39 protein-coding genes (1 of these 39 only partly in view) are annotated in these 57,671 nt (G+C 64.5%); 20 read left to right on the forward strand and 19 right to left on the reverse strand.

Going from position 1 to position 57,671, the window contains the following annotated elements; translation table 11 throughout:
• A protein-coding gene (locus OW493_RS14055) for an alkaline phosphatase family protein (protein WP_240499655.1) crosses the window boundary here: on the reverse strand, window positions 1–1,930 show its 5' portion. The gene continues 98 nt to the left of window position 1, outside the view; 1,930 of the gene's 2,028 nt are visible here — the first part of the coding sequence; its start codon is at window positions 1,928–1,930; its stop codon lies beyond the left edge, outside the window.
• Window positions 1,931–2,251: 321 nt separating this feature from the next.
• Between OW493_RS14055 and OW493_RS14060 the strand changes: the two genes are divergently transcribed.
• Together OW493_RS14060 and OW493_RS14065 are read left to right on the forward strand one after the other, a co-directional pair.
• Window positions 2,252–2,923, forward strand: coding sequence for a molybdopterin-dependent oxidoreductase (locus tag OW493_RS14060; RefSeq protein ID WP_289864536.1), 672 nt, complete (start codon window positions 2,252–2,254; stop codon window positions 2,921–2,923).
• A 103-nt stretch (window positions 2,924–3,026) separates the two neighbouring features.
• Window positions 3,027–5,540, forward strand: a complete 2,514-nt coding sequence (locus tag OW493_RS14065) for an ATP-binding protein (protein ID WP_289864538.1) — start codon at window positions 3,027–3,029, stop codon at window positions 5,538–5,540.
• A 38-nt stretch (window positions 5,541–5,578) separates the two neighbouring features.
• Here OW493_RS14065 and cra read toward each other — a convergent pair whose 3' ends face one another.
• Window positions 5,579–6,571: a catabolite repressor/activator gene (cra, locus tag OW493_RS14070; RefSeq protein ID WP_077378370.1), complete on the reverse strand. Its 993-nt coding sequence runs from the start codon at window positions 6,569–6,571 to the stop codon at window positions 5,579–5,581.
• Between the two features lie 387 nt (window positions 6,572–6,958).
• Here cra and ptsP point away from each other — a divergent pair, with 387 nt between their 5' ends.
• From ptsP to OW493_RS14085, 3 genes are read left to right on the forward strand one after another with little or no spacing between them, the layout of a single operon-like run.
• Complete coding sequence (gene ptsP / locus OW493_RS14075; RefSeq protein WP_289864543.1) at window positions 6,959–9,928, forward strand: phosphoenolpyruvate--protein phosphotransferase; 2,970 nt, start codon at window positions 6,959–6,961, stop codon at window positions 9,926–9,928.
• Entirely contained in the window at window positions 9,928–10,980 is a 1,053-nt protein-coding gene (locus OW493_RS14080) for a 1-phosphofructokinase family hexose kinase (RefSeq protein ID WP_077378377.1), read from the forward strand. Before ptsP ends, OW493_RS14080 begins: the two co-directional genes overlap by 1 nt.
• Window positions 10,977–12,758, forward strand: a complete 1,782-nt coding sequence (locus OW493_RS14085; RefSeq protein WP_084207929.1) for a PTS fructose-like transporter subunit IIB — start codon at window positions 10,977–10,979, stop codon at window positions 12,756–12,758. Before OW493_RS14080 ends, OW493_RS14085 begins: the two co-directional genes overlap by 4 nt.
• A gap of 120 nt (window positions 12,759–12,878) precedes the next feature.
• Here the strand turns inward: OW493_RS14085 and betT are convergent, their stop codons facing one another.
• The 8 genes from betT to OW493_RS14125 form a co-directional block, all read right to left on the reverse strand.
• Complete coding sequence (betT, locus tag OW493_RS14090) at window positions 12,879–14,921, reverse strand: choline BCCT transporter BetT (protein WP_077378383.1); 2,043 nt, start codon at window positions 14,919–14,921, stop codon at window positions 12,879–12,881.
• A gap of 871 nt (window positions 14,922–15,792) precedes the next feature.
• Window positions 15,793–16,923 (reverse strand): hypothetical protein, encoded by a 1,131-nt coding sequence (locus OW493_RS14095; protein WP_289864549.1) that lies wholly within the window; start codon window positions 16,921–16,923, stop codon window positions 15,793–15,795.
• A 155-nt stretch (window positions 16,924–17,078) separates the two neighbouring features.
• Window positions 17,079–17,456 carry a hypothetical protein gene (locus tag OW493_RS14100; protein WP_077378389.1) on the reverse strand — a complete coding sequence of 126 codons (378 nt, stop codon included), beginning with the start codon at window positions 17,454–17,456 and terminating at the stop codon, window positions 17,079–17,081.
• 201 nt (window positions 17,457–17,657) lie between these two features.
• Complete coding sequence (locus OW493_RS14105) at window positions 17,658–18,401, reverse strand: response regulator (protein WP_084207931.1); 744 nt, start codon at window positions 18,399–18,401, stop codon at window positions 17,658–17,660.
• A gap of 35 nt (window positions 18,402–18,436) precedes the next feature.
• On the reverse strand, window positions 18,437–19,951 hold the full coding sequence (locus OW493_RS14110) for an ATP-binding protein (RefSeq protein ID WP_289864554.1): 1,515 nt from the start codon (window positions 19,949–19,951) through the stop codon (window positions 18,437–18,439).
• Window positions 19,948–23,073 carry an efflux RND transporter permease subunit gene (locus OW493_RS14115; RefSeq protein WP_254696556.1) on the reverse strand — a complete coding sequence of 1,042 codons (3,126 nt, stop codon included), beginning with the start codon at window positions 23,071–23,073 and terminating at the stop codon, window positions 19,948–19,950. The genes OW493_RS14110 and OW493_RS14115 overlap by 4 nt, the downstream gene beginning before the upstream one ends.
• Window positions 23,070–24,470 carry an efflux RND transporter periplasmic adaptor subunit gene (locus OW493_RS14120; protein ID WP_289864556.1) on the reverse strand — a complete coding sequence of 467 codons (1,401 nt, stop codon included), beginning with the start codon at window positions 24,468–24,470 and terminating at the stop codon, window positions 23,070–23,072. The genes OW493_RS14115 and OW493_RS14120 overlap by 4 nt, the downstream gene beginning before the upstream one ends.
• 260 nt (window positions 24,471–24,730) lie before the next feature.
• Window positions 24,731–26,089 (reverse strand): gluconate:H+ symporter, encoded by a 1,359-nt coding sequence (locus OW493_RS14125; protein WP_077378405.1) that lies wholly within the window; start codon window positions 26,087–26,089, stop codon window positions 24,731–24,733.
• Window positions 26,090–26,435: 346 nt separating this feature from the next.
• Here OW493_RS14125 and OW493_RS14130 point away from each other — a divergent pair, with 346 nt between their 5' ends.
• Window positions 26,436–27,086 carry a gluconokinase gene (locus tag OW493_RS14130; RefSeq protein ID WP_308478147.1) on the forward strand — a complete coding sequence of 217 codons (651 nt, stop codon included), beginning with the start codon at window positions 26,436–26,438 and terminating at the stop codon, window positions 27,084–27,086.
• On the opposite strand, the gene OW493_RS14135 is transcribed toward OW493_RS14130, so the two are convergent.
• The 3 genes from OW493_RS14135 to OW493_RS14145 all read right to left on the reverse strand — a co-directional run bounded on the left by OW493_RS14135 (window position 27,049) and on the right by OW493_RS14145 (window position 30,154).
• Complete coding sequence (locus OW493_RS14135; protein WP_176493545.1) at window positions 27,049–28,089, reverse strand: LacI family DNA-binding transcriptional regulator; 1,041 nt, start codon at window positions 28,087–28,089, stop codon at window positions 27,049–27,051. The two genes, OW493_RS14130 and OW493_RS14135, sit on opposite strands and share 38 nt — an antisense overlap.
• A 73-nt stretch (window positions 28,090–28,162) precedes the next feature.
• Window positions 28,163–29,089, reverse strand: coding sequence for a lysine exporter LysO family protein (locus OW493_RS14140; protein ID WP_077378410.1), 927 nt, complete (start codon window positions 29,087–29,089; stop codon window positions 28,163–28,165).
• Window positions 29,090–29,356: 267 nt separating this feature from the next.
• Window positions 29,357–30,154 (reverse strand): hypothetical protein, encoded by a 798-nt coding sequence (locus tag OW493_RS14145; RefSeq protein ID WP_289864562.1) that lies wholly within the window; start codon window positions 30,152–30,154, stop codon window positions 29,357–29,359.
• Window positions 30,155–30,505: 351 nt separating this feature from the next.
• Between OW493_RS14145 and OW493_RS14150 the strand changes: the two genes are divergently transcribed.
• A complete protein-coding gene (locus tag OW493_RS14150; protein WP_077378415.1) occupies window positions 30,506–31,066 on the forward strand; it encodes a DJ-1/PfpI family protein in 561 nt (186 codons plus the stop codon).
• Between the two features lie 121 nt (window positions 31,067–31,187).
• On the opposite strand, the gene OW493_RS14155 is transcribed toward OW493_RS14150, so the two are convergent.
• Window positions 31,188–32,417 carry a pyridoxal-phosphate dependent enzyme gene (locus tag OW493_RS14155; protein ID WP_289864567.1) on the reverse strand — a complete coding sequence of 410 codons (1,230 nt, stop codon included), beginning with the start codon at window positions 32,415–32,417 and terminating at the stop codon, window positions 31,188–31,190.
• 119 nt (window positions 32,418–32,536) lie between these two features.
• Here OW493_RS14155 and OW493_RS14160 point away from each other — a divergent pair, with 119 nt between their 5' ends.
• Complete coding sequence (locus OW493_RS14160) at window positions 32,537–33,004, forward strand: Lrp/AsnC family transcriptional regulator (protein WP_077378421.1); 468 nt, start codon at window positions 32,537–32,539, stop codon at window positions 33,002–33,004.
• 10 nt (window positions 33,005–33,014) lie between these two features.
• On the opposite strand, the gene OW493_RS14165 is transcribed toward OW493_RS14160, so the two are convergent.
• A complete protein-coding gene (locus OW493_RS14165) occupies window positions 33,015–33,971 on the reverse strand; it encodes a glyoxylate/hydroxypyruvate reductase A (protein ID WP_308478142.1) in 957 nt (318 codons plus the stop codon).
• Between the two features lie 341 nt (window positions 33,972–34,312).
• Here OW493_RS14165 and doeA point away from each other — a divergent pair, with 341 nt between their 5' ends.
• The 8 genes from doeA to OW493_RS14205 all read left to right on the forward strand — a co-directional run bounded on the left by doeA (window position 34,313) and on the right by OW493_RS14205 (window position 47,416).
• Window positions 34,313–35,539, forward strand: coding sequence for an ectoine hydrolase DoeA (gene doeA, locus OW493_RS14170; protein WP_077378504.1), 1,227 nt, complete (start codon window positions 34,313–34,315; stop codon window positions 35,537–35,539).
• 76 nt (window positions 35,540–35,615) lie between these two features.
• Window positions 35,616–36,701 (forward strand): N(2)-acetyl-L-2,4-diaminobutanoate deacetylase DoeB, encoded by a 1,086-nt coding sequence (gene doeB, locus OW493_RS14175; protein ID WP_289864570.1) that lies wholly within the window; start codon window positions 35,616–35,618, stop codon window positions 36,699–36,701.
• The gene (locus tag OW493_RS14180) at window positions 36,698–37,198 is read left to right on the forward strand and encodes an Lrp/AsnC family transcriptional regulator (protein WP_240499656.1); all 501 of its coding nucleotides are present in this window, start codon (window positions 36,698–36,700) and stop codon (window positions 37,196–37,198) included. The genes doeB and OW493_RS14180 overlap by 4 nt, the downstream gene beginning before the upstream one ends.
• Before the next feature lie 50 nt (window positions 37,199–37,248).
• Window positions 37,249–38,178, forward strand: a complete 930-nt coding sequence (gene murI / locus OW493_RS14185; protein WP_084207939.1) for a glutamate racemase — start codon at window positions 37,249–37,251, stop codon at window positions 38,176–38,178.
• 173 nt (window positions 38,179–38,351) lie between these two features.
• Window positions 38,352–39,482, forward strand: coding sequence for a tRNA (uridine(54)-C5)-methyltransferase TrmA (gene trmA, locus OW493_RS14190; RefSeq protein WP_289864575.1), 1,131 nt, complete (start codon window positions 38,352–38,354; stop codon window positions 39,480–39,482).
• Window positions 39,483–39,867: 385 nt separating this feature from the next.
• The gene (locus OW493_RS14195) at window positions 39,868–44,706 is read left to right on the forward strand and encodes an NAD-glutamate dehydrogenase (protein ID WP_289864577.1); all 4,839 of its coding nucleotides are present in this window, start codon (window positions 39,868–39,870) and stop codon (window positions 44,704–44,706) included.
• A 260-nt stretch (window positions 44,707–44,966) separates the two neighbouring features.
• Window positions 44,967–46,130: a hypothetical protein gene (locus tag OW493_RS14200; RefSeq protein WP_289864580.1), complete on the forward strand. Its 1,164-nt coding sequence runs from the start codon at window positions 44,967–44,969 to the stop codon at window positions 46,128–46,130.
• 242 nt (window positions 46,131–46,372) lie between these two features.
• Window positions 46,373–47,416, forward strand: coding sequence for a quinone-dependent dihydroorotate dehydrogenase (locus OW493_RS14205; RefSeq protein WP_289864582.1), 1,044 nt, complete (start codon window positions 46,373–46,375; stop codon window positions 47,414–47,416).
• Window positions 47,417–48,217: 801 nt separating this feature from the next.
• Here the strand turns inward: OW493_RS14205 and rmf are convergent.
• Window positions 48,218–48,427, reverse strand: coding sequence for a ribosome modulation factor (gene rmf, locus OW493_RS14210; protein WP_043334308.1), 210 nt, complete (start codon window positions 48,425–48,427; stop codon window positions 48,218–48,220).
• Window positions 48,428–48,956: 529 nt separating this feature from the next.
• Here rmf and rlmKL point away from each other — a divergent pair.
• Window positions 48,957–51,173 carry a bifunctional 23S rRNA (guanine(2069)-N(7))-methyltransferase RlmK/23S rRNA (guanine(2445)-N(2))-methyltransferase RlmL gene (gene rlmKL / locus OW493_RS14215; protein WP_141392553.1) on the forward strand — a complete coding sequence of 739 codons (2,217 nt, stop codon included), beginning with the start codon at window positions 48,957–48,959 and terminating at the stop codon, window positions 51,171–51,173.
• Between the two features lie 3 nt (window positions 51,174–51,176).
• Entirely contained in the window at window positions 51,177–51,515 is a 339-nt protein-coding gene (locus OW493_RS14220) for a glutaredoxin family protein (protein WP_289864584.1), read from the forward strand.
• 85 nt (window positions 51,516–51,600) lie between these two features.
• Here OW493_RS14220 and OW493_RS14225 read toward each other — a convergent pair whose 3' ends face one another.
• On the reverse strand, window positions 51,601–51,879 hold the full coding sequence (locus OW493_RS14225) for a WGR domain-containing protein (protein WP_077378449.1): 279 nt from the start codon (window positions 51,877–51,879) through the stop codon (window positions 51,601–51,603).
• Window positions 51,880–52,104: 225 nt separating this feature from the next.
• Between OW493_RS14225 and pdxB the strand changes: the two genes are divergently transcribed.
• Entirely contained in the window at window positions 52,105–53,283 is a 1,179-nt protein-coding gene (gene pdxB, locus OW493_RS14230; protein ID WP_176503210.1) for a 4-phosphoerythronate dehydrogenase PdxB, read from the forward strand.
• Window positions 53,284–53,655: 372 nt separating this feature from the next.
• Complete coding sequence (gene nhaC, locus OW493_RS14235; RefSeq protein ID WP_077378455.1) at window positions 53,656–55,212, forward strand: Na+/H+ antiporter NhaC; 1,557 nt, start codon at window positions 53,656–53,658, stop codon at window positions 55,210–55,212.
• Between the two features lie 91 nt (window positions 55,213–55,303).
• On the opposite strand, the gene argE is transcribed toward nhaC, so the two are convergent.
• On the reverse strand, window positions 55,304–56,458 hold the full coding sequence (gene argE, locus OW493_RS14240) for an acetylornithine deacetylase (RefSeq protein WP_218015060.1): 1,155 nt from the start codon (window positions 56,456–56,458) through the stop codon (window positions 55,304–55,306).
• Between the two features lie 279 nt (window positions 56,459–56,737).
• A complete protein-coding gene (htpX, locus tag OW493_RS14245; protein ID WP_077378460.1) occupies window positions 56,738–57,637 on the reverse strand; it encodes a protease HtpX in 900 nt (299 codons plus the stop codon).
• Window positions 57,638–57,671: the final 34 nt, after the last annotated feature.

A 57,671-nucleotide genomic window follows, 5' to 3' on the forward strand; every position in this document is an offset into this window, starting at 1 on the left:
CGCAGGCATTCAGCAGGCGTTCGCCGTGACTTGCGGCATCGTGACGACGTGGCGTGATGCGCATGTTGCGACGCCGTGTCAGCAGGTTGAGCGGTGAGCGTGGGGCGTACAGCCAGCGATTGAGGCGATCCAGCACGTCAAGCAATCCCACCGGGAAGCGGTTGCGGATGCCGCTGCTGGTGATCTGCCAGATGTGCGGGCTGGAGCGGCGGTGCCTGAGGCGCACATCGTAGGCGAAGGAGTAGTGCACATCGCCGGACAGAATCACGAAATGCTGCGGCGTGCGCGAATGGCGGAAGATGTTGAGCATCACGCTGGCGGCGCCCTGGTGGGCCATCCAGTTCTCGGCGTCCACCATCAGCGGCTTGCCGGCGAAGGTGAAGAGCTTCTGGATCGTCTCGATCAGCTTGACCCCGAACACGGGAGCCGGAGACACCAGTACCACCGCGCGCTGCTCCACCAGACGTTGCTGGAGTTCACACAGCGCCTCCCAGTCCATCAGACCCGAAGGGTGCGACAGCTTGCGCTCACTGCGCCAGCGGCGAGTGCGGGTGTCCGCCACGATCAGGGCCGGCGTGGTCTCGAGCTGATAGTCCCAGCGCTCGCAGCGCTCGAGCCGGGCGATCAACGCCTCCTGACGCTCGACGTCGAAATGGCCCTCCGGCGCGGTCTCGGTGTCGGCATGCGCATCGGTGAACAGCTCGCTGGCCTGCTCCAGCAGCTCACCGAGCGCCCGAGGTGCGTTGCCCGCGCCCTGACACAGCAGGTAGCCGGTCAGCGCATTGCCGATGATGCGCCGCGAGAAGGGATTGCCGTAGGCGGCTTTTTCCCAGGCGGCACTCAGATTCCAGTCATCGGTGACGTCGTGGTCATCGAAGATCATCAGGCTGGAGACGTTGGCCAGCAGGCGGCGCACCTGACCGAGCCCAGCGCGGAAACGTGCCAGATGGCGTGCCTCGCGGGCATGGCGCTCGCGGGTGGCCTCGTCGTGGCCTTCGAGCGCTGACGGGTCTTCCAGTTCGACCCCGAGGGCCGCCCACGGCACGTCGGACCACACCAGCAGGTACATCGCGACGACTTCCGACAGGCCGATCAGGTGATTGTCAGCCCCGGTGGAGGTGAAGATGGGCTTGCGCTTGGCGCCGAAGAAACTGGCGGCCAGTCCCTCGTTGGCTGGCATGTCCGGCAGCAGCTGCGGGCGATGATAGAGGTGCGACGGGTGCTGGCGCAGTTCGCGGCTGTCGGAGACCTCGGCGCCCAGCAAGGTCTCTTCCGGCAGTCCCAGGCGCTCGATCACCTGATCGATGGCCCCCAGCATGGGGCCGGCGACGTCATCGGCGTAGATCTGATCGCCCGTGAACAGCATCACTTCCGGCCATTCCAGCGGTGTGGTGCGCCGCTCACTCAGCCAGTGATCCAGTGCGACCAGACCGTCGCCGGCCGGGCCTTCAGGAGCGCTGTCACTGGCGTTGGCACAGACGCGTTCGGCCTCCTTGTCACTCAGGCCGTGATGCGGCTTGCGGCAGCTGCCATGCGCGATGCGGGTCAGCTTCGCCGGCAGACGGAAACGTGGCAGAGGCTCGCCGGGGTAGCAGATCTCTGGGCCCCACTCGGCGATGCCATGCCAGTCGCCGTCCTGCGGCGCGGCGCTACTGTCAGCGGTGTCCTCGCGCTCGCTCAGTGCCAGCTCGTAGGCGATGGCGCAATCGGCGGGCAGGGGAGACTCGGCATGGGCCTCCAGCAGCATCAGCCAGGCATGGGTGCCCAGAGGGATGGCCAGATGCTCCGTCAGTCGGGCAGGTGGCGTATCTGGGAGCCCCGCGAGCGGTGGGCGGCTCTCGTCTTCCGGCAGTAGCCACACGCGGGCCTGTTGAGGGCGCGAGGTCACCAGCCACAGTACGATGCTGTCTGGCGTGACGCGCCTGAGCATCGGACCCGCGAGAACGCGTGGCAGGAGAAGGGAAGGCTCGGGGGACGCTGGGCAATCAGTCATGAACGAAACGGACTCGACGGGTGAAAATGGGCAGCGCTGCAGATCGCGGCCGGCAGCATGGTGTGGGGCCCCGGTCAGGCGACACGACGCGACGCCGAGCGTTCAGAGCGGGGCCGGATGCAGGCCTTCAAAGGCAGCCGAGTCGTCAGGCACGCCTTGTCGCAGGCTCGCAAAGCACAGGGTGGCTGACGTAGAGTTGTGGCTCTCTGCGGACGTGGCGTTGGCAGGATAGCATGGGACAGCAGGATGAAAGAGTGCATGGCAGGCCGCTTCAAGGCCATCTGGACAGAGGCAGAAAGCACTCTGGTGGCGCCTGACAAGACCGGGAAGACAGCCGTGGCGATTCGCGCATGGCGTGGGGCGCGGCGGGTCTCCTCGCTGTGCCTCGCTCTGTTGGCGGCAGGCATTGCCCCGTCGGCCTTGGCGGCGCACGCGTCAGTGCCCCCTGCAAGGGAGTCGCACCCGCTCAAGGCCAACGAATGCCTGCCGTCGCCCAAGGGCAAGGTCGTGCTGACCATCAGCGGCGTGGTGACGTGTGGCAATGCCGGCAGTGAGACGTCGCCATTGGCTCGCTTTGACATGCCGATGTTGGAGGCGCTGCCCTCGCGCGTGAATGCCACCCACACGCCATGGACCCAGGGAGTCGTCCGCTTCAGCGGGCCCTTGCTGCGCGAGCTGATCCAGCGGGTGGGGCAGGATGTCTCGACGGTGAGCGTGAAGGCCATCAATGACTTTTCCGCCGATATCCCGATGTCGGATATCACGCGATACGAGGTGTTGCTGGCGACGCGCCGCGATGGCGAGCCGATGCCGGTACGGGATTTCGGTCCCTTGTTCATCCTCTATCCCTTCGATGCCCATCCGGAACTGATGACGGAAGAGATTCGCTTCCGTAGCGTCTGGCAGGTCAACGGACTGGTGCTGCGATGACCAAGGCTGCGATGACCAAGGCTGCGATGACGGATGTCGTCAAGTCGCCTCCGGGCGCCGTCGTCCTGGGCACCCCCTTCCTCAGGTACCCTCTGGCTCGCGCTTGAATCGGATCTTCTCGTCTCCCTCGTCCACGCCCGGCAACCCACATGATGGTGAGCCGTCTTCCCCCTCGTCGGTGGCGGGCTCCCCTGCATCACGGGATGAGGTGCCGGGCGGCGAGGCCGACTCGCACGCCATGCATGCTCTGGCCCAGGCGCCACGGACACGCTGGCCGCTGTGGGTCGGCATGGCCATCATCATCGCCTTGCTGCTGGCGGCCGTGGGAGTGGGCGGTGTCATCCTCCACAACCAGGTAAAGCTCGAGAACCGCACTCGCGATGATGCCGTCTGGACGGTCTATCAGCTGGACCGCGAGGCCATCACCCTCACCAATTCCCTCGCGCGCTATGCCCAGGCGCAGGGCGTGAAGCGTGGTGCGGCCTGGCAGGAGGTGCTGGAGGATTTCGAGCTGCTCTACAGCCGGACCTTCATCTTCCGGCGCGGCGACTTCCGTCATCATCTGATGAGCCTGGCCTCGGTGCCCATGCTGGCCGATGAGGTGATGAGCCAGATCGACTACCTCGACATCCGATTGGGCGTATGGCGGGAAGAGGGGGAGTGGCGGAAGGAGGCAAAGTGGCGTGAGGGCAGAGAGTTGCCGGACGCCGCCTCTGTCGCGAGGCTGCAGACGCTGAGCGACGAGATCAGTGATGTCACCCAGACGCTACTGCTGCGGGTGAGAGCCCAGCTTGCCGAGGAGTCCACCCAGGAACGCCAGCAGCGCGATCGACTCGTGCATTGGATGCTGTTGCTGCTCGGGCTGATGGTACTGACGACCCTGCTGGTCAGTCGCCAGGTCTGGCTGCAGGCCCGTGCGCGGGAGCAGGCCCGCCAGCAGCTGCTGAGCCTGTCCACGGCCCTCAAGCATGAAGCCGAACGCGCCGAGCAGGCCAGCCGTGCCAAGTCCGAATTCCTCGCCACCATGAGTCATGAGATTCGCACGCCGCTCAACGGTGTCATCGGCATGAGCGAGCTGCTGCTGGCCGAGCCGCTGGACAACAGCGCACACCGGTATGCCACCAGCCTGCGTGACAGCGGGGAGGTGTTGATGGGGCTGGTGGATGACGTGCTGGACTTCTCGAAGATCGAGGCCGGCAAGTTGACCGTCGAGCGGCGACCCTTTGATCTCCAGCAGGCCGTCGATGGCGTCATCGATCTGTTGCTGCCGCAACTGGACAGTACCCGTGTGGCCTTCGTCGATCATCGCTCGGCCCAGCTGCCACGCTGGGTCATGGGAGACTCCGTTCGCCTGCGTCAGGTGCTGCTCAACCTGTTGTCGAACGCCTTCAAGTTCACCCGGCACGGCAGGATCACCCTGATGGTGCATCCGCTGCCGGCGGGGCGAGTCCGTTTCGAGGTCAATGACACCGGTATCGGCATCAGCGAGATGCAGGCCAAGCGTCTGTTCGAGCCCTTCACCCAGGGGGATGCCTCGATCGCGCGGCGCTTCGGCGGCACCGGACTGGGACTGGCCATCGCGCGCCGCCTGGTGGAGCTGATGGGGGGGCGTCTGGGCATGAACTCCCGCGAGGGTGAAGGCGCCTGTTTCTGGTGCGAGTTGCCGCTGCCGCTTGCCCCCATGAGCCAGCCGCAGACCGACTCCCACGCGCCTCTGCCGCTCAGCCGTGGAGAGAAGGTGCTGGTGGTGGATGACAACCACATTAATCGTGAAGTGGCGCGCGCCATGCTCTGCAGTCTCGGCTATGCGGTGACGGTGGTCGAGAGCGGTCAGGCGGCGCTGGACTGGTGTACGGAAAACGACGATATCGTGCTGGTGTTGCTGGATCTGCGCATGCCGCGGATGGATGGCTTCGCCGTGGCGCGAGGCTTGAGGGCTCTGGAGCGGCGCGACGGACGCACCGCCAGCTTGATCGTGGCGATGACCGCCAATGTGGAGGCCGGTGAACGGGCGCGCTGTCTCGCGGCCGGCATGAATGACTTCCTCTCCAAGCCGATGCGCCGTCACCAGGTCGCCACCATGCTGGCGCGCTGGCAGCTGCGGGACGGAGGCCTGGCTGGCTGGCATCAGAGTGAGGCGGAACCGGACTGGGGGGGCGAGCCGGGGCTCCGCCTTCGCGGCGACGCCGGGGGTGAGGCTCAGCGTGATGCTCAAGGGAGAGTATCGCCGGGAGCATGCGCCGAGACGCCAGGCCGCCCAGGGCCGGCGCCGCAAGCCCGTCATCTGGCGAGCCCATCCCCCTCCAGCTTGCGCGATGAGCTGGACACCGCCAGCATCGCCGAGCTCGAGAAGGCCTTCGATGCTCAGCTGACGGAGCAGCATCAACGTCTGACGCGTGCGCTGGCGCAAGGGGATCTGGCGCAGCTCACCCATGAGGCGCATCTGCTCAAGGGCAGTGCCGCAGCGCTGGAGCATGACCTGCTGAGCGATGCCGCTGAGCTGCTTGAACAGCACCTCGCCCGGCAGGCACCCCAGGGACGTATCGAGGCCGCCGTGGATGCGCTGCTGGCGGAAATACGTGAGCATCGTGCCACGGTGGGCGGGCAGGATAGCTGAGCTGGTCGCGGGGCCGGGCCCGACGGCGCGTGAGGCGTCTAGCGGCGACGCAACTCGCGTTCCACCAGGGTCAGGCCCGGAGTGATATCGCTCTGGATGGCGGCGAGCGCCAGGGTGAGGGTGGTATCCGCGATGCGCTGGTGGCACTGGGGCAGCGAATGGATCGGCAGCGGCAGGAAGTCGAGCAGGCGATCATCGCCGAAGCTGGCCATCGCCCTGGGGGCGTTGACAGGCGGGCCCTTCGAGAACAGCACGTCCAGCACGCCATCCATCAAGGTGTAGGAGGCGGTCACGATCGCCTCCGGCATGGGCGAGTGCGCGAGGTATCCGCGCAGTGCCTCGGCACCGGCGGCGCGCTCATAGCGGGCGGCGTGCAGTGTCGTCGCCTCAAGCGGCGTCTGGCTCTGATGGGTCTCGAGCGCCGAGCGCATGCCCTGGGCACGTTCCCGCGATATCTCGAGTTCCGGCAGGGCATCCAGCCACAGCAGGTCTCGTGGTGAATGCTCAAGCACCGCACGGGTCAGCTGGCTGGCGGCATCGGCATTGTTGCTGACCACGCTGGCGAAGTGGCGCGTGTCCAGTGCGCGGTCCACCCCGATCACCGGGAAGCCATCCAGCGTCAGTTCGCGGTAGAAGGGATCATCCGGTGCCAGACAGCTGGCGGTGATCAAGGCATCGACCCTGCGAGCCTTGAGCATGCGGGCCAGTTCGCGCTCCGTGTCGGGGATGTCGTCGGAGCAGACGATGAACAGCTGATAGTCGCGCTCGCGGGCACCGCGTTCCAGCAGCTTGGCGAGGCGTGCGTAACTGGCGTTCTCCAGATCGGGCAGCATGAACCCCAGTGTCCGGCTTTCCCCACGGCGCAGGGCGGCTGCCTGGGCATCGATCCGGTAGTGATGGCGTTGCACCACCGCCATCACGCGCTCGACCGTCTGTGGGCTGATACGTCGTGCCTGTGCCTGCCCATTGACCACATAACTGGCGGTGGTACGTGAAACGCCTGCAAGACGCGCGATTTCTGCCAGGGTCATGCCACTGTCCTTGCTGGAAGAGGGAGAACGGGACCTGCGAGCTCCATGTGCGAGGAATGATGCTCACTTGTGGCCTGAGGTGCAAATCCTCACTGATGACGGTATCCCTCGACCGACCCCTCGCAACCCCGCACCACAGGCGGCTCTACGCCCAATGTCTAGTCACGAAAACCGCTCATCTGCATGGCATTCACTTGATCACGCGCAAGAAAACGGCCAGCATGAATCCATTGAGGTGACACGATTCAGCAGTATTCGTCATCACGCCACGCCGCCGCTACCCTTGTGGTACTCGCCCCATGAAGTGCCGGTGCGTCAGATGTCACGCCCGCGCCGCACGTCACACATCCAGGCCTCTTGCCAGAGAGGGGCCTCAAGGAGCCCGCCATGCTCAGCCTTGCTCATGAGGATGTCCTCCTCGCCGCCCACGCCAATGACTGGCGCGACGCCCTAAATCAGGCCGCTGATGCCCTGGTTGCCGGTGGGCGCGCCACGCCGGCCTATCGTGAAGGTCTGCTGGCTCGCGAAGCGCAGTCTTCCACCTACCTGGGGCAGGGCATCGCGATTCCCCACGGGACACCCGACAGTCGTGAGGCCGTGCTGGCCACCGGCGTGCGTGTCCTGCAATTCCCGCAGGGGGTGGAGTGGCACGATGGCAACCGTGTCTTTCTGGTGGTGACCATCGCGGCGCAGTCCGATGAGCACCTCGATATCCTGCGTTCCCTGACGCGCGTGCTGGACCGCGAAGGCGTCAGTGAGCGCCTGGCATCCGCGACGACCGCGGAGCAGATTCTCGCCGAGCTTGGCCGCGAGGTGATTCCGCCACGTCTGGATGCCGAGACCGTGCTGTGTGGCTTCCCGGCACGCGACCGCGATGAGCTGGTGCTGGCAGGCGCGGCGCGATTGCGTCAGGCCGGTTGCGTCGGGGACGGCTTTCTCACCGCGATGCTCCAGACCGAGCCGAACGCTCTGGGCCAGGGCATCTGGCTGGTGCAGTCCCGACAGGACGTGAGCCAGCCGGCGCTGTCCGTGGTCACGCCCGAGAAGGCGCTGGATACCCGTCACGGGCGCATCAACGCCGTGGCCTGTCTGGCGCTGGACGCTGATGGCGGGCAGCACCGCGTGTTGCTGGAGCGTCTGCTGACGCTGCTGGAAGATGGCGCAGGCGAGCGCCTGCCGGGGATGTCCACCTCCGCTCTGCTGGCGCGGCTGCTGGGGGAGTCCTCCACGGCACAGCTGGCGAGCGTGACGCTGCTCAATGCACATGGCCTGCATGCCCGTCCCGCCAAGCAGCTGGTACAGGCCGCGCGGGACGCCGGCGAGAGTTTCGGCATCATTCCCTCGCTGCGCCTCGAGCAGGGGGAAGGCGGTATCGTCAGTGCCGCCAGCCTCACCAAGGTGCTGGGGCTGGGAGCACGTCGTGGCCAGACGCTGGTCTTCAGTGCCAACGGCGAGGATGCCCGGGCCAATCAGGCCGCGCTGGATGCCATGGTCACGGCGGTCAAGGCAGGACTTGGCGAGTCCGTGGAGCCGCTGATGGACCAGCGTCCCGAGGCCAGTGCGCCGGATGCCCAGCCGGCTTCCGACAAGGTGGCAGCCCCCGAGGCCGACAGTGTCGTGCCGGCGGTGGCGGCCTCGCCGGGCATGGCCATCGCGCCCTGCTGGGTGATGTATCAGCCGCGCTTTCTCTATGAGGCGCGCAGCGATGCGGGCGCCGAGCACGAGGCCCAGCGGCTGGCGAGCGGCATCCAGACGGCGCGTGAGCAGCTGCAGGAGCTGGTCAATCGGGCCGAAGGCGCCGAGATGGCCGAGATTCTCTCCATGCACGAAGAGATGCTCGGCGACCCGGAGCTGTTTGCCGCGGCGCGCGAGAGTCTCGAGGAAGGCCACAGCGCCGAGGCTGCCTGGTGGTCCGCCATCGACAGCGCCGCGCGAGCCCAGGAAAACCTCGCGGACCGTCTGCTGGCCGAGCGCGCCGCTGACCTGCGCGACGTCGGGCGCCGTGTGCTTGGCGTGCTCACCGACACGCCGCTGCCCAGCGCCCCCGAGACGCCGCATGTGCTGGTGACCGAGGATATCGGCCCGTCGGATGTGGCGCGTCTGGATACCTCCCGGGTGCGTGGACTGGTCACGGCCCTGGGCGGGGCCACCTCGCACAGCGCGATTCTGGCGCGTTCACTGGGCATTCCGGCGGTGGTCGGGGCTGGCCCGAGCGTGCTGGCGATCGCCGATGGCAGCGAGTTGATCGTCGATGGTGAGCGCGGGCGTGTCAGCGTGATGCCTTCCGCCAGTCGTCGCGCCCGGGCCGAAGAGGCGATCGCCGGCCATGAACAGCGTCAGGCCGCGGCCTGGGAAACCCGCATGGCGCCAGCCATCACCCGGGATGGCCATCAGGTCGAGGTGGTGGCCAACCTGGGCAATACCGCGCATGCCGGCGACGCCGTCGAGCGCGGTGCCGAAGGGGTCGGCCTGCTGCGGACCGAATTCGTGTTCATGGCCCATCCGCAGGCACCGGATCTCGCCACCCAGACCGCCCAGTACGGTGAGGCACTCGATGCGCTGGATGGCCGCCCGCTGGTGGCACGCACCCTGGATGTCGGCGGTGACAAGCCGCTGCCGTACTGGCCGCTGCCGCGAGAGGACAATCCCTTCCTCGGGCTGCGTGGCATCCGTCTGGCGCTGACGCGTCCGGAAGTGCTCGAGACCCAGGTCAGGGCGCTGCTGATGGCGGCGGGCTCCCGCCCGATCCGCCTGATGTTCCCGATGGTCAAGGACCTTGCCGAACTGCGCGCTGCACGTGCCATCGTCGAGCGCGTACGCAGCGAGCTGGACGCCGCCCATGAAGCCGAGCACGGCCAGCCGCTGGTGCGTGACGTGCAGGTCGGCGTGATGATCGAGATTCCCTCGGCGGCGCTGACGGCCGCCAGCATCGCCCCCGAAGTCGATTTCTTCTCGGTGGGCACCAACGATCTCACCCAGTACACCCTGGCCATCGACCGCGGCCATGCCACGCTCTCCGCACAGGCCGATGGGCTGCATCCGGCAGTGCTGCGTCTGATCGAGATGACGGTGGCGGCCGCGCATGCCCATGGTGCCTGGGTCGGCGTCTGCGGTGAGCTGGCCAGTGATGATCAGGCCGTGGGTGTGCTGGTCGGCCTGGGGGTGGATGAACTGTCCGTCTCCAGTCGCCAGATTCCGCTGGTCAAGGCGCGGGTGCGTGAGCTGGATCTGACCATGGCGCGCGAACAGGCACGCGTCGCCCTGGCGCAGCCGACGTCGGAAGACGTGCGCAGCGCGCTGGACAGTCTGATCGAACAGAACGCCCAACCCCATCCCCGGCAGGAGGAGCAGGTGTGATGACAGCTTCCCATCACTCGCCATCACACCCGGCCGCTGACTGTCCCGTGCTGTGCGTGACGCTCAATCCTGCGCTGGATCTGAGCATCGGGCTGGACAGTCTGACGCTGGGAACGGTCAACCGTGCACGCAGTCATCATCTGGAAGCCGCAGGCAAGGGCATCAACGTGGCGCGCGTGCTGGCGACGCTGGGCCACCCGGTGACCTTGAGCGGCTTTCTGGGGGCCGACAATCAGGCCGATTTCACCGTGGCCTTTGCCGACTGGGGGCTGGTGGACGCCTTCGAGCGCGTGGCCGGTGCGACGCGCATCAACGTCAAGCTTGGCGAGGCCAGTGGCCGGGTCACCGACGTGAACGGTACCGGCATGCGGGTGGACGAGGACGCCCTGGCACGCCTGGAAGCGCGCATCGATGACTGGATCGACCGCCAGCAGGCCGAGGGCAATCTGCCACGTTGTGCGGTGGTGATCGCCGGCAGTCTGCCGCCGGGGATCAGCCATGCCCAGCTGGCAGCACTGGTGAGTCGCGTGCGCGAACGCCATGTCGCCTGCTGGCTCGATACCAGCGGTGCCGCGCTGGAAGCGGGGCTGGCGGTGCCGCCCACGGCGGTGAAGCCCAATGAACAGGAGCTGGCGCTGTGGGCCGGGGAGCCGCTGGACAGTGATGCGGCCCGCGAGCGTGCGCTCAGGCGTCTGATCGATCACGGCATCGAGCAGGCGCTGATCTCCGCCGGGCCGGAAGGCGTGCTGTGGGCCAGCCCCGGCGCCGCCATGCTGCGCGCTCGGCCGCCGCGCATGCAGGTCGTCAGTACCGTCTGCGCCGGCGATACCCTGCTGGCCGCCATGCTGCATGGCGTGCTCTGTCAGCCCGATGCCTCACCCGAAGACCGCAAGCGGATTCTGCGCCATGCCACCGCACTCTCCGCCGAGGCCGTGACCCATCCCGGTCCCGGCAATCCGCTTGCCACCACACTCAAGACCCTCCAACAACACACCAGCATCGAGACATTGGCGTCTGCCGATGTCGAGACAGCCGGAGAGCCACGCCAATGAACGTCATCATCGTCACCGCCTGCCCGAGTGGCATGGCGACCACCTTCCTGGCGGCGCGCCGCCTGGAGCAGGCCGCGCGTCGTCGTGGCTGGAATCCGATCATCGACATGCGCTCGCGCATCGAACCCGAGATCACCCTCAGCGAGGCGCAGCTGGCGGAGGCGGAGCTGGTGCTGATCGCCGCATCGCCGCTGGCCAGCGTGGCGCTGGACGACTTTCTCGGCAAGCGGGTGCATCTGGCCCCCATCGAGGATGCGCTGCCGGACCCGCAGGCCTTTCTGGAGCTGGCCGACTCGCGTGCCCGGGTGCTGGAGCGCAAGGACATCGCGGCCCTCACGGACTCGGCCGCACCCGCGTCTGCTGCCGGTGGGACACCCGTCACGTCGTCCCGGGGGCCGTCCATCGTGGCGGTCACGGCCTGTCCCACCGGTGTGGCGCATACCTTCATGGCCGCCGAGGCACTGAGCGAGGCCGGGCGGACGCTGGGCTATCCGACCCGTGTCGAGACCCAGGGCTCGGTCGGTGCCCAGGATGCGCTGACCGAACAGGAGATCGCCGAGGCCGAGGTAGTGATTCTGGCCTGTGACATCGAGGTCGACCCGACCCGCTTCGCCGGCAAGCGCGTCTGGCGCACCTCCACCGGTACCGCGCTCAAGAAGCCGCGCGACACCATCGAGCAGGCGCTGGAAGGTGCTGAGGTGGAATCCGCCACGGCCTCTGGCGGTCAGGGTGGCCAGCAGAAGGGCGAGAAGCGCGGTCCCTACAAGCACCTGCTGACCGGGGTGTCCTTCATGTTGCCGATGGTGGTGGCAGGCGGCCTGATGATCGCGCTGTCCTTCGTGTTCGGCATCAAGGCCTTCGAGGAGGAGGGTACGCTGGCGGCGGCGCTGATGCAGATCGGTGGTGGTTCGGCCTTCAAGCTGATGATTCCGGTACTGGCGGGCTACATCGCCTACTCGATCGCGGACCGCCCGGGGATCACGCCGGGCATGATCGGGGGCTGGCTGGCCGCGACACTGGACGCCGGGTTCCTGGGTGGCATCATCGCCGGCTTCCTCGCGGGGTACACGGCCTCTGGGCTCAGCCGCTACGTGAAGCTGCCGCAGTCCATCGAGTCGCTCAAGCCGATCCTGATCATCCCGCTGGTGGCGAGCATGGTCACCGGGCTGGTGATGATCTATGTGGTCGGCACGCCGGTGGCGGGGCTGATGACGGCGCTGACCGAGTTCCTCGAGTCCATGGGCTCGGCCAACGCGGTCCTGCTGGGCATTCTGCTCGGCGCGATGATGTGCTTTGACCTGGGTGGGCCGGTCAACAAGGCCGCCTATGCCTTCGGGGTCGGCCTGCTGGCCAGCGAGACCTATGCGCCGATGGCCGCGATCATGGCCGCGGGCATGGTGCCGGCGCTGGGCATGGGGCTGGCAAGCTTCATCGCACGTTCCAAGTTCGCCGAGCCGGAGCGTGAGGCCGGCAAGGCCAGCTTCATTCTCGGGCTGTGCTTCATCTCCGAGGGCGCGATTCCCTTTGCCGCCAAGGACCCGCTGCGCGTGATTCCCACCTGCATGGTCGGTGGCGCCGTGACCGGTGCCCTGTCGATGCTGGTAGGTGCCAAGCTGCTGGCGCCGCACGGTGGTCTGTTCGTGCTGTTGATCCCCAATGCCATCAACGTCCCGCTGATGTATCTGGGCGCCATCGTCGCCGGCACTCTGGTGACCGCAATCAGCTATGCGATGATCAAGAAGGGCGCACAGCAGGTCGAGACCGTCGCCGCGACCTGAGATGTCCGGTGCCTCGGGCACCCGTGACGTGATGGCGCAGACATGGAAAAGCCCCCGCCGGGAGACCGGCGGGGGCTTTTGCGTTGCAGGCCGAGCGTAGGCTCAGCACCGGATGACGACTCAGTCGATGTCGGTCTGCTTGCCGATCACGCCTGGCATCACCGGGGCTTCATTGACCGTATCGTTGCGCACGAAGGCCAGATGCTGCTGATAGGCGGTGACCACTTCATCGAGCACCTGAGCACGCGACAGGCCGTTGAGCTCCTGACCGCTGCCACCCTCGGAGAGGTGGACGGCCAGACGCAGGTAGTAGTCATCGTTGGCATCGATGAAGCTCGGCGTCTGGTGACGCACCGAACGCACCTGGTAGACGAAGTTGGAGGCATCCTCGAACTCGACTTCCAGTGTCACGCGCGGCAGCGGCTCGCCCTCTGCCGTCTCTTCACTGACGGAGGAGACCTGGCCGCGGCGGTTGAGCTCTTCGGCCAGCTGGTTGAGCGCCGGACGAATGGAGCGCTTCAGCGTTGCCTCGGCACTGCCGCTCTTGGCGAAGTCGAGCACGTGATCCAGACGCTCGTGCCAGTCGACCCCTTCATAGACGCAGCTGTTGTCCTGACGCACGTTCTCCTTGCGGTCCTCGATCATCAGCGCCTTGTACATGCCGATCATCATGAAGATCAGCACGATGGAGAAGGGCACGGCGGTGATCACCACGGCGCTCTGCAGCGCGCTCAGCCCCCCGACCATCAGCAGAGCCAGCGTCAGCAGGCCGATGATGGCGGACCAGAAGATGCGCAGCCAGATCGGCGCATCGTGGTTGACGTCCTTGAGGATGGACGTGAAGTTGGCCAGTACCAGCGCGCCGGAGTCGGCGGAGGTCACGAAGAACACGATCCCCAGAATCGCCACCACGGCGGTGGTGATGGTGGAGTACGGCAGCTGCTCCAGGAAGGTATAGATGGTGTTCTGCGGTGCGTTCAGGGCTTCGGTGGCTAATGCGCTGACGCCCTGGTTGGCGACCATGTCGATGGCCGAGTTACCGAAGACGCTCATCCATACCATCATGAAGCTCAGCGGGATCAGCAGCGCACCGAACACGAACTGACGGATGGTGCGGCCACGTGAGATGCGCGCCAGGAACAGGCCCACGAACGGGGTCCAGGCGATCCACCAGCCCCAGAAGAACAGGGTCCAGCCGCTCATCCATTCATCGGTCCCCGGCGTGTAGGCATAGGTATCGAAGCTCTTGGCGGTGAACTGGGTCAGGTAGTCACCGATGTTGAGCACCAGCGCGTTGAGCAGCTGGGAGGTGTCGCTGACGGCCAGCACGAAGATCAGCAGGGCGGTGGCCAGCAGCATGTTGAATTCGGACAGCAGGCGAATGCCTTTCTCGACACCGGTGATGACGGAAATCGTCGCCAGAATCATCACGCCGATGATCAGTGCCGCTTGCACGGCGAGGTTCTCGGGCACGCCCAGCATGAACTTGAGACCGTAGTTCAGCTGGATGACGCCGATGCCCAGTGAGGTGGCGATGCCGAACACGGTGGAGATGATGGCGAAGATATCCACGGCGTTGCCGATCGGGCCATTGATGCGGTTGCCCAGCAGCGGATAGAAGGCCGAGCGGATGGCCAGCGGCAGGCGGTGGCGATAGCTGAAGTACGCAAGCGACATGCCGGCGAGCACATAGATGCCCCAGCCGGAGAGCCCCCAGTGGAAGAAGGTTTCCACCATGGCGTTGCGGATCGCCGCCTGGGTCTCGGGGTCCCCCGTGACCGGTGCCACATAGTGGGACAGCGGCTCGGCGATGCAGTAGAACAGGATGTCGATGCCGATACCGGCGGCGAACAGCATCGCGGCCCAGGACATCAGCGAGAATTCAGGACGCGAGTCGTCCGGTCCCAGGCGGATGCGCCCGAAGCGTGAGCAGGCGATCAGCACACCGAAGACCAGATAGGCCACGATGGCCAGCATGTAGAACCAGCCGAAGGTATCGATGGTCCAGCTCAGGGCATTGCCGATCCACTGGTCAGCCAGTTCGGTGAACAGCATCGCGAAGGCGAGGAACGCCACGATACCGATGATCGATCCGTAGAAGACCGTCGGATTGATGCGACTCGAGGTCGGCGCAGCGCTCTCGGAGGAAGCGGGTTTCTGCATGAGGAACTCCTGTCATGGGGAAGTTTCACTCGTGCGTAGTGCTTTGCTGACAGCCTGCGGCTGTGGGGGCAACGGCAGGGTGTCAGCAAAGACGGACACGAACGGCACGGGCCTCGCTCAGCACCCGTCATGGGTAGCGCTGAAGCGGTGGCAGTGTCGACTGGCAGGCGGAGGTATGGCAGGTCCATCCGCAGGCAGCAGGCGAGAACGGCCTCAAGGCGATTCACGAAGGTCGGTCGGCGGGCGCCTCGGCAACGGCATGCCTGGCGACTGTCTCGCGACCTTCATCATGGTGAACGTTCACAGGGCGCTGCTGGACGTCAGAGACTGTCTTGCCAAGATCTCTGACTCCGACATCTGCGCGGCGCGAATTCCTTCGCGGCCAGTGCCGGGTCCGCTTTCCGCTGACGGTTGCAGGCATCCCCCTGCGGTGGCTTCTGTCATGGACACCGTTGCTCAATGCCCTGTCGTTCGAGAGAACCCTCGGACGGGGGAGCTCAGCAGTCAGGAAAGCACGACTCTCATCATCACGCCATGTAATGCTCAAGGCCTCGCAAAATTATTTTAATTGATTGTTCAATAAAAATATAACCCCCATTACCCAAAAAGACAGGGGGACTGTCGCTTTCTCTTATGAACCTGTCGCGATCCGTCGGGCGCGAGCCCTCATGCCAGAGCCTCCCGTCAGGAATGTCGCGGAGAGAGACATTTCTGTCGCCAATGGACGAAAACGACACCGCCCCGACCACCAGAAGGCGGCCGGGGCGGCATCGTTTTCGCGTTTTCTTCCCCACAAGACCGATCAGGGTCACTTCATGGGGCGTGTCTGGCTGGCACCTGAAAAGGGGAGTCGCCTCTCAGGTGCCGCGCATCAGGCCTGCGGAGCCGGCTCGCCCGGTCCCTCCTGCGGACCACCGTGCGGGCCGCCATGACGCATGCCATTGGCCATGAAGGCCTCCAGCGCGTCCAGCTGTTCGGCGGACAGGACATCAGCCAGTTTCTCGCGGCCTTCCTGACGCAGTTCCAGGCGCTGCTCCTTCATCTCCTTGCGCATTTCCTGACGGGCCGCGACACGCTCCTGTCTGGTGTCGGCGTCCTTCATGGCATCCCGCATGTCGTCGTGCATCTCTTTCATGCTGTCATGCATCTCGTCACGCATTTCCTTGCGGACTTCCTTGAGCGCCTGCATCTGATCATCGCTCAGATTCCAGCTTGCCAGCAGGGCCTTCATGCCCTCGCGCTGTTGACGCTCCGCCATCTTCGGGCCGCGCTTGTCGCGCTGGTGCATCATGTCCAGCACCTTGATCTGGTCATCGTTGAGCACCTTGGCGAGGCGCTCGTGCTGCGTCTCGCGCAGTTCCTTGAAGGCGGCCTTGCGCGCTTCACGCGAGTCGAAGTCGGTCTCCTTGAGCGACTTCATGTCGTCGCGCATGGCATCGAAGGAATCCTTGAGGGATGCACGCTGGTCGTCATCCAGGTTCCAGCTGTCGAACAGGGCGCCCATCAGTGCCATGCGCTGATCGCCATCGCGTCCCATGTGCTTGCCGCCGGCCGGCTTGTCCTTCATGGCCATCGGCTTGTCGCCATGCTTGTCGGCCCCATCAGGGCGCTTGGCATCATGCTTGCCGTGCATCGGCTTGCCTGCGGCCCAGTAGGCTTCAAGCACCTTGACCTGGTTGTCGTCGAGAATCTCGGCGAGGGCGGCCTTGTGCTGGTCACGCTGGGCCTTGATGGCATCACGACGTGCTTCGCGAGAGTCGAAGGTCTGTTCCTTGAGCTGCTTGCGGCTTTCCATCTGCTGCTGCTTCAGCGTTTCGAGCTTCTGTTTCTGAGCATCGCTGAGGTGCCAGCTGGCGAGAATCTTGTCCAGGCCTGCCTGGCGGCCGGCGGCACCGTCGTGCTGTTCCTGTTGCTTGACGCCGCTGGCGGCCATGGCGGTCATCGGCAGTGCCAGGGCGGTCAGCAGACCGGAAACGATGAGCTTGCGAGAAATGCGGTTCATGGCGTACTCCGTATGTCGAGATAAAGAACTGCGTTCATGCGATATAGCGAGTATCGGCGGCGAATGTGCCGGGATTGTGCAAGTACTCGCGGGTAAGTGTGCAATGTGTCATGTCAGGATCTGCAACGCTGTCGCGGCAGCCTGCCACGAGGCCGTCAGTGCCGGGCTTGCTTGCCCGTGCTGGCCTTGTCGGGGTAGTGGCGATCGAAGTGCTGATGAAAACGGCTTGTCTGCTCGGCGTTCAGGATTCTGTCGACCTTGGCCAGATAGTCCTGACGGGCCTTGGCCAGCGCCTTTGCATCGTGGTGGCTCTCGGCCGCCTGACGCTGCTGGCGGTAGTGACGATATTGCGTGTCGAGGGTGTCGCGCTGACTGACGTTCAGGCTGATGCCATCCAGCAATACGCTCAGGGAGACATCGGCGGCGCTGGCGCTGCTCACGGTCAGCGGTGACACCATCAGCATGACGCTCAGCATGCCGGCACTGATCAGACGAGTGCGAGGACGCGCACGCTTGGCAGGACGGTGGGACATGGCGAATACCTCACTTGTGGCGTGAGCCCGAGCTCATGCGGCAGTCGATGTCGCGTACTCAGGCAGTGATGACAGTATCCGTCGCAGTTGGACAGCAAGTTAGCACCGCGGGTGCAACAAAAACGCAACCGCCGTCTGTGGTCACAGACGGCGGCTGTCATGTTGCTGAAAGGTTCGCGGGCCCGGGGAGAGGGGGGGGAGTCAGTCCAGCACGTCAGGCTCGAACTTGTAGCCGACACCGTAGATGGAGCGAATCACGTCGCGCTCCGGCCAGGCACTGGCGATCTTGCGGCGCAGCTTCTTGACGTGGGAATCCACGGTACGCTCCGAGACGATGCGGTGATCCCGGTACATGTGGTCCATCAGCTGATCGCGGGAGAAGATGCGCCCCGGTGATTGCATCATCACCTTGAGCAGCTGGAACTCGACGGCGGTCAGCCCCAGGTCATGGCCATCCGCCAGGGCCTGCCAGCCTTCTTCGTTGAGCGTCAGCTGGCCCTTGGCGGAGCTTTGCGAGAGCGTCTGGTCGAGTGCCTGACTGCGACGCAGCACGGCCTTGATGCGGGCGACCACCTCGCGCGGGCTGAAGGGTTTGCAGATGTAGTCATCGGCGCCCAGCTCCAGCCCCAGCAGGCGATCCACTTCCTCGACGCGCGCGGTCAGCATCACGATGGGCAGCAGGGCGTCTTCAGCGCGCAGCTGACGGCACAGGGTGAGGCCATCGGTGCCCGGCAGCATCAGGTCGAGCAGGACCAGTGCCGGTCTCTCGTCATTGACCGCGGCGATGACGGCATTGCCATCATCCACGTGGCGGGTGCGATAACCGCTGCCATTCAGATAATCGCACAGCAGGCTGGCGATCTTGGGCTCATCCTCGACCACCAGAATCAGTGGCTTGCGAGATTGTGCCTGGTCATCGGAGTGGTCGGCGTGAATGTCGCTCATGGTCAAGAGTCCTTGCGGATGAAAAAGAGTCAGTCTCAAGTAGACAACAGCGGCAGGCGAATGTCCCATCGCAGCCCGCCCAGTGTGGAGTGCCCCGGCACCAGCTCGCCTTCATGGGCACTCACCAGCGCGCTGGCGATGGCCAGCCCCAGCCCGCTGCCACCGCTTGAGCGATTGCGCGAGTTCTCGACGCGATACAGTCGCTCGGTGAGATGGGCAAGCTCGGCGTCCGGCACGCCGGGGCTGGAATCCTCCCAGCGCACGATCGCCCAGCCGGGGTGGCCGGCTCCCTGGGCGGGGCTGGCGGCTTCGTGCAGCAGACTGACCTTGAGTCTGCCCGGTGCATCGGTATAGGCACGGGTGTTGCTGGCCAGGTTGCTCCACAGCTGATGCAGGCGTTGCGTGTCGCCCAGCACCCGCAGCGGCAGCGGGATGTCGGTCTCCAGTTCGATCCCGGCATCCGCCAGCCAGCCGCGCAGGTCGTCCAGGCTGTCACGGAGCTGGATATCCAGCGCCAGCGGCTCGCGCCAGGCTTCCAGCGTACCGGCATCGCTCTGTGCCAGCAGGCGCAGGTCCGCCACCAGGCGATTGAGGGCGTCCACCTCCTGGGCCAGCGAGCCGAGGCTTGAATGGCTCATCGGGCGGAAGCCATCCTGCATGGCTTCAATCTCACCCTTGAGCACCGCCAGGGGAGTCCGTAGCTCGTGGGAGATGTCGCTGACCCAGCGCTGGCGGGAATCGCGATTGCTCTCCAGTGTCGCCGCCAGGGCATTGAAGTCTTCGGCCAGCCGCGACAGCTCATCCTGCCCGCGGACCGGCAGACGGGTGGCATAGTCGCCACTCGACAGGCGATTGGCACCAGAGGCCAGGTCACGGACGCGGTGCCCCAGCCACCAGGCGATCCCGGCGGCCGCCAGCAGCGAGGCGAAGGCGGATGAGAGCATGATGATGGCCAGATCGCGCGACTGACGTTCCAGATACTGGTCCTTGCCGCGTTTCAGCATCTCGCTTACCGGCAGATAGCCGAGTTCTCCGATCTTGCTGCCATCAAGCATCAGGTCCTTGAACTGCATGCCGGGAATGGGGCGCGGTGCCCCATTGAGACGCTGGCCATCGGCATCACGCAGCATGTAATCCTGTGGGCGCGTCATGTTGGGCCCCAGCAGCATGGCCTGCTCTCCGACCGGCGGGCGCGACATGCCGGGGCCGGGCATCATGCTGTCCTCCCGGCCTGGCGGCGGTGACATGCCGGGCCCGGGCATCATGCCGTCCTCTTCGCTCGGCGGGCGGGAGTGCACGATACGCCCCCAGTTGCGCCGACTCTTGAGCCATTGCCAACTGCCCTCGGCGGCATAGGCGCTGATCAGGTCCGTCGAGATCATCTCGACGCGCTCCTGCTGGGTCTGCTGCAGGTACTCGGCGAAGCCCTTGTCCATGCTCTTGGAAATGAACAGGTAGATGCTGCCGCCGATCACGACATTGGTCAGCAGCAGGATCACGAACAGGCGGACCGAAAGTCTCGAACGCAGGGCGGTCACGGGTTGGATCATGACGCACGTTCCTCCTGAGGCGGGGTGCGGGGCGGCAGTCCCAGCAGGCGACGCAGGCTGTGCTGCAGGTCTTCCAGCAGCAGATAGAGCGACGGCACCAGGATCAGCAGGATGACCGTCGCGAACAGGATGCCGAAGCCGATGGAAACGGCCATCGGGATCATGAAGCGAGCCTGGCGCGAGGTCTCGAAGATCATCGGCGCGAGACCGAAGAAGGTGGTCAGCGTGGTCAACAGGATCGGACGCAGACGTCGCGTGGCCGCCATGATGATCGCCTCACGCGCACTGGCTCCGGCCAGCCGCTGGCGGTTGGCATAGTCGATGAGGACCAGCGCATCGTTGATGACGATGCCCGACAGCGCCAGCATGCCCATCAGGCTGATCACCGATAGCCCGTAGCCCATCAGTTGATGGCCGATCACCGCGCCGATCAGGCCGAAGGGGATCGCCGTCATCACCAGCAGCGGCTGCAGATAGCTTCTGAAGGGCAGGGCCAGCAGCAGATAGAGCGCCGCCAGGGTCAGCAGCAACGAGACCTGTAGGGACCCCAGATTGTCGGCGGTCTCCTCCTGACGCCCGCCATAGCCGATGCTCAGAGTTGGATACTGACTCTTCAGCTCGGGATAGACATCGCTTTCCAGACTGGTGATCACCTGACTGACCGCATCGGACGGCGTGACGTTGGCGGTGACCTCGATCACGCGGCGACCATCGATGCGCAGGATGCTGGAGGCGGCGCGTCCCTGCTGGATGTCGGCCACCAGTCCCAGCGGCACGCTGACGCCGTCGGCCGTCTGCACGCCGAAATTCTCCAGCTGGGCCAGACTCGCGCGCTGGGCTTCGGGCAACAGCACCTTGACCTCGACCTCATTGCGACCCTGCTGCTGCTTGAGTGCCGTGGCGCCGGACAGCGGTCCGCGCAGCTGGTTGGCCAGCGTCGCGCCGTCCAGTCCCAGCGAGCGTCCATAGGCATTGAGCTGCAGATAGAGCTCGCGCTTGCCGTCATCCAGACCGCTGTCGATATCCGACAACGAGCTGTAATCCTCAAGCGAGGTCGCCAGGGTCGCGGCGGCCGCCATCAGCGCGGCACTGTCGGAGGATGACAGTCGAATGGTGAGGCCCGCGCCGCGTCCCGGCCCGCCGATATCGGATTCGAACAGCAGCGATTCGGTATTGGCGATGGTGCCTGCTTCCTCGCGCCAGGCCTTGATCAGCTGCGAGGGCGACCAGTTGTTCTCCACCGTGGTGTCCAGATTGGCGATGATGCTCAGCGAGTTGCCTTCTATCTCGGCGCTGGTGGAAAAGACCGCCAGGTCGGCTTCGCGCTCGCGCACGCGGTCCAGCGCCGCCAGCAGCAGGGTGCGCACTTCGCGGTCCTGGCTGATCGGGCTGCCCACCGGCAGATTGGCGGTGACGCCGGCACGGTTGGATTCCACGCGTGGCATCAGCGAGAAGCCGAGACGGCCACTGGCCATCCAGGCCATCGCCAGCACCAGCAGCGCCAGGCCACAGATGGCGGTCAGACCACGGTAGTTCAGACACCCCTCGAGGAAGGGCTGGAAGCGCTGACGCGTGAAGCGCTCCAGTCCGTGCTGGACGCCGTGACGCACGCGGTCCAGCGGTGCCAGCCAGCGAATCGGCTTTTCGCTGGTGTGACCCAGGTGTGCGGGCAGGATGAAGATCGCCTCGATCCAGCTCAGCGCGAAGATGCTGATCACCACCAGCGGGATGATGCCGAATACCAGCCCGAGGAAGCCGGGCAGGAACAGCAGCGGAATGAAGGCCACGATGTTGGACAGGATCGAGAACGCCAGTGGCACCGCGATCTCGCGTGCGCCGAGGATGGCGGCTTCGCGCATGCTGGCGCCGCGCTCGCGATGCGAGTGGATGTTCTCGCCGACGATGATGGCGTCATCCACCACGATGCCCAGCGCGATGATGAAGGCGAACATCGAGATCATGTTGATGGACACGCCGACCAGCGGCAGGAACAGCATCGCCCCCAGGAAGGCCGTGGGGATGCCCAGGGTGACCCAGAAGGCGAGGCGCGCCTCCAGGAACAGGCCCAGCAGCACCAGCACCAGCACCAGCCCCATCCAGGCGTTCTTGAGCAACAGTTCCAGACGGTCCTGGTAGACCAGCGAATCATCGTCCTCGACACTCAGCGTCAGGCCGCGCGGCAGGCTGGCGGACAGCTCCGGCAGCATCGCCATGGTCGCGGCGGACAGCTCGTTGGGTGTCTGGGAGCCGACCTGATAGATGTCCAGGCCGATCGCCGGTTCACCGTCATAGAGCACTTCCTTGTCACTGTCGGCGAAACCGTCGGTGACGGTGGCGATATCGCCCAGGCGGATGACATTGCCTTCCTGACTGGAGATCACCGGCAGCTGCGCGAACTCGGCGGCACCGTCGCGCCGCGCCTCGTAGCGCACCAGGTACTCGCCCTGCTGGGTGTCCAGGCTGCCGCCGGCCAGGTTGAGCGCCTGATTGCCGATCAGGCTGGCCACATCCTGATGCGAGAGGCCGTAACGGCGCAGCGCCCCTTCCTCCAGTGACACGTGCACTTCCCGGTCACGGATGCCGGTCAGCTCCACCTTGGTGATGTCGTTGCTGTCCAGCAGGCTCAGGCGCAGACGCTCGGCGACGTTGCGCAGGGTCTGGTCATCCGTCTGGCCGTGCAGCTTGAGTTCCATCACGCTGCGCGAGCGACCTGCCAGCGAGTAGACGGGCGGATCAGACTCATCGGGCAGGGTAGTGATGCTGTCGATGGCCTGCTGGATGTCCTGGTAGGCGCGCATGGTCTCGACGCCATCCTGAAGCTCGATGGACAGTGAGCCGAGGCCTTCCTCGGCCGTGGCGGTGATCTCCTCGATCCCCTCCACGTCCTGCACCGCGGATTCCATGGCCTGCAACAGACTCTCGGACACTTCATCGGGGGTCGCGCCGGAATAGCTGACGCTGACGTTGATGATCTCGAGCTCGAAGGAGGGGAAGACCTCCTTCTTGATCTGGCTGGACATCAGCAGACCGCCGAGAATCAGACACAGCATCAGCAGGTTGGCGGCGACACCATGATCATGCATCCAGCGGATGGGGCCCTTGAGGCGCGACGGTGCCGTCATGAGTCACTTCCGGTGGTCGTGGCGCTCTTGTCGGCAACCGTGGCGTTCTTGTCACCAGTCGCGGTGTCCTGCTCAACTGTCGCGGTGCTCTTGTCGCCAGCCGTCGTCTTGTCGTCAGCCGCCTTGTTATCAGGGGTCCTGGTGGTCGGCGTCGGCGCATCACCGCGGGCACGCAGCGCCATGCCGGCCTCGACATTGCTCAAGGCACTCACGATGACCCGCTCGCCATCGCTCAGTCCCCCGGCGATCAGCAGGGTGTCGTTGCCCAGATGGCGCACGCCCACCGCACGTTTCTCCAGATAGCCATCCTCCGTCAGCACCCAGACCTGCTGGCCACTGCGCAGGGCGCTGACCGGCAGCTCGATCAGCGATGCGGTGCGCTGAGGTGTCAGAGTCGCTTCCACCACATCGCCCAGGCGCAGGGCCGGCGTGCTGGCGCGCGCCTCCTCGGAGACGTCGAGCGCCAATGGGTCTTCCACTGCCACCATCACCTGGGTCAGCAGGCCGTTGTCCTCCAGGGACGGCAGGACGCTCCACACTTCGCCGCGCCGATGCTGGCCCTCCGGCCATGCCTTGCTGGACAGCAGGACCGGCGTGCCCTGACCGTCACGGGCATGGGTCGAGAGCCATTCCATGTCGGCCTGCGGGAGATTGAGACGCACCCAGAAGCGGTCGGTGGCCACCAGCGTCAGCAGGTCGGTGAAGGCGTTGAGGTCACTGCCTTCGCCGACCAGACGCTCGCTGATCAGGCCGTCATAGGGCGCGCGGATCTCGGTACGTTCCAGATTGAGTCTGGCCTGGTCGCGGCTGGCGCGGGCACTGTCCACCGCGGCCTGAGCCGACTTGAGCTGAGGCTCGCGCAGCACCAGCGCTTTCTGCGCCGCCGGCAGGTTGCGACCGAAGGTCTTGTATTCCGAGGCCGCGCGGATCTGCTCGCCCTTTTCCGAGGCGAGGCTGGCTTCTGCCGTGGCGAGATCCGCCTCGGCCTGACGCAGCGCCAGCTGGTAATCCAGCTGGTCGAGGCTCGCCAGCAGCTGGTTCGCGCGGACTTCACGGCCCGCCTCGATGCCCTCGGGGAAGGGCGCCAGTTGACCGCTGACCCGGGTGGATACGGTCGTCTGACGATCGGCGATCACGCGGCCGTAGCCTTCCAGTGTCGGTGCACTGGCCGTATGGCTGACCGTCACCACTTCCACGCTGGGAACCGGGGCGTCACTGGGCGCGCGCTTGGGGGCGCCGGGGCGGTGGGTCATCCACCAGGCCGCCAGCGCTATCGCCAGCGCGAGAATGATCAGCGCCAGCAGGCGCATCCAGATCAGACGGCGGGAGGAGGGTGGCTTGCTGCCAGTGGCGGAGGGTGGCGATGCCGGGGTTGGCGACTCAGGGCTGTTGTCCATGCGGACTCCGGACGAAAGATGTCAGGCCCTGATGCGCAACGGCCTCTGACCAGTCGCGAGAGCGCCGAGCAGAGACGAAGGATCATGGGCCAGAATGGCGGACGAAAGGGTGGATGATCGCATGATGTCATGCAGGCGCAATGCAAAAGTGGGAAATAGCGTGCAAGACGGCGTGATAGGGAATTCTGGCATTTGCCAGGCACAAAAAAAGCTGCCACACGCCGTGGCAGCTTTTCGTCAGCGCTCCGGGTCGCGGGTGTCTAGAGGAACAGGCCGATCAGCAGCGCCATGCTGACGCCGATCACGCCGATCAACGTCTCCATCACCGTCCAGCTTTTCAGGGTGTCCTTCTCGGTCAGGCCGAAATAGCGGCTGACCAGCCAGAAGCCGGAGTCATTGACGTGACTGAGCACGGTGGCGCCACTGGCGATGGCGATCACCACCAGTCCCAGCACCGGACCGGACAGCGCCAGCGTATCGATGACCGGCGCCATCAGGCCGGCGGCGGTGATCATCGCCACGGTAGCCGAGCCCTGGATGACACGCACCGCGGTGGCGATCAGGAAGGCGAGCAGGATCGGTGGCAGATTGCTGTCGGCCATCAGGGTGCCGAGCACGTCACCGACGCCGGAGTCGATCAGCATCTGCTTGAAGACACCGCCAGCCCCGGTGACCAGAATGATGATGCCGGCCGGCTCGAGTGCCTTGGTGGCGACTTCCATCACCTGTTCACGCGTCATGCCGCGACGCGTGCCCAGCAGGGTGAAGGCCATCAGCGTGGCCAGACTCAGCGCCACGAAGGGATGGCCAAGAAAGCCCAGCCAGCCGACCAGCGGACTGTCGTCACCGAACAGGAAGCCGGAGACGGTGTTGAGCACGATCAGCGCCAGCGGCAGCAGCACGATGGACAGGATCAACCCGAAGCCCGGGGCGCGCTGATTGACCTCTTCATCGCTCATCACGCTGCCGGCATTTTCCATGTACTCCGGGATCTTGGCATCGATACGCTTGGCGATGAAGCGACCGAAGATCGGGCCCGCGACGATCATCGCCGGCAGGCCGCACAGCGCCCCGAACAGGATCACGTAGCCGAGGTCGGCGCCGATCAGCTTGGCGACCGCGATCGGCCCCGGGGTCGGCGGAATGAAGGAGTGGGTGACGGCCAGACCGGCCAGCAGCGGAATGCCGTAATAGAGCAGCGAGCGGCCGCTGCGGCGTGCCAGTGCATAGACCAGCGGCACCAGGATGATGAAGGCCACATCCAGGAATACCGGAATCGCGACCAGGAAGCCGGTCAGCGCCAGCGCCCATTGGGAGCGTGAGGTCCCGAAGCGCCCCAGCAGGGTATTGGCCATGCGGTCGACGCCGCCGGACACTTCCAGCATCTTGCCGAACATCGCGCCGAGCCCGACTACGGTGGCCACGAAGCCCAGGGTGTTGCCCATGCCGTTGGTGACGGAATCGATGATGGCGTCGGGCTGCATGCCGGTGGCCAGCCCGACCCCCAGACTCACCACCAGCAGGGCGACGAAGGCGTGCAGGCGCAGACGCATGACGAGGTACAGCAGCAGCAGGATACCGCCGAGGGCGGCAAGGACGAGGGTGCTATCTGGGGACATGATGGCGAACTCTTGCGGCTGGCGGTGGCGGTGCGATCTGCCACGGCCTTGGGCGTATGGTGTGAGGCGTGTCGTGTGAGGCCTGTGGTGCAGGGCCGGTTTTGCAAGACCTGTTGTGCAAGACCTGTTGCTTCGTGCAGGATGAAAGTTACCGGTAACATAAGCGTCTGTGCAATGATCCGAAAGGTGCATGTCGCCGGGTCGCCACGACATAGATGATGCTGCGCGGGGTATCCTGCGCAGCGCCGCCGCTCATGGGCTCGTCACGCAGGGTTCGCCGTGGCCGGCCCGGGTGGCAAGGTGGGACGACAGACAACACGGATATTCTTCAAGGGGAAGGGGTGTCATGCAGCAGCAGGCAGAAGGGGTGTCATCCACGGCGTCCGCTCAGGGCAGCGTCGCGCTGGACGACGAGAGCGTCACCTTGCCCGAGGGTGGGGTGCGACTGGTGGTGATGGGCGTGTCCGGGTGCGGGAAGTCGCATGTCGGCCAGGCGTTGGCGGCATGTCTGGGGGCGCAGTTCATCGACGGTGATGACTATCATGGCGAGGCCAACGTGGCCAAGATGGCGCGCGGCATCCCGCTCAATGATGAAGACCGCCATGGCTGGCTGGCCCGCCTGGTCGAGCTGATCGATGAGGCGCGCCGCGAGGGACGCAGTCTGGTGCTGGCCTGCTCCTCGCTGAAGCGACGCTATCGCGATCAGCTGCGTGGCGGGGATGCGGCGCTGGGCTTCGTGTTCCTGGAAGGCACGCGCGAGCTGTTGCTGGAGCGCCTGGAGGCGCGCACCGATCACTTCTTCAAGGGCGCCGCCATGCTCGATGACCAGCTGGCGACCCTGGAGGTGCCTGAGCGTGAGACGGAGCGCGTCTATACCCTCGACATCAGTGCCACACCGCAGGCGTTGGTCGAACAGATGTGTCAGCAGCTGACGGCGCAGCACGCATCCTCGAAAGCGCTCACGCCCGGGGCAGACTCCCGCCTCTCTGCAGGCTGAAGCCCAGGTCTTCCCACAGGCCACGCGGCGTGGAGGCGTGGTCGCCGCTCAGGCGTGCCAGCAGCAGGGCGGCGGTGCGTTCGCCGATCTCTCGGCGCGGCGTGACCACGCTGGCAAGCGCAGGCCAGGTGCCACGGGTCATCTCCAGACCATTGAAGCCGGCCAGCGCCAGCCGTGCCGGCACTTCCAGGCCGCGACGCTGACACTCGAACAGTGCACCGGCGGCCAGGTCGTCGTTGCAGCAGAAGACGGCGTCGAGATTCGGCCACCGAGTCAGCATCTCGTCCAGCAATTCGCCGCCCAGCTTGACGCTTGAGGGTGCCGGAGTGGTCATCAGGTACTCCTGTGACAGGCCGGCGGCCTCGACGGCGGCGCGCCAGCCCGCCAGACGCTGCTCGACGCGGCGGTCCATGCGCGCGGCCAGAAAGCCGATGTGCCGGCGGCCACTCTCGATCATCGCCTCCGCCATGGCGCGGCCGGCGGCGTGCTGATCCAGTCCCACCGCCATGTCCAGTGGCGCCTCACGCTTTTCCATGCACTCCACCACGGCACAGCCGGAGCGCGCGATCATCTCGGTGACGCGTTCGCTGTGGCGGCTGCCGCACAGCACCAGACCGTCCACGCCGAACGAGAGCCAGGTCTCGATCAGGCGCTCCTCTTCTTCCATCGAATAGCCGGTATGGCCGATCAGCAGCTGATAGCCGGCGGCGGCCAGCGGTGCCTCAAGCCCCCGATGCAGTTCCGAGAACACGGCATTGGACAGTGACGGGATCAGCAGCGCGATCAGCCGGGAGCGACCACTGGCGAGGCTGCCGGCCTGGCGGTTGGGCATGTAACCCAGTTCGCGGGCGCACTCCCGTACCCGCTCGCGCATGGCGGCGGAGACCTTCTCGGGCTGGTTGAGCGCGCGCGAGACCGTGACCTTGGTCACGCCCAGGCGAGCGGCGATGTCGGCGAGCGTCACGCGTCTGGGGCGCGGTGGAGTGTGATGCAGAGGCGGCATGGCAATGTCAGGCGCTGGAAAGAGAGAGGCCGAGTGTCACCGTTCCGGGGTGTCATCGGCAAGGACCACGACGTCAGACGTGGCTGAGCGAGAGCAGGAACAGGATCATCGGCGGCGAGGCCAGCGAGAGCAGAAAGCCGGATACGACGGCCACGGGCACGCAGGCAACGCCGCCGGTCTGCTGGATGACCGGCAGAGTGAAGTCCATCGAGGTCGCGCCGCCGAAGCCGATGGCCAGCGGCGTGAAGCGTTGGATGGTCAGCGGGATCAACAGGAAGGCGAGCAGTTCACGGCTCAGGTCATTGAAGAAGGCTGCGCCACCCAGAATCGGCCCGAGCTGATCACCGATCAGGATGCCTGACAGCGAATACCAGCCGAAACCGGCTGACATCGCCATGCCCTGATTCCAGTCGAGTGCCAGAAGCGGTGCCGCCAGCAGTCCGCCCAGCAGCGAGCTCGCCATCACCGTCAGCGCGATGAACAGGCCATGGCGGTTGAGCAGGATCTGGCGCAGGCTCATGCCGGAGCTTCTCAGCTGGCAGCCGATCAGCGCCAGCAGGGCATAGAGTGCCCACTCGGCCAGGGTGTCGGTGTCGAGCGAGATCTCCATCAGCCCCAGCACGACGCCCGCCGCGACGCCCAGCGCGACCGCCGCCGCCAGTGTCAGGGAGCCGGACAGCGCTTCCCAGCGGGTCATCGGCGCTCCCTCCACCACGCGTGAGGCATCCGCACGCAGTGCACTGCGACGTGACAGCGCCCACAGTGCCAGCAGATTCAATGGCGTGATGATGGCGAACAGAATCACCGCCTGCCCGCTCATGGCGGCCATGCCGGCGCCGAGTTGCTCCAGCCCGGCAAGCCCCATGCCCATCAGGAACAGGATGACGTAGATCGAGGCATTCACCAGCTGATTGACGACCGCCAGGCGTGCGGGCTGCTCGATACGCACCAGATAGCCGAGAATCAGCGGCAGCAGGATGAAGATGAGACCCGAGAGCATGACCCTTCCTTGTCATTGGCCGTCGACAGGACCAGAGCGACGTAAGCGATTGATTGTCAGTGAGTATCACTGGGAAGGGTTACTGTAACGATTGCCGGGGACAGAGGGTATCCCCGGGAGTGGATCCTGCGCGATAACTGCTGATGGGGGATCAGCGCGGCTTATGCCGCGGCCTGGACACCGAGTTCTGAACTCAGAGTTCTGGACTCAGAGCACCGGACACAGAGTTCTGGACACCGAGCACCGGATACCGAGCCTCACGACGGGTCACGGACTGGCCTGGCGCCGCGAGCTGCTGAGCCGGTCGAGGGTCAGATGTGCGGAGCGCTCCGGGACTTCACCTGCGGGGCTGTCCTCGTAGTCGAGGTAGTCGAGAGCCACCATCAGGCCCGGCCAGCGGGGGGCCAGCCACAGGCGGTAGTGCTTCTGATCACGATGCTTGCGCCAGGTGTCCAGCCGCAGGGTGCGGAAGGTCTGACCGGCGGCCACGCGGGATTCCTGTGCCTGGATCTCATACATCAGTGTCCGGGTGCGCCCCTTGTGATCCAGATATTCCAGCGCACAGGGGGCTCCCGTCAGGCAACTTCCCGCGGCCCACTGGGCATCGGCCTGCTGGCTCAGCAGTACCAGCAGGGTCTGGCGGTCGGGGAGGAGCGTCTCGTCAGGCTCGGGTGCCTCGCGGCTGTAGTCCTTGCCGATACCCGCCAGACGATAACCGGAACGATACCCGGCCGGCTGCAGCTGGCCCTCCTTGAGGAGGAAGCGTCCCTGCTCGTAGCCGCTGGCCACCTTGATGGAGGCCTCCATGCTGGCGATGTAAAGCTCCCCGCTCTGGCTGATGCGCTGCGTGAGGGGCACATCCGGCCAGCCGTCCAGCACCAGGGTGTATTGAGCGGTGAAGGACACGGGAGACTCCGCGCTGCTCACGTCAGCGCTCGCCTGTTGCGCCGTGCTCAACAGGACTGATCCCAGCAGCATCGCGCCAAGCCAGCCGTTCAGGCGGCGAGGCGAGGGTATCCGTCGCAGGCGTGTCCAGTGGATTCGTCGTGGTACAAGGGCAAGCATGGTGACTCCTGTCGAAGCTTTCTGTCCGCAAATGGGGCCGCCCTTGGGGAGTGGTGTCGTTCGGGGCGAGAGCATGATGATTGGGCAGCGTGGCCGCATGCAAGGTTCCCTCGCGCTGGCGCACCTCTCCTGCAAGTCGTGGATGACGCATGAGGGCCCGCTGACGATGGCCTCGATGACAGGCGCATCAGGCACAGGACGCTATTTCAGCGCTTGCTCATGCGCGCCGGACAGGTACTCTGGGAACGCCTTGTGCGTGAGCTGCAGGCTTCCCGACATGTCAGGCAGAGGTGATGTCAGGCGAGCGCGATGCAGTGATGCCAACCCCGTTTGTTCAATCAGGAGATCATCATGGCCAGCATTGTCATCATTGCCGGAGATTTTGTGGAAGACTATGAGCTGATGGTGCCGTTCCAGGCGCTGCAGGCGATGGGTCATCGGGTCGATGTGGTATGCCCGGACAAGCGTGAAGGCGATATCGTCAAGACGGCGATCCACGACTTCGAAGGCGATCAGACCTATACCGAGAAGCCGGGTCACAACTTCGCGCTCAACGCGAGCTTCGCCGACCTCAAGGCGGAAGACTACGATGCGCTGCTGATCCCCGGTGGTCGCGCCCCCGAGTACCTGCGTCTGGACGAGCGCGTGCTGAACCTGGTGCGTCACTTCGTCGAGGCCGACAAGCCCATCGCCGCCGTCTGTCATGGCCCGCAGCTGCTGGCGGCTGCCATGTCGCTGGAAGGCCATCGCGTCAGCGCCTATCCGGCCTGCGCGCCGGAGGTCAAGCTGGCAGGTGGCGAATTCGTGTCACTGGAAGTCACCGATGCCGTGACCTCCGGCAAGCTGGTGACCGCGCCGGCCTGGCCGGCCCACCCGGAGTGGCTGCGTCAGTTCAATGCCCTGCTGGCATGAGGCGTGACTGACCTCCATTGCGGCTGACATGCATTGCGACTGACATGAGCCGTGGCACGAGCTGCCATCGCGCCTCGTGATGCTCGACGACGACACCCCGCCTTGGCGGGGTGTCGTCGTTTCAGGCGGTGAGTCTCTCGATCCAGGCGCGATGCGGGGCGAGGCGTGACTGGTGTTCCGCCCGCCAGACGGGGTCGCCCAGGGTGCTGGCGTAGCGGCTGGCATGATCACAGGCCAGCAGCAGCCAGCTACCCGTCAGCGCCTCGCCGCGGGCGTGCTTGAGCTCGAGGGTTTCCAGCAGGCCCGCGAAGGCGGTGCCGGTGGAGGGCCCGACGGCAAGCCCGGCATGCTCTGCCAGCCATAGTGCCGCCGCCTGGCTGCGGGCATCCGCGATGCGTCGATAATCATCGAAGTGCACGGGGTCGAACGCCTCCAGTACACAGGGGCGGCCAATGCCCTCGATGGGGTTGGGTGCCTGAGGCGCGGGCAGTGAGGTCATGCGGGTGCCATGGGTGTGATGGTGCTGCCAGCAGGCATGATAGACGGAGTGTTCGGGGTCCACGCCGATCACGCGAGCGCCATGGCCCCTGTGGTGTAGAGGCCCCGAGTGGTGAAAAGGCCCCGTGTGGTGTAGAGGCCCCGAGTGGCGAAGAAGACCCTTGTGACGCAGATGGCGCGCGAAGGTGGCGGCGCTGCCGCCGGTGCCAGCGCCGAGAAAGACCGCTTCAAGCTCCGGCAGCTCGCGTTCGGCGATCTGTGCCAGACACTCGCCCGGCAGGCTTGTCTCGCTCTGCCAGTCGCTGGCCGTGGCGGCATGCTGGAACTGGTTGAGGAAGTGGCCGCCGCTGTCCTCGGCCAGCACCTGGGCGGACTGGCAGAGGTGGGCGGCATTCTCGATCTCCACGACACGCCCGCCCTCGTCACGAATCGCCTTCAACTTGTCACATGCGGTGCCCTTGGGCACCACGGCGATGAATTCCAGTCCCAGGCGGCGTGCCAGCCACGCTTCAGAGACCGCCGTGGAGCCTGACGAGGCGTCGATGACCGGGTGTCCGGGACTGAGCCAGCCTTGCTTCAAGGCCTGCTCGAACAACGCCATGGCCAGTCGATGCTTGAGTGAACCACTGGCGTGGGCGCGCTCGTCCTTGATCAGCACGCGCGCCTCGCCAAGCCCGCAAAGCGCAAGCTCCCTGAGCGGAGTGACGGGCGTGGCTGCCTTCAAGGCGGCCAGCTGTGCCAGGCACTCCTGTCGCCATGCTTCCAGAGGCGCCCTGTGCAGCAAGCCCTCCGAGGGAGTGGCGAGTGAAGAGGGCGCACACGGCGAGCGGGGGGGAAAGGCAGTGGTCGGCATGGCAGCGGTTCCTGTCGCGGGGAGGAGCCTTCATGGTACGACCGGCTGTCAGGCAAAACTTGCCAGTTGTCATGGCGTAGGCCATGTTCTGTAGCAAGATTTTGTCGTGAGGAGGGAGTATGGAGAAAATTGTGCTCGATGCCACGGACCGCGCGCTGCTGCGGCTGTTGCAGCGTGATGCCAGCCTGTCATTGGCGGCACTGGCGGAGTCGGTGCATCTGACCACCTCACCCTGCTGGAAGCGCCTCAAGCGGCTGGAGGAATGCGGGGTGATCACCGCGCGGGTGGCGCTGCTGGATGCCGAGCGGGTCGGGCTGGGGCTGACCGCCTTCGTGCAACTCAAGACCCGCGATCATTCGCGGGCCTGGTTCGAACGGTTCGTGGCGGTGATCGAGGAGATCGAGGAAGTCACCGAGTTCTATCGCATGGCGGGCGACTACGACTACCTGCTCAAGGTTCAGGTCGCGGACATGAATGCCTACGACCGCGTCTACAAGCAGCTGGTCAATACCCTCGATGACCTCACCGATGTCTCGGCACGCTTCGCGATGGAGTGTCTCAAGTCGACCACTGCGCTTCCGGTGTGAAACGCACGCCTCAGTAGCCGTGTTCCAGACTGATGCCCGTCAGGGACTCACCGCGCTGCACGCGGCGGATGTTCTCCGCCAGCTGGTCGGCGGCCTCGGAGACCGGGGTCGGGGCGGCGGCGTGCGGGGTGATGATCACCTTCGGGTGCTGCCACAGCGGGCTGTCGCCGGCGAGCGGCTCATGCTGGAAGACATCCAGCAGCGCGCCGCGCAACTGATCCTTCTCCAGCGCCGCGAGCAGATCCTCCTCGACCACGCTGCTGCCGCGGCCGGGATTGATCAGCACGGCGTCATCGGGCAGGGCCGCGAAGGCCTCTGCATTCAGCACGTCGCGAGTGGCGGTGGTGTTGGGCAGCAGGTTGATCACCGCCTTGAGGCCAAGCGTTTCATCTCCCAGCACTGCCTTGAGCGAGCGACCGCCTTCCCCCTGTTCATGGTGGCAGGTCACGCCCTCCAGGGTGTGGGCGCTGCGGCTGAAGCCATGCACGGGGTAGCCGTCTGCCGCCAGCGCCTCGGCGATCTGCCGGCCGATGGCACCCAGGCCGAGCACCGCGACCGGATAATGCCTGGCGCGCACCACGCGATGTGGCGCCCAGTGACGCTCTGACTGCTGGACAGCGTAGCGATCGAAGTCACGTCGGAAGTGCAGCAGGCCGTAGCGCACGTAATCGAGCATGTGGCTGGCCATGCCGGCATCGCGCAGCTTGAGCACCGGCACCTCTCGAGGCAGGGCGGGATTGGCCAGCAGGCTGTCCACGCCGGCACCCAGATTGAGAATCGCCTTCACGTCGTGTTCGCGATGCCGCTCGAACAGTGCCGCCGGCGGTGCCCACACCACCAGGATGTCGCCCAGGGTCTCGCCGTCATCGGCGAGGATCTCGATGTCGCTGCTGTCCAGACGCTCACGCAGTGCCTCGCACCAGCGTTCTGCCCGCTCGTGATGTACCAGAATTCGCATGTGGCTCATCTGAAAGAGTCTCCTGAAAGGTCCTGGAGTATTTCCCGGTGATGTCGTGATGATGGCGCGGCCCTTGCAAGGGCCGAAGGGAAGGGCGACAGTGCCAGAGTCGCCTTTGACCCGCTGTCGGCAGAGTGACAGACTCGAATCAAGAGGGGAATTCGGATGTTCGCATATACGTTGACGGCTCTGGGCACCAGAGGCGCGCGTAAGGCTCCGCCCCGACGTGCTGCTTGCCTCAAGGCCTGATTGAACAGGAGCGCTGCATGAGCCAATTCCCGTCGCATCCGCCTATTGCCCAGCCTCCATTCGCGGGGCTCAACAACTTGCCGAATGGCGAAGCGCAGGCGATGCCCGACAACTGGGTACCGCGGCCACTGTCGGCCGGACGCCAGGCCTTCACCATCGGGGAATATCACGCCCGTATCCAGCGTGTCCGGGAAGCGATGGCGCGTGCCGGCATCGATGTGATGGTGATTTCCGACCCCTCCAACATGGCCTGGTTGACCGGTTATGACGGCTGGTCCTTCTATGTGCACCAATGTGTACTGCTGGGTCTGAGCGGTGAGCCAGTCTGGTACGGACGCCGTCAGGACGGCAACGGCGCGCTGCGTACCTGCTGGATGGGCGAGGACAACATCCTGTGGTATCCGGATTACTACGTGCAGAATCCGGACATGCATCCGATGGAGTTTCTCGCCCAGTCGATCCTGCCGCAGCGCGGCTGGCACGACGGCGTGGTGGGGGTCGAACTCGACAACTACTACTACTCGGCACGTGCCCATCTGGCGCTGGTCAAGGAGTTGCCCCACGCGCGACTGGTGGACGCCAACTCGCTGGTCAACTGGTGTCGGGCGATCAAGTCCGAGCAGGAGATCGCCTACATGCGCGTGGCGGGGCGCATCGTCGAGCGCATGCACTCGCGCATCCTCGAGATGATCGAGCCGGGCCTGCCCAAGAGCGCACTGGTCGCCGAGATCTATCGTGTCGGGGTCGAGGGTGTGGTCGGGCCGAATGGCGAGATTCTCGGCGGCGACTATCCGGCCATCGTGCCATTGCTGCCGACCGGCAGTGATGCCGCTGCCCCTCACCTGACCTGGGATGACACGCCGTTTCGCGAGGGCGAGGGCACCTTCTTCGAGATCGCCGGCTGCTACAAGCGCTATCACGCGCCGCTCTCGCGCACCGTGTTTCTCGGTCGGCCGCCGCGCGATTTCGTGCGCGGCGAGTCCGCCCTGCTGGAAGGCATCGAAAGCGGCCTGGCCATCGCCAGACCGGGCAATCGCTGCTGCGACATCGCGCTGGCGCTGGGCGCGGCGATGGACAAGTACGGCTTCGACCGGGGGGGCGCACGTTGCGGCTATCCCATCGGCATCAGCTATCCGCCGGATTGGGGCGAGCGCACCATGAGTCTGCGCCCCAGTGACGAGACGGTGCTGGAACCGGGCATGACCTTCCACTTCATGCCCGGCATGTGGATGGATGACTGGGGGCTCGAGATCACCGAGTCGATCCTGATCACCGAGAATGGTGCCGAGCCATTGTGTGACGTGCCCCGCCAGCTGTTCGTCAAGTGACGGGCTGGCCGTTCGTCAGTGATGCGATGCCATATGCCTTTGTTGTTGTGAGTTCGTCCGGCCAAGGAGGCCTGTCATGCGTGAATCTCCCGTCAGCCTGACCATTGACCTGAACGCCGATGGCCTTCAGCACGGCTTCTTCAAGCTGCCGATTTCCACCGATGAGTCTGCCTGGGGTGCCGTGATGACCCCGATCAGCGTGATCGCCAACGGTGAAGGGCCCACGGTGCTGCTCACCGGCGGCAATCACGGTGACGAGTACGAGGGCATCACCGCGCTCTACAAGCTGGCGGCCCGCCTCACGCCCGAGGACGTGCAGGGGCGTGTCATCATCGTGCCGACCATGAATGCGCTGGCGGCCAAGGCCGGCCGGCGCTGCTCGCCACTTGATGGCGGCAATCTCAATCGCAGCTTCCCCGGCGATCCCGAGGGGGGACCTACCGAGCAGATCGCCGACTATTTCACCCGGGTGCTGGTACCGCAGTGTGACTACGCGCTGGACCTGCATTCCGGTGGCCGCACCCTGGATATCCTGCCGTTCGCGGCCGCGCACCGCCTGGACTATCTCGAGGCGTCGCTGGGCGTGGAGCAGTGCCGTCATCAGGAAGCCGAGAGTCTGGCCGGCGCGCTGGCCTTCGGTGCGCCTTCGGCGATGATGATGTTCGAGCTGGATGCCGAGGCGCTCTACGACACTGCCGTGGAGCGCCAGGGCAAGGTCTTCGTCACCACGGAGCTGGGGGGCGGCGGTTCCACCACGCCTGAGCGGCAGGCGATCGCCGACCGTGGCGTCGACAACTTCCTCGCCTTCAGTGGCGTGCTGCGCGAACGCAGTCGTGCCGACCTGGAGGGCGATGTCGAGCGACGCCATGCCGACCAGGCGGCCAGGCCGCTGCTGATCGACATGCCTGACGCCAGCTGCTACGTGCAGAGTGAGCATGAAGGCCTGCTGGAACTGTGCGTGGCGCTGGGTGAGCAGGTCAGCGCGGGGCAGTGCGTGGCTCGGGTCTACCCGCTGGGGCGGGCCGGTCAACCGGCGGTGGCATATCGTGCCGAGCGCGACGGCGTGCTGGTGGCACGGCGCTTCCCGGCGCAGGTCAGTCTCGGCGATACGCTGGCGGTGATCGCCGAGGTGGTGGACGATCTGGCGCGAGATGCCTCATGAGTTCAGGCGCTGCGCGCGCGATGCCCGCGCCCAGGCTTGATGCCTTCGATCTGAAGATTCTGGCGATCCTCGAGCGCGATGGTCGCATCACCAAGTCGCGGCTGGCCGAGGAGATCAATCTGTCGGTCAGCCCGTGCTGGGAGCGGGTCAAGCGCCTTGAGCAGGCCGGTATCATCGAGGGCTATTCGGCGCGCATCAATCAGGCGCTGCTCGAGGCGCAGCGCGGCGGCGCCGTGGTGGCAGCCCCGCGCACGCCGGTATGGGTGGAGATACACCTCAAGCATCACGATGCCGAGAGCTTCCAGCGCTTCGAGCGCGCCATGCGCGAGGCGGACGAGGTGATCGAGTGTGTGGCGGTCGGCGGCGGCGTGGATTATCTGCTGCGTCTCGAGACGGCGAGCATCGATGCCTACCAGCGATTGATCGACCGCTGGCTGGTCTCAGAGCTGGGGATCGATCGTTACTTCACCTACATCGTCACCAAGCAGGTAAAATAGCGCGCCATTGCAGCCGACCTTCCTCTTTCGCAGCGCGAGATATCATCACCATGGCGCCTTCCACCGCCCCTTCAGGCTCCGTTGTCAGCCAGTCCCATGTCCTATCTGACGCGCCTGACGCGCCGGTGCTGATCTTCGATTCGGGGGTCGGAGGACTCTCGGTGGCGGCGGAGATTCGCCGCCAATGGCCGACGTTGCCGCTGGCCTATGTGTGTGACAACGCCGCGCTCCCCTACGGCACCAAGGCCGATGACTGGCTGGTGACGCGCATCGCGCAGGTGTGTGCGGCGGCGGTCGAGGCAAGTGGAGCGCGTGCCCTGGTGGTGGCGTGCAATACCGCCAGCACGCTGGCGCTGCAGGCATTGCGCGAGACGTTGTCGATTCCGGTGATCGGTACCGTACCGGCGATCAAGCCTGCCGCGCTGCTGGCGCGCAGCCGTCAGAGCGCGGTGCGCCGCGCACAGGGCGAGCCGCCAGTGTTCGGCTTGCTGGCCACCTCCGCCACGGTGAGGCGTGCCTATACCGAGCAGTTGATCCATGATTTCGCGGCGGACTGCCAGGTGATTCGCGTCGCGGCGGACCCGCTGGTCGCCGAGGCCGAGCGCCGTCTGCGTGGCGAGGCTGCTCGCCCCGAGGTGGTCGCGGCGAGTCTGGCGGATCTCGCGGCGGTACCGGGGTTGGAGGTGGTGATTCTCGGCTGTACCCACTTCCCGCTGCTCAGCGCGGATATCGCCAGCGCCCTGGGCAGGAATGCGCCGGGTGAACCACCGCTGGCGCTGGTGGATTCCGGCGCGGCGATCGCACGGCGCGTGGCCCAGGTGCTGGAGTTGCCGGCCCGCACGGCGCAGGCCACGCTGGCGCAAGACGAGGTGTCTGGCGCAGGCATCGCCCTGGCGACGGACGCCTGTCAGCCCGGCCTTGCCACTGCACTTGAAAGCCAGGGGTTTGCCGCCCCTCGAGGACTCGCGCTCGGCCCCTGACGGCCCCAGTCGCTGCATGAGTCACCAACCCGTGCTTGAGCTTCGCGCTGCCGGTGGTAGGCTAGCGCGCCCAACCTTTGAATGGACGTGATCGGCATGGCTTGCCATGACCCCATCCGCGTCCCTTTGCTCATCGTTTCAGTGCTGCGGTATGCCCGCAGGCAGGAGTCAGTGTGGCCATCGCCGTCGTCGATCCCAGTCAGTATGAACAGCAGCTTGCCGAGAAGGCCGAGCAGACCCGCGCCCGTTTCGCCGCCTTCGATGCGCCGGAGCTCGAGGTGTTTCCCTCGCCGCCCAGTCATTACCGCATGCGCTGCGAATTTCGTATCTGGCATGAGGATGACGACCTCTACTATGCGATGTTCGAGGTGGAATTCGACGATGAGGGCAACAAGAAGAAGACGGTCGTGCGCATGGACGACTTCCCGGTGGCCAGCCAGCGCATCAATACGCTGATGCCGCTGCTGCGTGAGCGACTCAAGGCCAGTCCGGTGCTGCGTGAGCGTCTGTTCCAGTGTGAATTCCTCACCACCCTGAGTGGCGAGGCACTGGTCACGCTGATCTATCACCGCAAGCTGGAAGAGGACTGGGAAGCCGAGGCGCGCGCGCTGGAGCAGGAACTCGACATCATGATCATCGGGCGTTCACGCAAGCAGCACCTCGTGCTGACGCGCGATCACGTCTTCGAGCGTCTCGAGGTCGATGGACGTGAATATGTCTATCAGCAGGTCGAGAACAGCTTCACCCAGCCCAACGCCGAGATCTGCCGCTCCATGCTCAGCTGGGCGCGCGACGTGACCCATCCGGACAAGGCGCGAGCGGAAGGCCGGGAGCAGGGCGATCTGGTCGAGCTCTATTGTGGCAACGGCAATTTCACCATCGCGCTGGCCGAGAACTTCCGTCGCGTGCTGGCCACCGAGATCTCGCGGACGTCGGTGGCCTCGGCGCAGGTCAATCTGGCGGCCAATGGCATCGACAATGCCCAGGTGGCGCGCATGTCCGCCGAGGACTTCTCGCTGGCACTGGCCGGCGAGAAGGAGGGGCGGCGCGTGGCGGAGATGGACCTCGAGAATCATGACTTCCGCACCGTGCTGGTGGACCCGCCGCGCGCCGGTCTCGATGCCGACAGCTGCGAGCAGACCGCGCGCTACGAACGCATCGTCTATATCTCCTGCAACCCGCAGACGCTGAGCGAGAATCTCGAGGTGCTGTGCCGCACGCATCGCATCGAGCGTTTCGCGCTGTTCGACCAGTTCCCCTATACCAATCACCTGGAGTGTGGGGTCTATCTCGTCAGGAAGTGAGTGAAAGCAGGCGTGTCAGCAAGTGAGAGACGGCGGAGCGTTTTCCGCCTCGACGCTTGAAAAGCCGAGGCCCCGTTGCCAACTAGACTCCAGATCCGGCTCCATGAGCCATCGGGAGTGATAGTGGCGGCGGGGCCTCGTCGTGTCTGTCTCGATGAACGTCTTGTTAGACTTTCGTTTCATGACGCGAGGCGCAAGTCAATACCCGATGCACAGATGTCATGCAGCATGACCAATATGGAACAGGCATGGGGCCGAGGCACAGACTGCGCTAGTCTGTGATGCACTGCATGAGCCTGCGCCTTGGCATCCTGTCACGGGTGCGAGCGTGGGCTCTCTATGACTATTCTTCCTGATACTTCCATCAGGTCAGTCGAGGTGATTGATGCTACACGTGGCGACGGACGGCAAGCAGGAATTCCTTGCGCAGCTCCAAGAGCAGCTGGACAAGCGACTTCCCAAGGACAAGGTGCAGGAAATCGCGGCCTTTGCGCGCGATTATCATGCGACGGCTTCCTTCGAGGACATGGCCGAGCGCAAGCTGGATGACCTCTACGGCTCCACTCTGGCCGTATGGCACTTCCTGCAGAGTCACGCTGCCCCCAAGGTGCGCGCCTACAACCCTGACTTCGAGAAGCATGGTTGGCAGTCCACCCATACCATCATCGAAGTGCTGCACCCGGACATGCCCTTCCTGGTGGACTCGGTGCGCATCGAGCTCAATCGTCGCGGCATCACCGTGCATGCCATCCACAATGCCGTGCTGGCCGTGGCGCGTGATGCCTCCGGTCAGCTGGAGCGCGTGACCGCGCCGCGCGCCGAGAACGCTCCCGAGACTCGCGAGTCACTGATCTACATCGAGATCGATCGCCACAACGATGGCGAGATGCTCGAAGATCTGGAAAACAGCCTGAGTGAAGTGCTGGCTGAAGTGCGGGTCGCCGTGGCGGATTTCGAGGCCATGCGCTCCCAGGGGGCTCAGGCGCTCAGAGAGCTGCGTGACAACCGTCCTGCCACCGTGTCCGAGGCGGATCACCAGGAAGCCTGCGAGTTCATGGAGTGGATGGGCAACGATCACTTCACCTTCCTCGGCTATGACGAATACACCGTCGAAGAGCAGGACGACGGCACTCGCGTGCTGAGCAAGGTCGAGGGTTCCGAGCTTGGCGTCCTGAAGCTGGACCTCGAGCGCTATCACGAGCAGTCCCGCCATCAGCAGAGCGTCAACAGCGATCAGTACGTGTTGATCCCGGAGCTGCTGTCCTTCGCCAAGAGCGCCTTCCACGCCCGCGTGCACCGTCCGGCCTATCCGGACTACATCACTGTCGAGCGCTTCGATGCCGAAGGCCGCGTGATCGGCGAGCGTCGTTTCCTGGGGCTCTACACCTCCACGGTCTACAACCAGAGTCCGCGCAACGTGCCGATTCTGCGTCGCAAGGTGCAGGACGTCATGGAGGCCGCCGGGGTCAACCCGAAGGGCCACAACGGCAAGCACCTGCTGCAGATTCTGGAAGTCTATCCGCGTGATGACCTCTTCCAGATCTCCACGGATGAGCTGACCCGCACCGCCACCAGCATCCTCAATATCCGTGAGCGTCGTCGCGTGCGACTGATCGTGCGTGAAGACCGCTTCGGCAAGTTCTTCTCCGTGCTGGTGTTCGTGCCGCGCGATGTCTACTCCACCGACCTACGCGTGCGCATCCAGAATCTGCTCTGCGAAGAGCTGGATGCCACCTTCGGTGATTTCACGCCGTATCTGTCCGAGTCCGTGCTGACACGCATCCAGTTCATCCTGCGCTTCAAGGGTGACGAGCCTGGCCAGTACGACATGCGCGCGCTGGAGAACAAGATCGCCCAGCTGGCACGCAGCTGGCGTGACGAGCTGCATGCCGCGATGGTGGAAGGCTTCGGTGAAGAGCAGGCCAATGAACTGATGAGCCGTTATCGCGATGCCTTCCCGGGCAGCTACCGTGATGACTTCTCGCCGCGCACCGCCGTCTACGACGTGGGCCATCTGCGTGCGCTGGATGAAGGCGATGTCGTGGCCTTGAGCACCTATCGTCTGGTCGAGGATGACAACTCGGGTGTCAACCTGAAGCTGTTCCACAAGCATCAGCCGATTCCGCTGTCCGACGTGCTGCCGGTTCTCGAGAACCTGGGGCTGCGCGTCATCGGTGAGCGTCCTTACGAGATCGAGCGCAGCGATGCCACCTGCTGGATCCACGATTTCGATTTGGAGCACCACGGCAAGGGCGCAGTCGAGCTGTCCGAAGTGCGCGAGAGCTTCATCGAAGCCTTCAAGAAGATCTGGTCCGGCGAAGCCGAATCCGATGCCTTCAACCGCCTGATCATCGGCTCCGGCCTTGATTGGCGTGAAGTGGCGATGCTGCGTGCCTACGCGCGTTACCTGAAGCAGATCCGCTTCGGCCTCTCCCAGGCCTACATCGCCAATGCCCTGGGCAGCCATCCGGATATCACCCGCGAGCTGGTGCAGCTGTTCAACCTGCGCTTCGACCCGCAGGGTCAGGGCGATGAGGATGACGTCAGCGCCTGCCGCGAGCGCATCAACGGTCTGCTCGATCAGGTCTCCAGCCTCAACGACGACCGTCTGCTGCGTCGCTACGTGGATCTGATGATGGCCACCCTGCGCACCAACTTCTTCCAGCCGGCGGAAGATGGTCAGGCCAAGGACTACATCAGCTTCAAGCTCGATACCCGTCAGATTCCGGACGTGCCCAAGCCGCGTCCGATGTTCGAGATCTTCGTCTACTCGCCGCGCGTCGAGGGTGTACACCTGCGCGGTGGCAAGGTCGCGCGCGGTGGTCTGCGCTGGTCCGACCGTCACGAGGACTTCCGCACCGAAGTGCTGGGGCTGGTCAAGGCGCAGCAGGTCAAGAACGCGGTCATCGTGCCGGTGGGGGCCAAGGGCGGCTTCGTCTGCAAGCGCATGCCGGAAAGCAACGACCGTGACGTGATCCAGAAGGAAGGTATCGCCTGCTACCAGATCTTCATCCGCGCACTGCTCGACATCACCGACAACCTGTCCGGTGGTGACGTGGTACCGCCGAACGCCGTCGTGCGCTATGACGAAGACGACCCCTACATGGTGGTCGCGGCGGACAAGGGCACCGCGACCTTCTCCGACATCGCCAATGCCATCTCCAACGAGTACGGCTTCTGGCTGGGCGATGCCTTCGCCTCTGGTGGCGCCAACGGCTATGACCACAAGGGCATGGGCATCACCGCCAAGGGCGCCTGGGTCAGTGTGCAGCGTCACTTCCGCGAGATGGGCATCAACATCCAGGAAGACGAGTTCAGCGTGGTCGGTATCGGTGACATGGCCGGTGACGTCTTCGGCAACGGCATGCTGCTGTCCGAGAAGATCCGTCTGGTCGGTGCCTTCAACCACCGCAACATCTTCGTCGACCCGACCCCGGACACCGCGAAGAGCTTCGCCGAGCGCGAGCGTCTGTTCCGTCTGCCGCGTTCCAGCTGGGATGACTACGACAAGAGCCTGATCAGCGAAGGTGGCGGCCTGTTCTCGCGTGATGCCAAGACCATCACCATCACGCCGCAGATGAAGGAAGTCTTCGACATCCGCGAAGACCGCCTGGCGCCCAACGAGCTGATCAACGCGATGCTCAAGGCGCAGGTCGATCTGATCTGGAACGGCGGTATCGGCACCTATGTCAAGGCCTCCACCGAGACTCACGCCGATGTCGGTGACAAGGCCAACGACGGTCTGCGCATCAACGGCAACGAGCTGCGCTGCAAGGTGGTCGGAGAGGGCGGCAACCTGGGGCTGACCCAGCGTGGCCGCATGGAAGCCGCAGCCAAGCGTGGCGTGCGCGTCAACACCGACTTCATCGACAACGCCGGTGGCGTGAACTGCTCGGATCACGAGGTCAACATCAAGATCCTGCTGGACGACATCGTCGCCCGCGGTGACCTGACCGACAAGCAGCGCAACCAGCAGCTGGCCGAGATGACCGACGAGGTCGGCGAGCTGGTGATCAAGGACAACTATCGCCAGACCCAGGCACTGTCGCTCTCCGAGCTGCAGTCCAAGGAAGGCATGGGCGTCTTCCGTCGCTTCATCAATGAACTCGAAGCGGCCGGTACCCTGGATCGCGAGCTCGAGTTCCTGCCCTCCGATGAGGCACTGATCGAGCGTTCCAATGCCGGTGAAGCCCTGACCCTGCCGGAACTGTCCGTGCTGGTGTCCTACGCCAAGAGCGATCTCAAGACCAGCCTGATCGCCTCTGACGTGCCGGATGACAGCTACGTGCAGCAGCATCTGGAGCGCGCCTTCCCGCGCGTGCTGATGGAGCGCTTCCCGGAGGAGATGTATCAGCACCGTCTGAAGCGTGAGATCGCCGCCACCCAGATCGCCAATGACCTGGTGGATCACATGGGCATCGCCTTCGTGCGTCGCCTGGAAGACACCACCGGTGCCGGCAAGGCCGAGATTGCGCGTGCCTACATCGTGGCGCGTGACAGCTTCAACCTGGAAGCGCTGTGGACCCAGATCGAGGCGCTGGATCACCAGGTGCCGGCCGACATGCAGTACCGCATGATGAGCGATCTGATGCGCCTGATGCGTCGCGCCACCCGCTGGTTCCTGCGTCAGCGCAGCAGCATGGGCGTCAAGGAGAGCATCTCGCACTTCGCGCCGCGTCTGGCTCAGCTGTCCGAGAGCATCGGCGAGCGCCTCAAGGGCGAAGCCCGCGAGCACTGGGAGGCTCGTCGCGACCACTACGTCGAGGCAGGCGTTCCGGAAGCGCTGGCCAGCACCATCGCGGCGACCTCAAGCCTGTATGCCGGTCTCGGCATCATCGAGGCCGCCAAGGTGACCGGCGAGAAGATCAACCGTGTGGCGGAAGCCTTCTACGGCATCGGCCATCGTCTCGAGCTGCCGTGGGTCGGCGACAAGATCAACGGCCTCGAGGTGCAGGACAGCTGGCAGGCCCAGGCGCGCGAGAGCTTCCGTGATGACCTGGATCGTCAGCAGCTGGCCCTGACTGTCAGCGTGCTCAAGCAGGACAATGCCCCGCGCGAGATCGATGAGCGTGTCGACAACTGGATGGCAAGCCATGAAGGACTGGTCAGCCGCTGGTGCTCACTGCTGGGCGAGATGAAGAGTGGTGCCCAGTTGAGCTTCCCGCTGTTCGCCGTCGCACTGCGTGAACTGGTCGATCTGGCCGAGTCCCGTCGCGAGGCGTGAGCCGGGCAGGAACTCTGCTGACCCGCGATACGCACATCTGTAAGCGTCATCGCTGAACGAAACCCCCGCCAATGGCGGGGGTTTTTTTGTGCAATCAAGAAAATCGCGATTGCCAAGGCTGGGGTAAGGTAACTGTCGTCGAGGGTCTGGTATGCTGAGGGCAGCGAGTGCAACCCCTGTTTCCTGAGCCGCATGGTTGCCGCGATGGCAGCGGTCGGCTTACGTTTTCAAGAACTTCAGTACAACAAGGCAGAGACACCATGTCACAACGTGCGTTACCCCTTGCCTGCGCCATTGCGCTCGGCCTCTCCAGTCTCGCATCCCAGGCCGTGCTGGCAGATGGCAGCCCTGCACAGCAGCGTGCCGAAGCCGCTGCGGGCAAGCTGGACATCTCCAAGTTTCTCAAGCCGCGCAGCGATGCCCACAGCCAGAACTTCCAGTTCGGTGGTACCAGTGTCCATCAGTTCACCATCAAGGAAGCCGGGCGCTATGAGATCGACGGCAACGCCAACTTCGATGTGAGTGATCCCTACACCCTGAATGCCAGCCTGGAAGACGAGCAGGGTGCGATCATCGCCACGGGCACGGGGGACAGGGCATCGGATGGCCTGAACATGAATGTCGAGCTGGAGCCCGGGGTCTACAAGCTGCGCGTACGCGCCGACAAGCTGGGCGCCGGCAAGTCGGGTGGCAATACCTATGAAGTGAACGTGGCGGGCCTCAGCGAGAGCGGTGAGAAGCTCTCCGCCGAGGAAAGCGGCATCGAGACCGGTGACGGTCTGGTGTTCCTGGACACCGATGGTGATGGCCGTCGCACTGCCTTCGTCGATGCAGACGATGAAGTGGCGACCATCAAGCCGGCCACCGTGGCCGCAGCTGAGCAGGCGGCGCGCGAGCAGAAGGCCGCCGAGACCGGCAACGCTGCCGCGGAAGGTAGCGCTACTGCCGGTGAAGCCGTCGCCAGCACGGCGACTGGCACGGCCGAAGCTGCCTCTTCTGCGTCTGCCACTACGGCGTCTGCCACCACGGCGTCTGCCACCACGGCGGCGGCGACCGGCAGCGCTGCCGTCACCGAAAGTGAAGCGGAGCCGGACCGTCGTTTCGATGAGATCGTCACCGATGTGCGCATTCGCGAGAAGGGCGAGGTCATGACCTTCGATGTCTCAGATCGCGGCACCGTGACCATCGACAGCGAGACATTCCCGGGCAGCGAAGGTACCTACAAGCTGCAGATGCGCCTGCTGGATGAGAACGGCAATACCGTGGCCAGCGACAAGGGCGAAGGTTTCGAGGGCGACTTCCACCTCGAGACCGTGCTGGAACCGGGGCGCTACACCGTGTGGGTCAGCGGTCAGAAGTTCGGTACTGCCATGGAAGGGGTCAACAACTACACCGTGCGAGTGCGTCAGCTGGACGTCAAATAAGCCCAGCGCTCAGACCCTGACAGTGACAAGGAAGGCGGCCCTCGGGGCCGCCTTCTTTCGTGTGTCGCTTCCTTGTCGCCTTCCTCTGTGCCTCATCTTCGTCACTTCTCTTCGTTCTCCCTCGTCATTCTCGCCTGAGGCAATCGCGTCCGGCGGAGTGTCTGTCGCGACGGGCTTCGGGTATACTTCGCGCCCAGTTCCGCTGTCGTCATGCCCCCTGTCGCTGCTGCCTGGAGATCACCATGTACTCGTTTGCTCGCTCGCTTCTGTTCAAGCTCGATCCGGAAACGGCTCATGGTGTGACGCTCAACGCCCTGGACATGTCCCATCGGCTTGGCATGGCGCGTGGATTGGGCGGTGAGGCACCACGTGACCCGGTGACGCTGATGGGGCTCGAATTCCCCAACCGTGTCGGGCTGGCTGCCGGTCTCGACAAGAATGCCGATCACCTCGATGCGCTCGCCGCCCTGGGATTCGGTTTCGTCGAGGTCGGCACGGTGACGCCGAAAGGGCAGGCTGGCAATCCGAAGCCGCGCCTGTTCCGCCTGCCGGAGCACCAGGCGATCATCAACCGCATGGGCTTCAACAATGCCGGGGTTGAGCATCTGGTCGCGAAGGTCAAGGCCAGTCAGGCGCGTGGTGCCTCCGGTGTCGTGTTGGGGATCAACATCGGCAAGAACCTGACCACGGCGGTGGATGATGCGCTGAGCGACTATCTGGTCTGCCTCGAGGCCGTGCATGCTCACGCCGACTACATCACCGCCAACATCTCGTCGCCCAACACGCCGGGATTGCGCAATCTGCAGTTCGGGGACCACCTCAATCAGTTGCTGGCAGGGCTGCGCGAGCGCTGTGATCAACTCGATGCCGAGCGTGGCAAGAAGGTCCCGCTGGTGATCAAGATCGCCCCTGACATGGACAGTGAAGAGATTCTGTTCGTGGCGCGTGCGCTGGCTGACAATGGCATCGATGGTGTCATCGCGACCAATACCACCATCGAGCGCTCCGCGGTCGCGGGAAGTTCGCACGCAGAAGAGGCCGGTGGCCTGTCCGGTGCGCCGGTGCGGGAATCCTCCACCCGCGTGATTCGCGGGCTGCGCGAAGCACTGCCGAACATGCCGATCATCGGTGTCGGTGGTATCACGGATGGTGAGAGTGCGCGCGAGAAGGTCGCGGCGGGCGCGGACCTGGTTCAGCTGTACTCCGGACTGATCTATCGCGGCCCGGCGCTGATCGGAGAGTGCGCGCGTGCATTGGAGAAGGCGGATACGCTCATCAAGCTGTGATCAGCCAGACAGCCAGACAGCCAGACAGCCAGACAACGAAAGAGCCGCCTCCTGACATCAGAAGGCGGCCTCGGTACCGGCGTGAATGATGATGTGGCAGTGTCAGCGATATGTCTCGTGAACTGACATTGCCGTGTTGGCTGCCATGTCCAGCCAGCGTGCACGATGCGAAGCGCTTTTGCCGTCAGGGACGGCGGTCGGGTATTGGCCCATCGAGCTCATCGGGTCCGTGGATGGTGATAGCAGGCCTGCAAGAAGCCTGCTGATGCAGTCAAGGTGAACGTTTGCCCGTGTCGTGCTCCGCGCTGAACCGTCGTTCATGCAGGCCGTCGCCTGCCGCGCATTCTCTGGAGCCATGTCGCGAGGGAATCGACACGAGCGCCAACATCTCGGCCTTTCAAGCGGTGAAGCGTGTCGGCCCCATTGCCTACTGCTTCACGCGCCTGACAGTGCCGTGCGTCTTCAAGATAGAAATAAGGCGTTACCTCCCTGGTGGCTTGTCATGTCGCTAAGCGACGTCCTTGGGATTTTCCGGGTGACATCAGCATCGACTGAGTCACCGTGAACACCTCGAGTCCTCTCTGTACGTGCCTTCCGGCGCCATTGATCAGGCGATCCGGTAGACTGATGCCGGAGAATCCGCTTGCGCAGCGCATCAGGCTGCGTGGGCGGGGTGAAAGGCGCCAGGCGCCATCTTCAGGTGTCACTCCTTGACGTCATGCATCCTGAAAGTCATCGGGACGGGAATCAACATCCCGGTGGGAGTATCCTGGTTTGTCCATTGCCGGAGCCCGCTGGGGCTCAGGACAGCACCATGGGGTTCTTGTGGATGCCGGACACGCCGGTCATGCCAGACCATTGGTCGCCACGTCCTTCGCGCCAGCCACTCATCCAGAATTCACGTAGATTGACATCGATACTGGGACAATCATCACGGGAACGACCGGTAACGCCGGCCTTGTAGCCGTGAACATAGGCACGCTGAAAGCGATCACGTTTCTGTCTCTTCATGGATGACCTCTATGTGAGAACCCATCGGCATTGGAGTCACTGTCGTGGTGTCTCTCGAGGAGACATCGTCCGGTGGCAGCGACTCGATACAGCATGGCTTGCCGAGTGAGAGAGTAGGCCGATGACCTGAAGGTCACTGCCGGCCTCGTGCTTCATCACCTCAGTGGCCACTGACCAGCCGTGTCGGGAAAGGCCGTGGATGTGAGATGATGGAGGGTCTTGCCAGTACATGCTCGAGCGTGATGGTGGATAGGTCACTGCAGGCCCGGATCTCTGCTCTGAAGGTTGTGTCATCAGAATCCTGTTTCATCGGTGGCAATGGTCACCGAGATGCAGTCGGGCATGCTGCCTGAATGAGGGTTTCGCTCCGTGAACCTCCTTTTCGCTTGGCGTGTCACCTTTCCGAATTGCAGCTACACCTATAGTTTTTAGAACACTGCCTCTGGCTTGTCGACAGCCGTATAGGAATATCGCTAGTGCCAGAAGCCAACTCACAGGAATAAGTCCGGCCTTTGCCGGTGAGAGATTCATGACTGACACGACTTCTGCGACTTCGCCGCGCGCCCCCAGCAACCCGCTCTCCACCTGGTTTGCGACCTGTCCGCGTGGCCTCGAGACCTTGCTGGCTGACGAGCTGACGTCGCTGGGTGCCGAGGTGACCGGCACTACCGTGGCCGGCGTCCACTTCAATGGAAGTCAGGAGACGGCTTACCGCACCATCCTATGGTCACGCCTGGCCAATCGCATCATTCGCCTGCTGACCCGCGTGGGTGGCGTCGACACCGGCGAGCAGCTGCGCAAGGCGAGCGCCGGCGTCGACTGGGCAATGGAATTGCCGGATCGTGCCTCCATCGCCGTCGATTTTCACGGAACATGGAAGGATATTCGACACACCTTCTTCGGCGCTCAGACCGTCAAGGATGGCATCGTCGAGGCGATGTTCGAGGAAGGTCGCCACAAGCCGACCGTCGATGGCAAGAATGCCGATCTGCGCATCTATGCGCATCTGCACAATGGCTTCATCACGCTGGGCATCGACCTGGTGGGTCGCAGCCTGCATCAGCGTGGCTACCGCCCCGACCTCGCCCATGCGCCACTCAAGGAGAATCTGGCCGCGGCACTGCTGATGCGTGCCGATTGGCCGGCCCGTGCGGCGCGAGGTGAGAGCCTGGTCGACCCGATGTGCGGTTCCGGCACGCTGCTGATCGAGGCGGCCTTGATGGCGGCGGATATCGCGCCGCAGTCGCTGAATGAAGACTTCGCCTGCCGCCACTGGGGGCGTCATGACGAGCGTATCTGGAAAGGTCTGCGCGAGGAGATGGAGCAGCGTGCCATCGCCGGGCGCCGCAAGGTCACCGCGCGTTTGTTCGGTCGCGATCACAGCCCGCAGGCGATTTCTGCCGCGCGCTCCAACGCCATGCGTGCCGGCATTCCGGCGCTGATCGAGCTGGAAGGCGCCTCCGTCGCCGAGCTGACCTGTCCTGAGGGCGCCACCACCGGCCTGGTGATGACCAACCCGCCCTACGGCGAGCGTCTGGGTGAGCTGCCGGCATTGGTGCCGCTCTATGCAAGCCTCGGTGAGCGCATGAAGCGTCACTTCGGCGGCTGGACGCTGGGCATGTTCACCGGCAATCCGGACCTCGGCCATCGTCTCGGCCTGCGTGCGCATCGCCAGTACGCCTTCCGCAACGGCCAGCTCGACTGCAAGCTGTTGATGATCGACGTGGCAGCGCGTGAGCGAGCGGTCGACGAAGACAGCGTGGCCGAAGATGCCCGCAGTCAGCCCGCGCTGAGCGAGGGCGGCCAGATGTTCGCCAATCGCCTGAAGAAGAACCAGAAGTCGCTGGCGCGCTGGCTCAAGCAGAGCGGTACCACCTGCTATCGCCTCTACGATGCCGACATGCCGGAGTACGCGCTGGCCATCGATATCTACGGGCGTCATGTGCACGTGCAGGAATACACGCCGCCCAAGTCCGTGGATGCCAGTCAGGCGCAGCGCCGCCTGATGGATGCACTGGCGGCGATTCCGCAGGTACTGGGCTGCTCGCCCAACGATATCCATATCAAGCAGCGCACGCGTCAGGCGGGCAAGGCGCAGTACACCCGTCAGGATAGCTCCGGTCAGCGTATCGAGGTGCAGGAAGGCGACGCCAGACTGTGGGTGAACCTCAAGGACTACCTGGATACCGGCCTGTTCCTGGATCACCGTCCGGTGCGCAAGCTGCTGGGCAAGGAAGCGGACGGCAAGCGGGTGCTCAACCTGTTCTGCTATACCGCGACGGCCACCGTGCACGCGGTTTTGGGCGGTGCCAGCGAGAGTGTCAGCGTCGACATGTCCAATACCTACCTGGACTGGGGCCGCGAGAACTTCAAGCTCAATGGCATCAGCGAGAAGCGTCACCAGCTGGTGCGTGCCGACTGCCTGAAGTGGCTGGAGCGTTCCCGCGAGGAGTTCGACCTGATCTTCCTGGATCCGCCGACCTTCTCCAACTCCAAGAAGATGGAAGGCACCCTGGATATCCAGCGTGATCACGCGCGCCTGATTGACCTGGCGATGGCCAGCCTGGCCCCGGGCGGCACGCTGATCTTCTCCAACAACCATCGTCGCTTCGTGATGGATGACAGCGTCAGCCAGCATCATGTGGTGGAAGACCTGTCGCGCAAGCTGCTGGACCCGGACTTCAAGCGTCGTCCGGATATCCACCACGTCTTCCGCATCCGTCGCGCCAGCGACGTGAAGGGCTGAGCGATGGCCAGCGTCCCGCTGTGGCTCTACACCACGGCGGGCTGTCATCTGTGTGCTCGGCTGGAAGCCTCGCTGCAGGCGCTGGGGGCCGATGTCACGCTCACGCGGGTCGAGATCGCCTTCGACGCGCAACTGAGCGAGCGCTACGCGACACGCATTCCCGTGCTGGCGAGCGCATCGGGTGCAGAGTACTCGCTGGCCGATGGCGAAGAGGTGTTGCCGGAGTGGTTGCGCGCGCAGGGCGTCGAGCAGGGCGTCGATCGGACGCCCCCTGCCAGGCGTGACTCAGGCGTCGAGCCGCAGGGGCATGTCATGCGCCATGGGCGTCGCTTTCTGCGCTGATTCGCATCATGTCCGGGCCTGAACGAAAGACCGCCGCTACCTCAAGGTAGCGGCGGTCTTCTTGTCTGCGGGTCCCGGCGGCGGCCTAGCCTTCCAGCAGTGACATCTGGCGCATGGCATCTTCGGCCTCGGGGCTGTCAGCCGTGGCCTCCAGCACCTTGGTGAAGCCACGTGAGGCCTGGATGTGAGCGAGGTCACTGACCCAGGTCATGGCCTGCTCGTAGCTTTCGGCCAGATCGTGCTTCAGTCCGCCGAACTGGGTGCCGATCTGGCCCCAGGAGCGACTGACGATCCAGTCGCCGAACATGTCCTGATGTACATGGACCAGGACGTAATCATGATGGCTTTCCCAGCGGATGATCACGCGTGACTCCCGAGGTGAAACAGAGGTGGCATGTGGATGGCTCGCAAGGCGCTGCAGGCTTGTGGCGCATGCTGCGTACGCCTAAGATGGCACGGCGGCGAACGCTGAATCATACCATTGTAATCTTCGCATGCCTTGCAGCAAGTCATGAAGCTTTGCAAGACGCCATGCACGCGGCAACGACCGCAACGCTACCCACCGGCACAGCAAGGAACAAGGCAACAGATGCACATCATCGTGGATGATAACGTCCTTCTGGCAGAAGAGTTCTTCTCTGAATTCGGGGAAGTGATCTGTCTGCCGACCAGCGAGATCACTAATGCCGTCCTCAAGGAAGCCGACATGCTGATCTGCCGCTCCACGCTCAGGGTGGATGAGGCATTGCTGAAGGGCACTCGGGTGCGCTTCGTCGGCTCGCCGATCATCGGCACGGATCATGTCGATCTCGAATGGCTCGAGTCGGCAGGGATTCACTTCACCAATGCGCCGGGCTGCAATGCCGATTCGGTGGTGGATTACGTGCTGTCCTCGCTGTGGCATCTGGCGGAGCAGGAAGGCTTCGATCTGCAGCTCAATCGTCGTTTCGGCGTGGTCGGTGCAGGTCAGGTCGGCTCGAGGCTGATCAAGCGTCTCGAGTCGCTGGGCGCCGAGGTGCTGGTCTGTGATCCTCCGCGCGCGCTGGCGCAGGAGTCGGGAGAGGAGGCGGCAGAAGCGCTGAATTTCGTCGATATCGATCATCTCGTGACCGAGTGTGATGTCATCTGCGTGCATACCCCGATGGTGACAGGCGGTGAGTACCCGACCCATCACCTGATCAATGCCGAGCGCATCCGTGCCATGAAGCCCGGCAGCGTATTGCTGAGCGCAGGACGCGGTGGTTGCGTGGATACTGCCGCGCTCAAGCAGCGTCTGCTGGAACAGGCTGATCTGCTGACCGTGCTGGATGTGTGGGAGAACGAGCCGGACATCGATGCGGAGCTGGCCTCGCTGGTGGATATCGCCACGCCGCACATCGCCGGACACAGTCTGGATGGCAAGATGCAGGGAACCGAGATCATCTATCAGCAGGCCTGCCGGCATTTCGGCCTGCCCGCACGACGCAAGCTGGGCCAGTTGAAGCCGGACCCGTGGCTTCGCAAGCTGGTGCTGACGGGGTGGGCGCCGCCGGAAGAGGCCCTCGGTCTCTGCGTTCGGGCCTGTTACGACGTGCGCCGCGATGCCTTGGGTCTGCGTCGCTATCAGCGCCGCTTCGGCAACGCCGAGGGCTTCCTGCGTTATCGGCGTGAATATCCGTTGCGTCGCGAGTTCTCCACGCTGCGCGTCGAACTCAAGAAGAACGCCCGTGAGCTGCGTGAAGTGCTGGAAGGCTTCGGCTTCTCGCGTGTGAAGCTGGCCAGCAAATGATGTGACATGTCATCTCTCCTGCGATATCCACCTGCAGGAGGTGTCGAGGCCGAGTGACGGATCTCGATCATCAGGCAGTCAGAACGCCCCTGTCAGCTTCGCTGGCAGGGGCGTTCTCGTCTCAGGTACGGATGTGGGGCGGGTGACCCGGTAGATGAAACCGGTTCTCGGACGTTTCGGACTGCGACCTTGGTCGATATAATGTCGCCCAAAATTACGCTGACGACAGATGTCAGGGCGCACCCCGGGCGACTTGTCCGAGGGTAGTGTGGCCCGCTGGCTCCCCGCGTACTCCCCGTTTCTCGTGCCTTCTGCCATGCCCGTCACGACGGCGCGTGTCGGCGTCCTCATTTCCTGAAGATGGTGTCCTGAATGCAACAATCTCCTGATAGACCAGCCGAGGGCGGTGGCTTTCGCCCCCCCTCCCTGCTGGATGCCCTGATCCCCATCGTGCTGGTCATCGCCATGCTGGTGCTGGCGGTCGTGCTGTTCGGCGCCGATGCTTCCTGGGGGCCGAATCAGGTGGCATTGCTGTCTGGCGCGATGATCGCGGGAGTCATCGGCCTCAAGAACGGTTATCGCTGGAGCGATATCGAAGAGGGGATCAACAAGGGGATCCAGATCTCGTTGGGCGCGATCCTGATCCTGCTGGCGGTAGGCGCGATGATCGGTACCTGGATTCTCGGTGGCACCGTGCCGGCGATGATCTACTACGGGCTGGATGTGATCGCGCCTCAGTATTTCTATGCCTCGGCATGTCTGCTGTGCGCGCTGGTGGCGCTGTCGGTGGGGAGCTCCTGGACGGTGGCCGGCACCATCGGTATTGGCCTGATCGGCATTGCCGATGGACTGGGACTTTCCGAGGCGATCACGGCGGGTGCGGTGATTTCCGGGGCCTACTTCGGTGACAAGCTCTCGCCACTGTCGGATACCACCAATCTGGCGCCGGCGGCGGCGGGGACCACGCTGTTCGCGCACATTCGTCACATGCTGTGGACGACGGTTCCCAGCATCCTGCTCGCGCTGGCAGGCTTTCTGTGGCTGGGCCACGACTCCGTCTCCAGCCTGCAGACGCCGGAGCAGGTCGCCAACCTGCGTGCCCAGCTGGGTGAGCAGTTCAACATCGGCCTGCACCTGCTGATTCCGCTGCTGGTGCTGCTGGTGATGGCCGTGCGTCAGATGCCCGCCTTCCCGGCGATCTTCATCGGTGCGGTGCTCGGGGGGGTCTTCGCGGTCATCTTCCAGCCACAGGCCGTGGCGGGACTGGCGAATGTCCCTGACATGTCCACCGCCATGGCGCTGCTCAAGGGCGTATGGATGTCGATGTTCGATGGCTATGTCTCCCACAGCGGCGATGAGGTGATCGACTCGCTGCTCTCCAAGGGCGGCATGAGCAGCATGCTCAACACCGTGTGGTTGATCCTCTCGGCGATGACCTTCGGCGGCGTGATCGAACGACTCGGCCTGCTGGAGCGTCTGGTGCAGAGCCTGCTGGGCGCGACGCGCAATGCCGGTTCGCTGGTCATCACCACGCTGGGCACCTGCCTGGCCTCCAATGTGGTGACCGGGGATCAATACATCTCGGTCATCCTGCCGGGGCGCATGTATCGCGCTGAATTCCGCCGCCGTCGCCTGGCGCCGGTCAATCTGTCGCGGGCACTGGAAGATTCCGGCACCATCACCTCGCCACTGATTCCCTGGAACAGCTGCGGCGCCTACATGGCGGCAACGCTGGGGGTCGCGACTCTCAGTTATCTGCCGTTTGCGCTGTTCAATCTGGTCAATCTGGTGCTGGCGGTGGCCTATGCCATGGTCGGTTTCAAGCTGGAGCGTCTGGCCGAAGGCGACGAGGCGGATGGCGGAGAGCCGACTCCGCTGGCCGAATCTCTGGTGCTGGATACCCCTCATGAGACGGCAGAGTCTCGCTGATTGACGTACTGGGTGACAGAGACAGCCAAGCCCGCCGCGTGGTGAACGCGGCGGGCTTTTTCATGGGCACTCGAGGGGTGTCGTCCAGCGTTCAGTCAGTGCACTGATGACGTGTGAGGCGTATCAGGAACTCGCGATAGCGCTCCAGTTCGGCGATGTCGATGTACTCATCCGCCTTGTGGGCCTGCGTGATGGAGCCTGGCCCGCAGACGACAGTCGAGAAACCGCGATCCTGGAACCAGCCCGCTTCCGAGCAGAAGCCGACACCGCAGCGTTCACGCTGACCCGTCAGCGCAAAGGCCAGCGTCTCTGCCTTGCCGTCGGGCTCCGGCGTGAGCGCCGGTACCGAGGCGTAGTCCTCCAGTGTCTGGATGGCGCACTCCGGTGAGTGCTCCTGCATCTCGAGGGCCAGTCGGGCGGTGAAGTCATCGACTCGCGCGCGTACCGCGTCAGGGGTATCACCGGGCAGGTTGCGCAGCTCCCAATGCAGGCGAGCATCCTTGGCAATGATGTTGGTCGCATTGCCGCCCTGGATGGTGCTGACGTGCAGCGTGGAGTACGGGGGCTCGAACAGTTCGCCCCGTGAGGCCTGGGTGCGCAGGTCGTTTGCCGTGCGTTCCAGCTCCGAGATGATGCGCGCGGCGTAGAACGTGGCCGAGACACCCAGGTCCGGTCGGCTCGAATGCGCCGGCACGCCGGTCACTTCCGTGCGCCAGGCATGCACCCCCTTGTGCGCCGAGACCACGCGTCCCTCCGTCGGTTCTCCGATGATGACGGCGGCGACGTCGGGCAGCGTGTCGCGCATGTGGTCGATCAGTGGCAGACAGCCCAGACAGGTGCTTTCCTCATCGTAGGAGAAGGCAAGGTGGAGTGGCCGCTTGAGGGGAGCATCAAGAAAATCCGGCACCATCGCCAGGCACAGGCCGATGAAGCCTTTCATGTCCACCGAGCCACGACCGTAAAGACGACCCTCCTTCAGCGTGGCCTGATAAGGGTCATGGGACCAGTTCTGGCCGCTTACGGGCACGGTATCGGTATGGCCGGAGAGCACGACACCACCGGCCACCGCGGGCCCTATCGTGGCGAGCAGCGAGGCCTTGTCGCCTTCGGCATTCGAAAGCACGCTCGCCTGGATGCCATGTTCGGCCAGCAGATCGCGAACGAAGTGGATCAATGCCAGATTGGAGCGATCCGAGGTGGTATCGAAGGCGATCAGGCGAGTGATGATGTCGAGGGTGCGTTGCATGTCGAGCCTCATGAGGCATGGCGCCGTTCGGGGAGGGGCCGGATGTGAAAGCCCGAGGGGATCACATTGGCGCTGAACGGACGCAGGAGTCTGCTTTATGCAGTTGCCTGCATGCCAAGTCAATCGTGGCCGCAACCCCCTGTGGCACTTCGTGGCTGATCACGATGTGCCGCGAGGCATGCTTGGGAGTCTGCGGGGTCAGCCCTGACGCAAGAAGCCCGCCACGTGACTCACGTGGCGGGCTTCTGCATCGCTCAAGTGTGCGGTGCTGCTCGAGGCTTACTTGTAGGCAGCGGCCTTGAGTGCGGCGATACGGTCATCCAGCGGCGGGTGGCTGGCGAACAGCTGCTCCATCAGCTTGCGGCTCTTGCCGGTGGTGATGGCGAAGGCGGTCATGGTGTCAGGCATCTGGTCCGGCAGCTCATGTTCCTGCTTGAGGCGTGCCAGCGCGTTGATCATCGAACCGCTGCCCGCGAGACTCGCGCCTGCGGCATCCGCACGATATTCGCGCCAGCGCGAGAACCAGGCGACGATCATCGAGGCCACCAGGCCCAGCACCAGTTCAAGGACGAAGACCACGGCCATGTAGCCGAAGAAGCCCAGGCCGCCGCTGTTGTCATCTCGCTTCAGGAAGGCGTCGATGGCATGTGCGGCAATGCGCGCGAAGAACATCACGAAGGTGTTCACCACGCCCTGGATCAGCGTCAGCGTCACCATGTCGCCGTTGGCCACGTGACCGATCTCGTGCGCCAGTACCGCACGCACTTCCTCGGGACGCATGCGATTGAGCAGGCCGGCCGAGACGGCGACCAGCGCATCGTTGCGGTTCCAGCCGGTGGCGAAGGCATTGGATTGCTGCGCCGGGAAGATGCCGACTTCCGGCATCTTGATACCGGCGTCGCGAGACAGTTCCTCGACGGTCGTCAGCAGCCAGCGTTCGGTATCGTTCTGTGGCTGTTCGATGATCACGGTGCCCGTCGAGGACTTGGCCATCATCTTGGACAGGAACAGGGAAATCACCGAGCCGGCCATGCCGATGATGAAGCAGAAGATCAACAGGGCGGTGTAATTGATGCCGTTGGCTTCCATGTAGCCATCGAAGCCCAGCAGGCGCAGCGTGACACTGGCCAGCAGCACCACCGCCAGGTTGGTGATCAGAAAGAGGGCTATCCGCATCATGGGGTCAGGTCTCCAAAGCCAATCTATCGGTAAG

Origin of the sequence: Cobetia sp. 14N.309.X.WAT.E.A4 (genome assembly GCF_030397495.1) — a bacterium.
GTDB classification, from domain to species: domain Bacteria; phylum Pseudomonadota; class Gammaproteobacteria; order Pseudomonadales; family Halomonadaceae; genus Cobetia; species Cobetia marina.

What these genes read in the sequence shown, in the direction of transcription:
- OW493_RS14060 (WP_289864536.1), top strand. Translation starts at nt 2,252, where the DNA reads ATGGCAGGCCGCTTCAAGGCCATCTGGACAGAGGCAGAAAGCACTCTG.
- cra (WP_077378370.1), bottom strand. Translation starts at nt 6,571, where the DNA reads ATGACCCTGGCAGAAATCGCGCGTCTTGCAGGCGTTTCACGTACCACC.
- ptsP (WP_289864543.1), top strand. Translation starts at nt 6,959, where the DNA reads ATGCTCAGCCTTGCTCATGAGGATGTCCTCCTCGCCGCCCACGCCAAT.
- OW493_RS14080 (WP_077378377.1), top strand. Translation starts at nt 9,928, where the DNA reads ATGACAGCTTCCCATCACTCGCCATCACACCCGGCCGCTGACTGTCCC.
- OW493_RS14085 (WP_084207929.1), top strand. Translation starts at nt 10,977, where the DNA reads ATGAACGTCATCATCGTCACCGCCTGCCCGAGTGGCATGGCGACCACC.
- betT (WP_077378383.1), bottom strand. Translation starts at nt 14,921, where the DNA reads ATGCAGAAACCCGCTTCCTCCGAGAGCGCTGCGCCGACCTCGAGTCGC.
- OW493_RS14095 (WP_289864549.1), bottom strand. Translation starts at nt 16,923, where the DNA reads ATGAACCGCATTTCTCGCAAGCTCATCGTTTCCGGTCTGCTGACCGCC.
- OW493_RS14100 (WP_077378389.1), bottom strand. Translation starts at nt 17,456, where the DNA reads ATGTCCCACCGTCCTGCCAAGCGTGCGCGTCCTCGCACTCGTCTGATC.
- OW493_RS14105 (WP_084207931.1), bottom strand. Translation starts at nt 18,401, where the DNA reads ATGAGCGACATTCACGCCGACCACTCCGATGACCAGGCACAATCTCGC.
- OW493_RS14110 (WP_289864554.1), bottom strand. Translation starts at nt 19,951, where the DNA reads ATGATCCAACCCGTGACCGCCCTGCGTTCGAGACTTTCGGTCCGCCTG.
- OW493_RS14115 (WP_254696556.1), bottom strand. Translation starts at nt 23,073, where the DNA reads ATGACGGCACCGTCGCGCCTCAAGGGCCCCATCCGCTGGATGCATGAT.
- OW493_RS14120 (WP_289864556.1), bottom strand. Translation starts at nt 24,470, where the DNA reads ATGGACAACAGCCCTGAGTCGCCAACCCCGGCATCGCCACCCTCCGCC.
- OW493_RS14125 (WP_077378405.1), bottom strand. Translation starts at nt 26,089, where the DNA reads ATGTCCCCAGATAGCACCCTCGTCCTTGCCGCCCTCGGCGGTATCCTG.
- OW493_RS14130 (WP_308478147.1), top strand. Translation starts at nt 26,436, where the DNA reads ATGCAGCAGCAGGCAGAAGGGGTGTCATCCACGGCGTCCGCTCAGGGC.
- OW493_RS14135 (WP_176493545.1), bottom strand. Translation starts at nt 28,089, where the DNA reads ATGCCGCCTCTGCATCACACTCCACCGCGCCCCAGACGCGTGACGCTC.
- OW493_RS14140 (WP_077378410.1), bottom strand. Translation starts at nt 29,089, where the DNA reads ATGCTCTCGGGTCTCATCTTCATCCTGCTGCCGCTGATTCTCGGCTAT.
- OW493_RS14145 (WP_289864562.1), bottom strand. Translation starts at nt 30,154, where the DNA reads ATGCTTGCCCTTGTACCACGACGAATCCACTGGACACGCCTGCGACGG.
- OW493_RS14150 (WP_077378415.1), top strand. Translation starts at nt 30,506, where the DNA reads ATGGCCAGCATTGTCATCATTGCCGGAGATTTTGTGGAAGACTATGAG.
- OW493_RS14155 (WP_289864567.1), bottom strand. Translation starts at nt 32,417, where the DNA reads ATGCCGACCACTGCCTTTCCCCCCCGCTCGCCGTGTGCGCCCTCTTCA.
- OW493_RS14160 (WP_077378421.1), top strand. Translation starts at nt 32,537, where the DNA reads ATGGAGAAAATTGTGCTCGATGCCACGGACCGCGCGCTGCTGCGGCTG.
- OW493_RS14165 (WP_308478142.1), bottom strand. Translation starts at nt 33,971, where the DNA reads ATGAGCCACATGCGAATTCTGGTACATCACGAGCGGGCAGAACGCTGG.
- doeA (WP_077378504.1), top strand. Translation starts at nt 34,313, where the DNA reads ATGCCCGACAACTGGGTACCGCGGCCACTGTCGGCCGGACGCCAGGCC.
- doeB (WP_289864570.1), top strand. Translation starts at nt 35,616, where the DNA reads ATGCGTGAATCTCCCGTCAGCCTGACCATTGACCTGAACGCCGATGGC.
- OW493_RS14180 (WP_240499656.1), top strand. Translation starts at nt 36,698, where the DNA reads ATGAGTTCAGGCGCTGCGCGCGCGATGCCCGCGCCCAGGCTTGATGCC.
- murI (WP_084207939.1), top strand. Translation starts at nt 37,249, where the DNA reads ATGGCGCCTTCCACCGCCCCTTCAGGCTCCGTTGTCAGCCAGTCCCAT.
- OW493_RS14195 (WP_289864577.1), top strand. Translation starts at nt 39,868, where the DNA reads ATGCTACACGTGGCGACGGACGGCAAGCAGGAATTCCTTGCGCAGCTC.
- OW493_RS14200 (WP_289864580.1), top strand. Translation starts at nt 44,967, where the DNA reads ATGTCACAACGTGCGTTACCCCTTGCCTGCGCCATTGCGCTCGGCCTC.
- OW493_RS14205 (WP_289864582.1), top strand. Translation starts at nt 46,373, where the DNA reads ATGTACTCGTTTGCTCGCTCGCTTCTGTTCAAGCTCGATCCGGAAACG.
- rmf (WP_043334308.1), bottom strand. Translation starts at nt 48,427, where the DNA reads ATGAAGAGACAGAAACGTGATCGCTTTCAGCGTGCCTATGTTCACGGC.
- rlmKL (WP_141392553.1), top strand. Translation starts at nt 48,957, where the DNA reads ATGACTGACACGACTTCTGCGACTTCGCCGCGCGCCCCCAGCAACCCG.
- OW493_RS14220 (WP_289864584.1), top strand. Translation starts at nt 51,177, where the DNA reads ATGGCCAGCGTCCCGCTGTGGCTCTACACCACGGCGGGCTGTCATCTG.
- pdxB (WP_176503210.1), top strand. Translation starts at nt 52,105, where the DNA reads ATGCACATCATCGTGGATGATAACGTCCTTCTGGCAGAAGAGTTCTTC.
- nhaC (WP_077378455.1), top strand. Translation starts at nt 53,656, where the DNA reads ATGCAACAATCTCCTGATAGACCAGCCGAGGGCGGTGGCTTTCGCCCC.
- argE (WP_218015060.1), bottom strand. Translation starts at nt 56,458, where the DNA reads ATGCAACGCACCCTCGACATCATCACTCGCCTGATCGCCTTCGATACC.
- htpX (WP_077378460.1), bottom strand. Translation starts at nt 57,637, where the DNA reads ATGATGCGGATAGCCCTCTTTCTGATCACCAACCTGGCGGTGGTGCTG.